The organism is Euryhalocaulis sp. (assembly GCF_013911995.1).
In the GTDB taxonomy this organism is placed as follows: domain Bacteria; phylum Pseudomonadota; class Alphaproteobacteria; order Caulobacterales; family Maricaulaceae; genus Euryhalocaulis; species Euryhalocaulis caribicus.
Window position 1 is genome coordinate 1 of the sequence record NZ_JACESD010000006.1, and the last position, 57,671, is coordinate 57,671.

Sequence of the window (57,671 nt, forward strand, 5' to 3'; positions counted from 1 at the left end):
CGTCAGCGTCGTCTTGCCATGGTCAACATGACCAATCGTGCCAATGTTCGCGTGCGGCTTGCTGCGCTCAAACTTCTCTTTGCCCATTGTCCAAACTCTCTTTTTACAACTGCTTTAGACGGCAGACGTCCGGTTTAATTCTCTAGCCCGCGAGCTTCGCCAAGACTTCCTGGCTGACCGCTTGCGGAACGGGTTCGTAGTGATCGAACTGCATCGTGTACTGCGCGCGCCCCTGGGACATCGAACGCAGATTGTTGACGTAGCCGAACATGTTGGCGAGCGGCACGAAGGCGTTGACCACTTGCGTCACGCCGCGCGCCTCGGTGCCCTGCACCATGCCGCGGCGGGAGTTCAGGTCGCCAATCACGTCGCCCATATGCTCTTCCGGCGTCGTCACTTCGACCTTCATAATCGGCTCCAGAAGCGTCGCGCCGGCCTTGTCGGCCGCCTCACGGAACGCTGCGCGGCCCGCGATTTCGAACGCCATGACAGACGAGTCGACATCGTGGCTGGCGCCGTCGATCAGGCGGGCCCGGTAGTCGATCACCGGGAAGCCGGCCAGCAGTCCGGATTCGGCGACGGACTTGATGCCCTTTTCGACGCCCGGAATGTATTCCTTCGGCACGTTGCCGCCGACAACCTCGGACACGAACTCGGCGCCCGCGCCCGGCTCAAGCGGCTCGAACACGATCTTGACGCGCGCGAACTGGCCAGAGCCGCCCGTCTGCTTCTTGTGCGTGTAGTCGATTTCCGTTTCGCGGGTCAGCGTCTCGCGATAAGCGACCTGCGGCGCGCCGACATTGGCCTCGACGCCAAACTCGCGGCGCAGACGGTCAACCAGGATATCCAGGTGCAGCTCGCCCATGCCGGCGATGATGGTCTGACCGGATTCTTCGTCCGTCGTCACGCGGAAGGACGGATCCTCCGCCGCCAGACGGCCCAGGCCAGCGCCCAGTTTTTCCTGGTCAGACTTGGTCTTCGGCTCGATCGCGATCTCGATGACCGGATCGGGGAACTCCATGCGCTCCAGAATGACCGGGCTGCCCGGATCGGAGAGCGTGTCGCCCGTCGTGGTGTCCTTCAGGCCCGCAATGGCGACGATGTCGCCCGCGTGCGCTTCCTTTATATCTTCACGGTGATTGGAGTGCATCATCATCATGCGCCCCACCCGCTCTTTCTTTTCCTTCACCGTGTTCACCACAGAATCGCCCTGCTTCAGGACGCCGGAATAGATGCGGCAGAAGGTCAGCGAGCCGACAAAGGAGTCGTTCATGATCTTGAAGGCCAGAGCGGAGAACGGCGCTTCGTCAGACGCGCGGCGCTTGACGTCTTCCTCGTCGCCATCAGCCGTAACGCCGCGGATCGCCGCAACCTCGACCGGGGACGGAAGATAATCGACAACCGCGTCCAGCAGCGGCTGCACGCCTTTGTTCTTGAACGCCGTGCCATTCAAGATCGGCACAAACATGTTCTTGATGGTGCCCTTGCGGATCAGCGCTTTCAGTTGATCGGTGTCAGGCTCGTCGCCCTCCAGATAGGCCTCCATCGCGGCCTCATCGACCTCGACGGCGGCCTCGACCAGCTTTTCACGGTACTTGGCGGCATCGTCGGCCATGTCGGCCGGGATGTCTTCCTCGTGGAACGCCGCGCCCAGGCCCTCGTCTTCCCAGATGATCGCCTTCATTTTCAGAAGATCGACCAGACCCTTGTAATCGGTTTCCGCGCCAATCGGCAGCTGGGTAACCAGGGCATTCGCGCCCAGGCGGCTTTCGATCATCTCGACGCAGCGATAGAAATCGGCGCCCAGCTTGTCCATCTTGTTGACGAAGATCATCCGCGGAACTTCGTACTTGTCGGCCTGGCGCCAGACCGTCTCGGTCTGCGGCTCGACACCGGCATTGGCGTCCAGCAGAGCGATCGCGCCGTCCAGCACGCGCAGGGAACGCTCGACCTCAATGGTGAAGTCGACGTGGCCGGGCGTGTCGATGATATTCAGGCGCTTCTCGTTCCAGAAACAGGTCGTCGCGGCGGACGTAATCGTGATGCCGCGCTCCTGCTCCTGCTCCATCCAGTCCATCGTGGCGGCGCCGTCATGGACTTCGCCGATCTTGTGGGACTTGCCGGTATAGAACAGAATCCGCTCGGTCGTCGTCGTCTTGCCGGCGTCAATATGCGCCATGATGCCGAAGTTGCGGTAATCTTCGATCTTGTGGGTGCGGGACATCGTAAAGTCTCTCTAATCCGTATTCTTCGCGCTACCAGCGGTAGTGCGAGAACGCCTTGTTGGCGTCCGCCATGCGGTGCGTGTCTTCGCGCTTCTTCACCGAGGAGCCGCGATTGTTCGCGGCGTCCATCAGCTCGCCGGCCAGGCGCTCGCGCATCGTGTTCTCGCCACGGCCGCGCGCCGCATTGACCAGCCAGCGGATCGCCAGCGCCTGACGGCGCTCGGGGCGAACCTCGACCGGAACCTGGTACGTCGCGCCGCCAACCCGGCGGGAGCGAACCTCGACGGCCGGCTTCACGTTTTCCAGCGCATCGTGGAAAATCTGGATCGGCTCCTGGCGCGTCTTCTCTTCAACAATCTCGAAAGCGCCGTAGACGATACGCTCGGCCTTCGATTTCTGACCGTCACGCATGACGTAGTTCATGAACTTGGTCAGGACCTCGTCCCCGAATTTCGGGTCCGGAATGATGTCGCGTTTTTCTGCGCGGTGACGACGGGACATGGTGTTCTCGCTTCCCTACTTCGGACGCTTGGCGCCGTAGAGCGAACGGCGCTGCTTGCGGTCTTTAACGCCCTGGGTATCCAGAACGCCGCGCAGCACGTGGTAGCGCACGCCCGGAAGGTCTTTCACGCGGCCGCCGCGGATCAGCACCACGGAGTGCTCCTGAAGGTTGTGACCTTCGCCCGGGATGTAGCTCACCACTTCATGACCGGAGGTCAGACGCACCTTCGCAACCTTCCGGAGGGCCGAGTTCGGCTTCTTCGGGGTCGTCGTGTAAACACGGGTGCAAACGCCGCGGCGCTGCGGGCAGCCCTCCAGCGCCGGAACCTTGTTCCGCTTGCGCTTCGGACTGCGCGGCTTGCGCACGAGTTGATTGATCGTCGGCATGCGTTCTCGCTCTCGCAACCTAACAAATAACCCATTGGCAAAGGGATCATCCCCATCGCCAAGACGAAAACCGCCCTTCCCGTTAGCCGGAGGCGGCGTCGGAGCTCTGTTCAGCTCCTAAATCTTTAACGTCATTGGTTCGCGAACCGCGTTTAGCCCAGAAAACGGCTACGGCCAGTCCCAAAAACGAGCCGCTATGTAACGCCGCCCCGCTGACCCGTCAAGCCAATCGCCACGGCATGTGCAGCGAATGACCGGCCGCGCGCAGCGATTTGGAAATTACCCGCGCCCCGCCCCGACATTATTGGCATTCCGGCCCCTCCCGAAAGCTGTGCCCGCGTTCTCGCGCCAGGGCACTAAGCAGCGCTATCGGTCCATAAGCCGAAAATATCGCCCGCGAATCTCCAACTGACTGATTCTCCAGATTGATTCGAGCCAAGCGTCCCGCGATTCGTATACGTGGAAAGCGGCAAAGAAAAAGGCCGCCGGGGTTACCGGCGGCCTTTCCTGTTTGCATGCAAGGCGTAGAGCCTAGTCCTCGGATTTCGGGGTTTCCGATTCCGGGGACGCGGCTTCGGCCTCGGCGGCTTCGGCGATTTCGGCGGGGAGCGCTTCGGCGCGGGCCGCTTCGTTCGCTGCGAGCTGCTTCTGGTCGCGTTTGTGGGCGACCTTGGCCATCTTGCGCATGTGACCGCCGGTGCCGGCCGGGATGAGACGGCCCACGATCACGTTCTCCTTCAGGCCTTCCAGCGTATCCACCTTGCCCTGGACCGAGGCCTCGGTCAGCACGCGGGTGGTCTCCTGGAACGAGGCCGCGGAGATGAAGGAGCGGGTCTGCAGCGAGGCCTTGGTGATGCCCAGCAGAACCGGGTCGCCCTTGGCGTGCTTCTTTTTGCCCTTCAGCGCTTCGTTGGCTTCTTCCATTTCGACGCGGTCGACCTGTTCGCCCATCAGGAAGGTAGTGTCGCCCGGATCGGTGATCTCCACCTTCTGCAGCATCTGACGCACGATCACTTCGATATGCTTGTCGTTGATCGGCACGCCTTGCAGGCGATAGACGTCCTGGATCTCGGCGATCAGGTACTGGGCCAGCGCCTCGACGCCCATCACGGACAGGATGTCGTGCGGGGCCGGGTTGCCGTCCATCAGGTATTCGCCGCGCTTGATGTGGTCGCCTTCCTGAACCATCAGGTGGCGGCCCTTGGGCACGAGATACTCGACCTTCTCGGCGTCCTCGCCCTCCGGCACGATGGCGATGCGGCGCTTGTTCTTGTAGTCGCGTCCGTATTCCACCTTGCCGTCAATGTCGGCGATGATGGCGTGATCCTTCGGCCGGCGCGCTTCGAACAGCTCCGCCACGCGCGGCAGACCGCCCGTGATGTCACGCGTCTTGGCGCCCTCGGTCGGGATACGGGCCAGAACGTCGCCCGGCTTCACCTCGTCCCCGTCGGTGACGGACAGGATGGCGCCGACCGCCAGCATGTAGTTGGCGATCTTGCCAGAGCCGAGCTCGACCGGCTCGCCCTTCTTGTCCTGCACCACGACGGCGGGCTGAAGATCGCCGCCGCGCTGTGAGGCGCGCCAGTCGATCACGACCTTGGAGGAGATGCCGGTGGCTTCGTCCATCTCTTCCTTGACGGAAACGCCGTCGGCGAGGTCGAGGAACTTCACCTGACCGCCGACCTCGGTGATGATCGGGGTGGTGTACGGATCCCACTCGGCCAGACGCTGGCCGCGCTTGACCGCATCGCCCTCGTCGACGGGAACACGCGCGCCATAGGGCAGCGTGTAGGTCTCCAGATCCTTGCCGTCCTTGTCCTGGACGACGATCTCGGTCGAGCGGCTCATCACCACGAAGGCGCCGGAGGAGTCCTTCACCGTCGAGCGGTTCTTGAACGCCACCTTGCCGTCGCGCGAGGCCTCGATGAACGACTTCTCGGAAACCTGGGCCGCGCCGCCGATGTGGAAGGTCCGCATCGTCAGCTGGGTGCCCGGCTCGCCGATCGATTGCGCCGCAATGACGCCGACTGCTTCGCCCATGTTCACGCGCGTGCCGCGCGCCAAGTCACGGCCATAGCACTCGGAACAGACGCCGGTGCGGGTCTCGCAAGTGAGCACGGAGCGCACGCGGGCCGACTGGACTTCCGCCTCGTCGATTTCCGCGATGATGCGCTCGTCCATATAGTCGCCGGCCTCGCACATCGTCTCGCCGGTTTCGGGATGCACGATGTCCTCGGCCAGAACGCGGCCCAGGATACGCTGCCCCAGGGAGACGACCACGTCGCCGCCCTCGACAATCGTCTGCATCTCGATGCCTTCGGTCGATCCGCAATCATTCTCCAGAACGATGCAGTCCTGCGCCACATCGACCAGACGGCGGGTCAGGTAACCGGAGTTGGCGGTCTTCAGGGCGGTATCGGCCAGACCCTTACGGGCGCCGTGGGTGGAGTTGAAATACTCCAGCACGGTCAGGCCTTCCTTGAAGTTCGAGATGATCGGCGTCTCGATGATTTCACCCGACGGCTTGGCCATCAGGCCGCGCATGCCGGCCAGCTGCTTCATCTGGTTCTTGGAGCCACGGGCGCCGGAATGGGCCATCATGAAGATGGAATTCGGCTCGCCCTGACGGCCATCCTCGCCAACTTCCATCTTGGACACTTCGTCCATCATGATGTCGGCGACCTTGTCGGTGCACTTGGCCCAGGCGTCGACGACCTTGTTGTACTTCTCACCTTTGGTGATCAGGCCGTCGGCATATTGCTGCTCATATTCGGTGACCAGCTGACGGGTCTCTTCAACCAGCGTCTTCTTGGACTCCGGAATGACCATGTCGTCCTTGCCGAAGGAGATGCCGGCCTTGGCGGCCTCCTTGAAGCCCAGCTTCATGATCTGGTCGCAGAAGATGACCGTCGCCTTCTGACCGGTGTGGCGGTAGACCACGTCGATTACGGAGCCGATTTCCTTCTTCGTTAGCGTGCGGTTGATCACGTCAAACGGGACTTTGTAATCGCGCGGCAGGTGCTCTGCGATCTTCATGCGGCCCGGCGTCGACTCGACGATCTGGGTAACGCGCTCGCCATCCTCGTTCTGGGTGACCCAGCGCGCCTTGATCTTCGAATGAAGAGACACGGCGCCCGCATCCAGCGCGGCCTCGATTTCGGCGATGTTCGAGAAGATCATCCCCTCGCCCGGCTCGCCTTCCTTCTCCAGAGAGAGATAGTAGAGGCCGAGGACGATGTCCTGCGACGGCACAATGATCGGCCGCCCGTTGGCGGGCGACAGGATATTGTTCGTCGACATCATCAGGACGCGCGCTTCCAGCTGCGCCTCAAGGCTCAGCGGAACGTGCACGGCCATCTGGTCGCCGTCGAAGTCGGCGTTGAACGCGGCGCAGACCAGCGGGTGAAGCTGGATAGCCTTGCCCTCGATCAGCTTGGGCTCGAACGCCTGGATGCCGAGACGGTGAAGCGTCGGCGCGCGGTTCAGAAGAACCGGATGCTCGCGGATCACCTCATCCAGGATATCCCAGACTTCGGGCCGCTCTTTTTCCACCATCTTCTTGGACTGCTTGACGGTGCCAGACAGGCCCTTGGCGTCCAGCCGCGCATAAATGAACGGCTTGAACAGCTCCAGCGCCATTTTCTTGGGCAGGCCGCACTCATGCAGCTTCAGCTCCGGACCGACCACGATCACGGAACGGCCGGAATAGTCCACGCGCTTGCCGAGCAGGTTCTGACGGAACCGGCCCTGCTTGCCCTTCAGCATGTCCGACATGGATTTCAGCGGACGCTTGTTGGCGCCCGTGATGGTCCGGCCGCGCCGGCCATTGTCGAACAGCGCGTCGACGGATTCCTGCAGCATCCGCTTTTCGTTGCGGATGATGATGTCCGGCGCGCGCAGCTCCATCAGGCGCTTCAGGCGGTTGTTCCGGTTGATCACCCGGCGATACAGGTCGTTGAGGTCGGACGTCGCGAAACGGCCGCCGTCCAGCGGGACCAGCGGACGCAGTTCCGGCGGGATCACCGGGACGACCGTCATGATCATCCATTCCGGGCGGTTGCCGGAAGACAGGAAGGATTCCAGCAGCTTCAGCCGCTTGAGGAACTTCTTCTTCTTCAGCTCGGAGCCGGTTTCCTCGATATCGTCGCGGACCTTGGCCGCTTCCTTCTCGAGGTCGATGCCGATGAGCATTTCGCGGATCGCCTCGGCGCCGATGCCGGCGGTGAAGCTGTCCTCGCCATACTCTTCCTGAGCCTGGTGATATTCTTCCTCGGTCAGAAGCTGCTTGGGCTCAAGCGGCGTCAGGCCGGGCTCCATCACCACGTATTGCTCGAAATAAAGGACGCGTTCGACGTCCTTGAGCATCATGTCCATCATCAGCGAGATGCGGGACGGGAGCGACTTCAGGAACCAGATATGGGCGACTGGCGCGGCCAGTTCGATATGGCCCATGCGCTCACGGCGAACCCGCGCGAGCGTCACTTCAACGCCGCACTTCTCGCAGATAATGCCTTTGTATTTCATACGCTTGTACTTGCCGCACAAGCATTCGTAATCCTTGATCGGACCAAAAATCCGGGCGCAGAACAGACCGTCCCGCTCCGGCTTGAAGGTCCGGTAATTGATCGTCTCCGGCTTCTTGATTTCGCCGTATGACCAGGAATGAATCTTTTCCGGGCTGGCCAGCCCGATCCGGATTTGATCGAAGACGGGTTCTTCCGCCGCCGGATTAAAGATGTTCATGACCTCTTGGTTCATGACATCGGCCTCCTTATGAGCCGCTAATTCCAGGGCCGGCGAGGGATACGCGATCCGCCCGCCGGCGTGTTTCAATTACCGCTTTCGCGCGTCAGCTGTTCTGAAGCTCGACGTCCAGACCCAGCGAACGCATTTCCTTCACAAGCACGTTGAAGCTTTCCGGGATGCCGGCTTCGAACGAGTCGTCGCCGCGGACAATGGCCTCATAGACCTTGGTCCGGCCAGCCACGTCGTCCGACTTGACCGTCAGCATCTCCTGCAGCGTGTAGGCCGCGCCGTAGGCTTCCAGCGCCCACACTTCCATCTCGCCGAAGCGCTGGCCGCCAAACTGCGCCTTGCCGCCCAGCGGCTGCTGGGTAACCAGGCTGTAGGGGCCGATGGAACGGGCGTGGATCTTGTCGTCCACCAGGTGGTGCAGCTTGAGCAGGTACATGTAGCCGACCGTGACGTCGCGGGCGAACTTCTCGCCGGTGCGGCCGTCATGCAGGGTCGACTGACCGGAGGAGCGGAAACCCGCCTTCTCCAGATGTTCGACGATCTCGTCCTCGCGCGCGCCGTCAAAGACCGGCGTGGCGATGGGAAGACCGTTGGCCATGTTCCGGCCAAGCTCGGCCAGCTCTTCGTTCTTGCGCGGCAACTCGGCATCGTCGCCAAGGATATTCTTGAACGTATCCTTGAGCGGCTTGATGTCGTTCTCACGCTTGTAGGTGTCGTAGGCCACGCCGATCTGGCGGCCAAGGCCCGAACAGGCCCAGCCCAGATGGGTTTCCAGAATCTGCCCGACATTCATGCGCGAAGGCACGCCCAGCGGGTTCAGGACGATGTCGACCGGCTTGCCGTCTTCCAGGAAGGGCATGTCCTCAATCGGAACGATGCGCGAAATCACGCCCTTGTTGCCGTGACGGCCCGCCATCTTGTCGCCCGGCGCCAGCTTGCGCTTCACGGCCACGAAGACCTTGACCATCTTCATCACGCCCGGCGGCAGTTCGTCGCCCCGCTGCAGCTTGTCGACCTTGTCCTCGAACCGCGCGTCCAGGCGGGACTTGGAGTCGTCATACTGCTTCTGCAGCGCCTCGACCTCGGACATCGCGGCCTCGTCGCCGAGACCGATCTGCCACCACTGGCCGCGGCTAAGATCTTCCAGCTTGTCCTCGGTGATCTCGCCCTTGGTGAAGCCTTTCGGGCCGGACACCGCGGTCTTGCCGAGGATCAGGTCCTTCAGACGGCCATAGATGTTGCGCTCCAGGATCGCCAGTTCGTCGTCGCGGTCCTTGGCCAGACGCTCGATTTCCTCGCGCTCGATCTGCATCGCGCGCTGGTCTTTTTCGACGCCATGACGGTTGAACACGCGCACTTCGACGACCGTACCCGTCGTGCCCGGGGGCAGCTTCAGGGAGGTGTCGCGAACGTCGGAGGCCTTCTCGCCGAAGATGGCGCGGAGAAGCTTCTCTTCCGGCGTCATCGGCGACTCGCCCTTCGGCGTCACCTTGCCGACCAGGATATCGCCGGAATGAACCTCGGCGCCGATCGACACGATGCCCGCCTCGTCGAGATTGCGCAGGGCCTCCTCGCCGACATTCGGGATATCGCGGGTGATCTCTTCCGGGCCCAGCTTGGTGTCGCGGGCCATGATCTCGAACTCCTCCAGATGGATGGAGGTGAACACGTCGTCACGGACGATGCGTTCGGAGATCAGGATGGAGTCCTCGAAGTTGTAACCGTTCCAGGGCATGAACGCGACCAGCGCGTTACGGCCCAGAGCCAGCTCGCCCAGGTCCGTCGACGGTCCGTCGGCGACGATATCGCCGGCATTGACCTCATCGCCCACGCGAACCAGCGGACGCTGGTTGATGCAGGTCGACTGGTTGGAACGCTGGAACTTCAGCAGGTTGTAGATGTCGACGCCCGGCTTGGTGGGGTCGTTCTCCTTGGTCGCGCGGATAACGATACGCTGCGCGTCCACCTGCTCAACGATGCCGTCGCGCTTGGCGGTAATGGCGGCGCCGGAATCGCGCGCCACGACCGCTTCCATGCCCGTTCCGACCAGCGGCGCTTCCGACTTCAGAAGCGGCACGGCCTGACGTTGCATGTTCGAGCCCATCAGGGCGCGGTTGGCGTCATCGTTTTCCAGGAACGGGATCAGCGCGGCGGCGACCGAAACCAGCTGTTTCGGCGACACGTCGATCAGGTCCACTTCCTCGCGCGGGATCAGCGTCACTTCGCCGCTGACCCGGCAGGTCACCAGATCGTTTTTCAGCTGCCCCTTGTCGTCCACGGCCGCATTGGCCTGGGCCACGGTATAGCGGGCCTCTTCCATGGCGGAGAGATAGACAACCTCGTCGGTCATCTTGCCCTTGTTCACCTTGCGGTACGGGCTCTCGATGAAGCCGTACTTGTTGACGCGCGCATGGGTCGCCAGAGAGTTGATCAGGCCGATATTCGGACCTTCCGGCGTCTCGATCGGGCAGATCCGGCCATAGTGGGTCGGATGCACGTCGCGCACTTCAAAGCCGGCGCGTTCGCGCGTCAGGCCGCCCGGGCCCAGCGCCGACAGGCGGCGCTTATGGGTGATTTCGGACAGCGGGTTGGTCTGGTCCATGAACTGCGACAGCTGCGAGGAGCCAAAGAATTCACGCACCGCCGCGGCCGCCGGTTTGGCGTTGATCAGGTCATGCGGCATCACCGTGTCGATATCGACGCTGGTCATGCGTTCCTTGATCGCGCGCTCCATGCGCAGCAGGCCAATGCGGTACTGGTTTTCCATCAGCTCGCCGACCGAACGCACCCGGCGATTGCCAAGATTGTCGATGTCGTCGACTTCGCCCTTGCCGTCGCGCAGGCCGACCATGGTCTGGAGGATCGCCAGGATGTCTTCCTTGCGCAGGACGCGGACATTGTCTTCCGCATCCAGGTCCAGACGCATGTTCATTTTCACACGGCCGACCGAGGACAGGTCGTAGCGCTCGGAATCGAAGAACAGGCCCTTGAACAGGGCGTCGGCGGTGTCCGCGGTCGGCGGCTCGCCAGGACGCATGACGCGGTAGATGTCCACCAGCGCCTGTTCGCGGTTCTCGTTCTTGTCGGCGGCCAGCGTATTGCGGATGTAACCGCCGATATTGATGTGGTCGATGTCCAGCAGCTCGAGCTCGTCGATGCCGGCTTCAGCCAGCGTTTCCAACGTCTCTTCGCCCAGCTCGTCGCCGGCCTCGACAAAGATTTCGCCGGTTTCGGCGTTGACGATGTCAAAGGCGGAGAAGCGGCCGATCAGCTCTTCATCGGACAGAAGCAGGTTCTTGACCTTGGCCTCTTCCATTTTCTTGACAGAGCGCGCTGTGATCTTGCGGCCCGCAGGCGCAATCACATCGCCAGTCTTGGCGTCGATCAGGTCACGGGTCGGCTTCTGGCCCTTCAGGCGCTCGGCGTTCAGCGGCGTGGACCATCCGCCCTTCTTGGCGCGCGTATAGACAACCGAGTCATAGAAGGTGGACAGGATGTCTTCTTTGTCCATGCCCAGGCCATAGAGCATCGTCGTCGCCGGCAGCTTGCGGCGGCGGTCGATGCGGACATGCACGATGTCCTTGGCGTCGAATTCAAAATCCAGCCAGGAGCCGCGGTAAGGAATGACGCGCGCGGCGAAGAGATACTTGCCGCTGGCGTGCGTCTTGCCCTTGTCGTGGTCGAAGAAGACGCCCGGGGAACGGTGCATCTGGGAGACGATCACGCGCTCGGTGCCGTTGATGACAAACGTGCCCTTGTCGGTCATCAGCGGGATGTCGCCCATATAGACATCCTGTTCCTTGATGTCCTTGACCGACTTCGCGCCCGTTTCCTCGTCCGTATCGAACACAATCAGGCGCAGCTTCACGCGCAGCGGCGCCGCGAAGGTGATGTCGCGCTGCTGGCATTCCTCGACATCGAACTTGGGCTGTTCAAACTCGTAGGAAACGAACTCCAGAGTCGCGCGTTCGCTGAAATCCTTGATCGGGAAGACCGACTTGAAAACCGCCAGAAGACCATCGTCTTCGCGGTTCTCATGCTTCACGTCAGCCTGGAGAAAATGATCGTAGGAGCTCTTCTGAACCTCGATCAGGTTTGGCATCTGCACCACTTCCGGGATGCGGCCAAAGGATTTCCGAATACGCTTCTTGCCGGTGAACGTCAGAGACATCGCTGCTCCCTTTGCGGATCAATCCGCTTTGGCCGCGCGAACATCCGCGCGGACCTAACAATCGCCTCGCCCCCGATGGCCGGGCCGGATAAACCGTCCCCGCCCCTTTTACGCGCGCAACGCGAGGGCGAAATCGCCACGCGCGCGAAATTCGAGTAAACAGACGCGGGCGTCCGGCCAGACCGTTACCGGCCAGGCTGGACGCCCTTGAAACGCCAGTTACTTAAGCTCGACCTTGGCGCCGGCTTCTTCCAGCTTGGCCTTGATCTCTTCGGCTTCAGCCTTCGGCGCGCCTTCCTTGACGGCCTTCGGAGCGCCTTCGACAAGCTCCTTGGCTTCTTTCAGGCCCAGGCCCGTGATGCCGCGGACTTCCTTGATCACGTTGATCTTCTTGTCGCCGACCTCGGTCAGGATGACGTCGAACTCATCCTTTTCCTCGGCAGCGCCCGCGCCGGCGTCGCCGCCAGCCGCACCGGCAACCGCGACCGGAGCCGCGACCTTGATGCCTTTTTCTTCCAGAATGTCGTTGAGCTCTTTCGCTTCCATGATGGTCAGGGAAAGAAGCTCGTCAGCAAGTTTAGCTACATCAGCCATTTCATTACTTCCTTTTGGATACGCAGATTGTCAGTTCGATTGCAGAGAATGACGGGTTCTAGGCGGCGGCCTGTTCGCCGATCGCCTGGATCTGGGACGCGAGCATGGAGCCCGGCGCCGACAGACGCTGGCCGATCTGCGAAGCCTGACCGGTAAGACGGGCCGCGATCGTCGCGATCATCTCTTCACGCGACGGCATCTTGGACAGAGCCTCGACGCCGCTGGCGTCCAGAATCTCGTCGCCCATGAAACCGCCAACGATCTTGAGCTTGTCGTTGGACTTCACGAACTCCACCACGCTCTTCGGGGCGGACACGAAGTCCTCGGCGTAGGCGATGGCGACCGGACCCTGGAACAGGTCGGAAGCGCCCTCGCCGGGCTTGCCCTTGAGCGCGATCTTGGCCAGGCGGTTCTTGACCACCTTGATGCTGCCGCCGGCCTCGCGGAGGCCATTGCGCAGCTTCGTCATTTCCGCAACGTTCAACCCGCTATAGTGGGTCAGGATCACGGAACCGGACGAGTCGAAAACGCCCTTCAGCGCTTCAACCGCGTCATGTTTCTCATTCCTATCCATTGCGGTCTCCCTGTTTTCGGACACTCCACCACGGAGCGCCCTAGAGGGCGCGTCAGACACGCCCCGCCCCGTAAAGGACCAGACGCGCAAAACGCGCATTCCTGTCCCAGGGCTCGAACCGACCGCGCCTTCCACGGGGAAGGAGCGCGCATCGATCTTTCGCTCTGTCTCACACAGGGCCCGGAAACGGGGATTAAGGCCCGAAAGCCCCCTGCGATCTCGGACAGGTCGGCGGCGAACCGGAGCCCTGAAAAGGCCCCGCCGCGCCGCCTGCGCCGGGTCCGAAGACCCGGATTCCTGCTTGGCCGAACCCGCTGTTAGGACGCGTTCAGCGCGTCCGCGGTTTCGACTCGAACGCCCGGCCCCATGGTGGAGGTCAGAGCGATCTTTTTCACATACGTGCCTTTGGCGCCCGTCGGCTTGGCCTTGACGATCGCATCGACAAACGCGCGGAGATTTTCCTCCAGAGCGTTCTCGGCAAAGCTCGCCTTGCCAACGCCGGCGTGAACGATGCCGGACTTCTCGACGCGGAACTGCACCGCGCCGCCCTTGGCCTCGCCAATGGCCTTGGCGACATCCGGGGTCACCGTGCCGACCTTCGGGTTCGGCATCAGGCCCTTGGGGCCCAGAACCTTACCCAGACGACCAACCAGCGGCATCATGTCCGGGGTGGCGATGACGCGATCGAAATCCATCTCGCCGGCCTGAACCTTCTCCGCCAGATCGTCGGCGCCAACCACGTCGGCGCCCGCCTTCTTGGCTTCCTCGGCCTTCGCGCCCTTGGCGAAGACAGCGACGCGCATCGTGCGGCCCGTGCCATGCGGCAGGTTCACAACGCCGCGGACCATCTGGTCCGCGTGACGCGGGTCGACGCCCAGATTGATCGAGATCTCGATGGTCTCGTCAAACTTGGCGGTCGCATTTTTCTTCACCAGCGACACCGCTTCAGTGAGGCTGTAATTCTTGTTCGGCTCGAGTTTCTCAACAGCGGCCGCGTAACGTTTTGCGTTCATGTTCGCCATTGGACTAACCCACAACCTCGAGACCCATGGAGCGCGCCGAACCGGCGATGATCTTGGACGCCTGGTCCAGATCATTCGCGTTCAGGTCGACCATTTTCTGCTCGGCGATTTCGCGCACCTGCGCCATCGTCACCTTGCCAGCCGTCGCTTCGCCCGGCGTCTCCGAGCCCTTTTTCACCTTCGCCGCCTTCATCAGCAGGAAGCTGGCGGGCGGAGTTTTGGTTTCGAACGTGAAGGACTTGTCCTGGAAGACGGTGATGGTCGTGGGGATCGGCATCCCCTTTTCCATGCCTTCCGTCTTGGCGTTGAACGCCTTGCAGAACTCCATGATGTTCACGCCGCGCTGGCCAAGCGCCGGGCCGATCGGCGGCGACGGGTTTGCGGACCCCGCCGGCACCTGCAGCTTGATGTAGCCGTCAATTTTCTTTGCCATGCCCTGTTACTCTTTCCTTTGAACTCAAGAGTTGCGCGGTGCGGCGAACCAGAGGGTCTTTCCCGAACGCCTCCCGCATCGAAATATCAAATCAGCTCAGCTTCTCGACCTGTGCATATTCCAGCTCGACCGGGGTTGAGCGCCCGAAAATCGAAATCGCCACCTTCAGGCGGCCGGTATCCTGATCGATGTCCTCGATCTGCCCCTCGAAGGACTGGAAGTGCCCCTCGGTGACCTTCACCTTCTCGCCGATATCGAAGCGGATCTCCGGAATTTCCCGTTCCACGCCCTCTTCCATCTGGCCGAGGATGCGCTTCACTTCATTTTCGCTGACCGGCATCGGCGTTTTGCCGGAGCCGAGGAAACCCGTGACTTTCGGCGTATTCTTGACGAGGTGATAGCCCTCATCCGTCATGTTCATCTTGACCAAGACATAGCCGGGAAAGAATTTGCGCTCGGCATTGACCTTGCGGCCGCGGCGCACTTCCGTCACGTCCTCGGTCGGAACGAGAACCTCTTCAAACAGGTCCTCAAGCCCCTTTTCAGCGGCCTCGCGCTGAATCGCCTCGGCGACCTTCTTTTCGAAGTTCGAATAGGCGTGAACGATGTACCACTTATAATCAGCCATGCGTTAGATACCTTCGAGCACGCTCAAGCCAAACTGCAGCGCGGTTGAAACCACCATGTCGGTCACGAAAAAGAAGGTGGACATGATCGCAACCATCACGAAAACCATGATCGTGGTGATCGCGGTCTCCCGCCACGGCGTCCAGGTGACCTTGCGGCCTTCCTGACGGACCTGGCCGAGGAATTTCACCGGCCCCACGCGTTTCTTCGTTTCCGCCATATTCTACCTTCAAGCGCCGCGCCGGAGCGGTCAGAATTCGCCCCGCCCATTTCCGGCTCCACAGCAAAAAACGACGTCCGTCGCCTCGCCATAAGGCGGCCGAACCGACGCCGTTAAGATACGTATCGTCCGAAGGGCGGATAGATAGCGCCAACCGGCGCCTCTGCGCAAGACCCTCCGGGCGCCTGTCTTCAGCCAGACGCAAAAAAAGATGGCAGGGGCAGCAGGATTTGAACCCGCGACCTACGGTTTTGGAGACCGTCGCTCTACCAACTGAGCTATACCCCTACGATTCCAGAAAGGCGGAGTATCACGGCTCCGCCGCTTGGACCAGACCTTCATCGCACTGACCCCGCCCTTCCTTTCAGCCGAGAGCTTTGAAGCCCCGCGGGTCAGACTGGCGCGCGAATGATTGCCGCGATTGTAGAGGTCTATACAATCGCCCGTTCCAAGGTTTTTACAATGAATGGAGCCTCCATGCGCATCCGATATCTCGCCCTGACAATGGGCGCTGCGGGCGCGGCCACCCTCGCGGGCGCCGCTCACGCCGTTCAGGGCGACCCCGTCGCCGATCCGATTCTCGCCGAATGCCGCGCACAAACCGAGGCGCAGGCGCGAATCGATTGTTTGGAGGAAGCGGTCGCAGATCTGGCAAGCCGCCTGCCCCGTGAGCGCCGGGCCGAAATTCTCGACCCGCAGGAACCGGCGGTGAGCGGACTGGGCGCGGAACAGGTCATGGCGTCCCAGAACCGCCGGATGCCGAAAGACGACCCGGACAATCCGGACAACAAGCTGGAAGCGCGGGTTATCGATTATTCCCGCACCAATTCCGGCAATTACATTTTCATTCTGGATAATGACCAGGTCTGGGCGCAACAGGACTTCGACCGGACCATGCTGTCGCTCGATGATGGCGAGACCTACCAGATCGAGGTCGTGAAAGGCTTTCTGTCCGGTTATCGCATGCGCTTTCCGGAACTGAACCGCCTGGTCAAGGTCCGCCGCCTCCGCTGACGGCCGGGCGGCGTCACACCCGCCCTTTCAGCGTTTCAAATTGAAGACAAAAGAAAAGGGCCGGCGGGATAACCCGCCGGCCCAATTCTTTACGCTTACGCGATGGTCCTAGAAGTCGACCGTCGCGCCGGCGAAGACGTACCGGCCCAGCGAGTCATAGACTTGCGGGAAGGTGTTGCCGTTGCCGAAGCCGGCGCCGACCGCCGCCGAGAGAGGCGGATCGCGGTCGAAGATGTTGTTCACGCCAAGGCGCAGCATCGCGTTTTCACGCACTTGCCAGGAGCCTGCCAGGTCAAAGTAGTTCTGGGAGTCCAGAGTTTCGTTGACCGGAGCGAACGTGCCGTTGAGCTTCGGATTGGAACTCTTCGACGAAATGTCGACAGAGTCGAAGTAACGCCAGGAGGCGGAGACCGTAACATCCCACGGGGTGTTCCAGCTCGCGCGCAGCTTGTGGCGCCATTCCGGGTTCGGCGTGCCGCAGGTGCCGCCATAGTAGCCCACACAGTCATAGGCCGTGTCACCCGGGAAATCGACAGTCGTGATTTCGTCCAGCCAGGTTCCGACGAAGTCGAAGCCCAGACCGCCATACGTGCCGATGTCGTAGGAATACGCCGCCGTCAGGTCGACACCGGAGGTCTTCAGAGAGCCGGTGTTGATGTTCAGCGCCGTCACGAAACCGGACGTGCCAGCCCAGAGCGTTCCGCCGTTACCGCGGTTGACCAGGTCACAGAAGACCGGGTCGCCGGAGTCCAGGCAGTTCGCCAGGGACGCCGTCGGCGGGATGGTGGAGATGGTGTCTTCGATCTCGATGTTGAAGTAGTCGATCGAGAAGCTCAGACCCGGGATGAAGCTCGGCGTGCCAACGAGGCCCAGCGAGTAGGTGTCGGCCGATTCCGGATCGAGATCCGGGTTACCGCCCGTCAGCTGGTTGAACTGGCCGGCCGGGTTGTCGGCGATGGCGCCGTACTGGTCAGCCGTAACACCGGTGCGCTGACATTCGGCCAGCGAACGGGCCGGTTCAGGCGTGGACGTGGCCGGATCGAAGTCACCCGCGCACGGATCGTACAGACCGTTCGCATTCTGGGTGAGGTCGAACAGGTTCAGCCCCTGGGACGAGAACAGTTCGATGACGTTCGGCGCACGCACGGCGCGCTGATAGGAGCCGCGGAAACGGAAGTCCGAAACCGGGGACCAGTCGGCGGCCAGCTTGTACGTGTCGGTCTTGAAGCCGCTGGAGTAGTCCGAATAGCGGTAAGCCGCTTCGAACGTCAGCGCCTCGAAGCCCGGACGGTTCTCGATCAGCGGAACCTGAAGTTCGCCGAAGAACTCGTAAACGTCCGTGGAGCCGGAGACCGGAAGCGTCGGGCCACCCTGACCGAAGCCGTCACCGGACTGGAAGCCGGCGTCAGGCAGACGGTCGAGATAGTCGCGGCGGTATTCCGTACCCAGAGCGATAGCAACGCCATTGTCCGCCATCGGGGACTGGACGCCATACTGGCCCAGATCGCCGAAGATGGAGGCGCTGACAACCTGCTGGTTCGTTTCACCACGCTGCAGCAGCGGCGAGGTGGCGTAAGCCAGAGCAGCGTCAGACGGGCCGGCCGGGCTGAAATAGTCCAGCGGCACGCAGGCCGGGTCGTCATTGGCCGGGTCGGCGTCGGCGTTGATGGCGCAAACCGCGCCGCCTTGGCCGTCCGGAACCGCATACAGCGCGTTGGCGGATTTACGGACCGAAAGCTCGTTCTCGTAATCTTCCGTCAGCGTCACTTTCGACCAGGAAGCATAGACGTCGTAATCGAAGCCGGCGAAGGCTTCGCCACGGACGCCAACCACGCCGCGATAGGCGTTGTGCTGCAGGTCGTCGCGGCGGTTACCGCCTTCGACGTTACGACGCAGGATCAGAACGCCTTCGGCGATCGCGCCCGCGGCGATTTCGGCATCGGTGAAGCCCGCGCCCTGACGGCAGAGATAGTCAACCTGCTGATCAGAGAGGAACGGGTTGTTACAGTTGATGCCGCCGTTGGTGCCTTGCACGCCGCCGCCGAACACGCCGGACGGGGCGATCTGGGCAACCGAGCGGTTGTCCATGAAGCTCAGCTCGGCATACGGCTCGAAGTGCTCATTGATTTCGTAATGAGCAAACGCGCCGAGACGGTAGGTCTCATCCGGACGCTGATAATAGTTGAACGGGTTGAAGTTGAACGTGTCCGTCGCGCTATCAAACGCACGGAACGTGCCGTTGCCCGGAACCGTCGAAGTGAACTGCGGCAGGTTATAGGCGCCGTTCAGGTTCAGCAGGTTGGCGCGGGCGTTCGTCGAGGAACCCGAGCAGGTGAACTGATCACCCGCCGCGCCGAAGGCGCAAGCCGAGTAGTCGCGTTCGGACTGCGTGATCGGGTCAACGTTGCGATAGCCGGCGAACACAGTCGCGTTACCGCGGCCGTCCGGCGTATTCACGCCCATGATGGCCGTAACTTCAAACGTCTCGCCGTCAACAACATTGTCGTCCGGCAGTTTGAACTGGTCCGGATTCTGCTGAATGAACGGCGCAATCACGTCCTGCGTGCTGCTGTCGTTGTTGTGCTGATAGAAGCTGTACTGGGTGTCAATACGGACGCCCTCGAAGTCATCCATCATGATGAAGTTCACAACGCCGGAAAGGGCGTCGGAGCCGTACACGGCCGAGGCGCCGCCGGTCAGAACTTCAACACGCTCGACGAGCGCGGACGGGACCTGGTTCAGGTCGGGCGGAACACCGCCGGCGCCCGGCGAACCGAACGGCAGACGACGGCCGTTGACCAGGACGAGAGTGCGAACCGCGCCAAGACCGCGCAGGTTGACGGTCGCCGTGCCGGTCGCGCCGTTGGAAACCGCGCTGCCCTGCGCCGCAAACGCTTGCGGCAGGGTGTTCAGCATGTCTTCAACGCGCACAACGCCGCGCAGATCCAGCTCTTCCGAGCTGACCTGGGTCACGGGGCTGGTGCTGACCAGGTTGGCCGACTGGATACGCGAGCCGGTAACGACAACGACGTCGTCAGCCGCGCTCTCGCCTTCGTCCTGAGCCATCGCCGGGCTCAGAGCGCCGGCGCCCGCGAGCAGCGTGCTCGCCAGGATACAGGCTTTGTAGTTTCTGGATTTCACTTCAATCCCTCCACGATAAAAAATACCGGACGCCTGCAAAGCTGCAGGCCCCCTTGGCGCTATCTGCCTGATGAGATTTCCCCTCATCAAACAAGCTTTTGACGAGATTTCCCCTCGTCGATGTTTGCGGCGAGATTTCCCCTCCCGCAGAAGTGGAGACGTGTGTCTCCGCCGAACGTCAAGCTACGCCCCCGCCGCTCATAGCGTCAATGCAACAGTCTGATGACGCATGAAATTTCGGCAAGGTGAGCTGCGTTTTCGCAAGGCTGTTGCGCGAAAGGCTCACTTTTGGCCCGGCGGCGAAACACACGTTCCGGCCCGCCAGAGGGAGCCCGGCCGCGGGAGCCAGGTCAGCGGAGCCGGTCGAATCATCAAACCGGCGCCGCCGGAATCAAAAAGGGCGGCCCGAGAGCCGCCCTTTTCAGGTCCGCAAAGCTTTGCGGTTACTCGATGATTTTTGACACGACGCCGGCGCCGACGGTGCGTCCGCCTTCGCGGATGGCGAAGCGCAGGCCCTGGTCCATGGCGATCGGCGTGATCAGCTCGACCGTCATTTCGATATTGTCGCCCGGCATCACCATCTCGGTGCCGTCCGGCAGGTGCACAATGCCCGTCACGTCCGTCGTCCGGAAATAGAATTGCGGACGGTAGTTCGTGAAGAACGGCGTGTGGCGCCCGCCCTCTTCCTTGGTCAGGATATAGGCCTCGGCCGTGAACTTGGCGTGCGGGGTGATCGAACCCGGCTTGGCCAGAACCTGGCCGCGCTCAACGCCCTCGCGGTCAATGCCGCGCAGAAGCGCGCCGATATTGTCGCCCGCCTGGCCGCTGTCCAGCAGCTTGCGGAACATCTCGACGCCCGTGCAGGTCGTCTTCTTGGTGTCGCGGATGCCGACAATCTCGATCTCGTCGCCAACATTGATCACGCCGCGCTCGACCCGGCCCGTCACAACCGTGCCCCGGCCCGAAATCGAGAACACGTCCTCGATCGGCATCAGGAACGGCTGGTCAACAGGACGCTCCGGCGTCGGGATATACTCATCAACCGCCGCCATCAGCTCGCGGATCGAGTTCGCGCCGATCTCCTCGTCGCGGTCCTCAAGGGCGGCCAGAGCCGAACCCTTCACAACCGGAATGTCGTCGCCCGGGAAATCGTACTGGCTCAGAAGCTCGCGGACTTCCATCTCCACCAGCTCCAGAAGCTCCTCGTCGTCCACCTGATCAACCTTGTTCAGGTAAACAACCAGAGCCGGAACGCCGACCTGGCGCGCCAGAAGAATGTGCTCGCGCGTCTGCGGCATCGGGCCGTCAGCGGCGTTCACAACCAGGATCGCGCCGTCCATCTGCGCCGCGCCCGTGATCATGTTCTTCACATAGTCAGCATGGCCCGGGCAGTCGACGTGCGCGTAGTGACGCCCTTCCGTCTCATACTCGACATGAGCCGTCGAAATCGTGATCCCGCGCGCCTTCTCCTCCGGCGCCGCGTCAATCATGTCATACGCCCGGAACTCGCCGAACTGCTTCGTAATCGCCGCCGTCAGCGTCGTCTTGCCATGGTCAACATGACCAATCGTGCCAATGTTCGCGTGCGGCTTGCTGCGCTCAAACTTCTCTTTGCCCATTGTCTCTTACGTCTATCGTTGAGTGGATGATGATAATGCGCGGGACGCGCGCGTTTGCGCCGCTATCTAATCGATTGGGCGATAATTGCAACGCCTTTGAGGCGTTGGAGCGGGCAGCGGGAATCGAACCCGCATCTTCAGCTTGGAAGGCTGTGGCTCTACCATTGAGCTATGCCCGCCCGTGTCGCCACGCCTTCTATAGTGGCCCGGACGACGAACGGAAATGGTGGAGGGGGCTGGATTCGAACCAGCGTACGCATAGCGGGCAGATTTACAGTCTGCTGGATTTAACCACTCTCCCACCCCTCCAACTCCGGCGTTCGCCGCCGCGCGAGGCGCGTTCCGAATCCAGACTCGGCTCCGGGACCGTGCAAACCGCAAAGGGGCGTGATACGCGACCCCTTTAGCGAAGCAATTTTACCGGCTCCGTCCAGATCGGAGCGGGGAGATATAACGATGGCCCAAAACCCACGCAACCGCTCAAAGGCGCCCCGGCGTCAGGGAACGCAGAACAATGCCGATAATATCGCCTGGATATGGGGATCGCACGCCGCGCTGGCGGCGCTGAACAACCCGGACCGGAAGATTCTGGGCCTCTATCTGACGCGGAACGCCGCCACCGAGGGCTTCAGCGCCTTCGCCGACCGTGCGGAGATCGTCGACCCCAAGGCGCTGAACGCCATGCTGCCCGATGGCGCGGTGCATCAGGGCGTGGCGCTGAAGACGAAACAGCCTGACGGCGTATCGCTGGAGGATCTGATTTCGCCGGCGCAAGGTCTGATCGTGATGCTGGACGGCGTGACCGACCCGCGGAACGCTGGGGCGATCTACCGTTCGGCCGCCGCATTCGGCGCCAGGGGAATCATCATGCAGGACCGCAAGGCCCCGCCCCTGTCCGGCGGATTGGCCAAAACCGCCGTAGGCGCGGCGGAAACCGTACCGACCGCGCGCGTGGTCAATCTTTCCCGCGCCCTGAACGAACTGACAAAGCGCGGATGGCGCGCCGTGGGACTGGCCGGAGAAGCGGAGATCGCGCTGTCCGAGGCGGTTTCCGGCGAAGACGCCGTGGTTCTGGTCATGGGCGCCGAGGAAAAAGGGCTGCGGCCGTCCGTCGCCGAGGCCTGTGATTCGCTGGCGCGCATCCCGATCAGCGATAAGGTGGAAAGCCTGAACGTTTCCGTCGCGGCTGCGGTCGCGCTTTATGAGTGGGCCAGAGGCCGGGCATGAGTGAGTTCGAAGGCGGATGCCGGTGTGGAAAGGTGCGCTTCAAGGCCGCCGGAGACCCGAAATTCGTCGCCAATTGCCATTGCGAAGACTGCCGCCGCTCCACCGGCGGGGCGTTTTCGACATGGATCGGATTCGAAACCGGTCAGGTTTCATGGCCGAATCCGCCCGATCTTCATGAGAGTTCGCCCGCAACCGCGCGCGGATTCTGCGCAGTTTGCGGGACGCCGGTGTCGTTTTCCAGCGAGAAATGGGCCGGAGAGACGCATTTCCTGATCGGAACCTTCGACAATCCTGACCAATTCACGCCCACGGGCGATGCCTTCGCCGCCGAAAAATTGCCATGGGTTACATTGATTGAGGAGCGATAGCGCCTTGAAACAGGTCACAATCCAGTATTCCCACCCCGCCGAAGACAGCGAATTTGCAGCCGGTCTGCGCCAGCGGGGGCTGATTCCCCTGCTGGTGAATGGCGAGTTTCTGGCCGCCACGACGCAGGAACACATGGCGCAGGCGCTGGATATGACCCGGGCGCGGCAGGCCGAGGACACGGCGTCGGAGAACCTCCGCTATCGAAACAACCTTCTGGCGGCGATGCTGGAGGGGGTCGAGAAGGGTCCCGATACGCAGGATTTCCCCAATGACGCCCTGCTTTTATTCATCGAGGGCGTGACTCTGCATGGCTACGAGACCGCAACAGACATGCCCTTTTGCACGGTTCGCTTCCGGGAGGACGCCGTAGAGGAGCCTGTTCTTGAAGTCCGGCCCGAGGCAAACCAATGACAAATTTCCGCCCGCGCGCCGATCTCGCCACCCATGAGGTCGCCAATCAGGCCGATCCGATAGGCGATCTGGACGCGTTTGCCGGCGATCCCATCCTGAAAACCCATGTCGAACGCGCCTTGCCCGGCGGCGACCCGGACGGCCAGGCCGCGCATCTGACCGCGTTCGGCCGCGAAACGGGGGCGCAGGCGTTGCGGGAGCTGGGGCGCGTGGCGAATGAAAACCCGCCGGCGCTGAAAGCTTTCGACCGTTACGGACAGCGTATCGACGAGGTGGAGTTCCATCCCGCCTATCACGCGCTGATGGAAACCGGGCTTTCGGGCGGCGTTTCGGCGCGCGCATGGACGCACCCCGCGGGCGGGCATGTCGCGCATTCGGCGCTGATGATGCTGATGGGCTGGTCCGATGACGGGGTCTGCTGCCCCATGTCGATGACTTATGCCGTGGTTCCGGCCCTGAAACGCGCCCAATGGTCGGCGGAAGAATGGGCGCCGCGCGTGACCAGCGCCGCGTATGACCCGCGCACCCTCCCCGCGCCGGACAAGATCGGCGCGACCATGGGCATGGCGATGACCGAAAAACAGGGCGGGTCGGACGTACGGGCGAACACCACGCGCGCCGAACCGCTGGACGGGTCGGACGACGAGGTCAGCCTGACGGGCCATAAATGGTTCTGTTCGGCGCCGATGTGCGACGCCTTCCTGACGCTGGCCTATGAGGAAGCGGGGCTGTCCTGCTTCCTAGTCCCGCGCTGGACGCCCGACGGACAGCGCAATGCGATGGAAATACAGCGCCTGAAGGACAAGCTGGGCGACCGCTCCAACGCCTCCAGCGAGATCGAATATCGCGGCGCATGGGCGCGGCGGGTCGGCGAGCCGGGGCGCGGCGTGCGCACCATTATCGAGATGGTGCACCATACGCGGCTGGACTGCATCGCCGGCTCCGCCGCCCAGATACGGCGCGGGGCTGCTTTTGCCGCCCATCACGCGCAGGGACGGGCCGCTTTCCAGAAGAAACTGGTCGATCAGCCTTTGATGCGGGCCGTGCTTTCCGACCTGAGTCTTGAGGCGGAGGCGGCCACCGCCCTCGCCTTCCTGGTCGCCGAAAGTTTCGACAAGACGCTGGCGCGCGACGAGGAGGCCGCGGCGCTGAGCCGGATCATCACGCCGATCGCCAAATACTGGATCTGCAAACGCGCGCCAGGCGCGGCCTACGAGGCGATGGAGGCGCTGGGCGGGGCCGGATATGTCGAGGAATCGGGCCTTCCGCGCCTGTTCCGGCAATCGCCGCTGAACGCCATCTGGGAGGGATCGGGCAATGTCATCGCGCTGGACGTCCTGCGCGCCCTGAACCGGGAAGATGCAGCAGCGGAGGCGCTGAAAACGGCCCTGCGCCCGGCCGCCGAGGCGCACCCGAAACTAGCCGAATGGGCCGCTTGGCTGGCCGATCCGTCAGACTCGCTGGCGAAGGGCGAAGCGTCGGCGCGGGCATGGGTCGAACGCGCCGCGCTGTGCCTGCAGGCGGCCGTGCTGATAGAACGCGCGCCGCAGGACGTCGCGGACGCCTTTATCGAGGCGCGCGTGGCGGACTCCTTCCTCGCCTATGGCGCGGGGACGGCGAATGTGAAGCAGGACGTTCTGATCGAGCGAGCAGCCGTCACAACGGCTTAACCGCCCGCAGCCTTCCAGAACTCGAATACCCCCACCCCCAGGAACGTGCCCACCGCATAGCCGAGCACGCCCACCAGAACGCCTGGCGTGATCAGCTTGCGCCAGCCTTTTACGGCGGCCAGCGCCGGGGCCGTGGTTGCGCCGAGGACGGCGGCGTTGGACGCGATGATGAGTTCGGGGAGCGATATTTTCAGCAGGGAGCCGAGACCGAACACGACAATGGCGTGCACGGCGAGAATGATCAGCACGAACACGGCCAGAATCGGCGCGACCGAGATCAGGTTCGGGATATCGGCGCCCGCCGCGATGGCGGCGAAAAAGACAAAAGCGAGGATCAGGCCCAGTTCGAACCCGCCCTGCAGCTTTTTCATGGTGTTGGGGAAGGCGGTCGCCGGAACCACCGCCAGAATGGTGATGATCAGGTAGCGATAGGATTCGATATTCAGCCAGTCGACGATGCCGTTCGACACCGCGACAATCAGGATCGACCCGGCCAGAGCCAGAGCCATGGAGCCGGAGGTGACCCATGCCGCATCGGTCTGAGCCATGGCGGTTTCCTGCCCGTCATCGGGCGTATCGTCAGTGAAATCATGCTGCGGGAAACGGCGCGCCAGCCACGCCCAGCCCGGCATCAGGGCCAGCATGGCGAGGAAAAGCGCGCTCATCAGATTGTCGATGGCCGTGGCGGCGGAGACGACATTGGCGTTGTCGAAGCCGGTGGATTCGATCAGCGCGGCATAGTTCACCGACCCGCCGACATAGGTGGCGGTGAAAATGCCGGCCAGCGCAGGCTCCCGCGCGCCCAGATCCAGCACCACAACGCCAATCAGCGCGCCCAGAACCGTGCCCGCGCAAGCCAGTCCGAACGCGCCCAGCGTGCGCCCGGTTTCCCGCACGATGCGCCGCAAATCGGCGTCGAACAGGAAGAGCGGGACGAGGACCGGGACGAGATAGTCAAACACCACGCCATAGGCCGGAGCGTCGCGGGGAATAATATGAAGATTGGACAGGACAATCGCGATCAGGATGGCCCAGACGGCGCCAGTGACGGCCTTGCCCCAATTGGTCTTTTCCAGAAGGAAGCCGGCGGCGGCGATAACAAAAAGCGCGGCAAAGACAGCGACACTGGCTTCAGCCGGAATCAGCGATCCGCCGTTGAAAAGCTCACCCATGAATCAAGAATCCCCTGACCGTTTGATCCGCAATGTAGCGGTCACAGACGGGCGCGCCAGTGCGCGCGGGCCAGAAAAGCCTATTGTGGGTCCGCCGGCGGAGCCTCCGCCTCCCCCGCGCGGCGCTGAAGCAGCAACAGAACCAGCCAGGCCCCCGCCGCCCAGGCCGCACCCAGCGTCCATCCGGCCAGCACGTCCGTCGTCCAGTGAACGCCGAAATAGACCCGCGTCAGGCCGACCAGCATGGTCAGCGTCACGGCCGTTCCCATAACGAAAACCTTGGCGCGGCGTCGCTCCTGCACCCGCATCAGCAAGGCGCCCAGGGTCAGGTATGTGACGGCCGACAGCGTTGCGTGGCCGCTGGGAAAGCTGGCCGAGAAAACCGGGACGGCCTGATAGATTGCGTCCGGACGGGCGCGCTCGAACAGCGCCTTGAGACCGGAGGAGAGCAGCGACCCGCCGATCACCGCGGTCACGATAAACAGGGCCGCGCCCGCCTTCCGGGTGAGCAACAGGTAAACCGCGCTGATGAGGGTCACCAGGGTCAGGATGGCGATTCCGCCAAGGCTGGTGATGTCCCGCGCCATGTCTTCCAGCCAATGCGGACCAACAGGGTCGCCCGGCTGCCCCTCCACGCGCAGCGCGTTCAGGACGGCGCGGTCGAATGCGGCCGTATCGCCTTCCAGCACCTCGCTTGCCAGCTCGACGAAGATGAAGGCCGCCCCTGCGATCAGCACAAGCAGGACCAGAACGACGATCTCGCGGCGCGCATAGTCGATCACGCGGCGGCCATAGCGCCACGCATCGCCATGGCTGAAAAAGGTTCGGGGATCGAATTTCACGTTAGTGATATGACGCGGCGAAACATGCGGCGTCAAACGGCTATCCATCAGGCGGAACGAAGGCTTCGGCCTCGATTTCCACCAGCATGGCCGGATCGATCAGAGCGCTGACCTCGACCATTGTCGTCGCCGGGGGATGGTCCGCGAAAACGGCGCGGTGCGCATCGCCGACCGCTTCCCACCGGCTGATATCGGTCACGAACATGCGGGTGCGCACGACGTGGCTCATATCCGCGCCGACATCGCGCAGCGCCTTGTCGATCACCTGCAGACAGCGGACAGTCTGGGCGTTGGCGTCGCCGGGCGCGACGACCGATCCATCCTCCGCCACCGGGGCACAGCCCGTGACCCAGATATGCGGCCCGCACCGCACGGCCCGGCAATACCCGACCCTGGCTTCCCAGGGCGCGCCGGCGAAGGCGCGGCGGGGCGTGAATTCGGTCATGGGCGGCACTCCTCGAACATTAAAAAACCTTAGGCTGACGGGCGCTGAATCCTGATTTAAACATGCGATATGCCGACGCAGCCCGCGCCCCATGCCGCCTATCCTTACCAATTGCCGATGACGCGCGAAATCGCCCATCACCGGCATGATCGCCCGTATGCCACGCTGATCCTGAGCGGCGCATACGAGGAGGCCGGGGATTCGGGACGGTGGCGCGTGGAAGCGGGCGATGTTCTGATTCATGGCGCGTTTTCCGCTCACAGAGACGGGCTGGCGCGGCGGCCATCCATGGTGCTGGACCTGCCCCTGCCCTTCAGCGCCGAATTCGGCCCCTGCTGCGGCAGGGTTCGCGATCCCGACGCCATCGTCGCGGCGGCCGCGAATGACCGGGCGGAAGCGGCGGATTTACTGATTGAGATGATGACGGAAGACGCCGCCGCGCAGGGTGACGCGCCGGACCTGCTGGCGCGGGCGCTGACGCATGACGGCGCGGCGGGAATAGCGGACTGGGCGTCGGAAGCGGGCCTGACGCGGGAAACATTGACCCGGCAGTTCAGCCGGCTCTATGGCCTGCCGCCCGCGCGCTATCGGGCCGAGGCGCGCGCCCGTGCGGCCTGGCGGCAAATTGTCGGGGCGGAAGACCGCCTGGCGGACATCGCGGCGCAGGCGGGGTTCGCCGATCAGCCGCACATGAATCGCGGCGTCAAAGCCCTCACCGGATACACGCCGGGGCAATGGCGGCGCTGGCGCAGCGAAGCGTCACATAGGTTCAAGACCTGACGCCGCGCCGCCTTCAAATGGGGGCATGACTGACACGCTCCCCGCCGCGCGCCCCGCCCGTCCGTTTTTTCAGGTCACCGGTTTCCGGTTCCGCCTTTCCTCGCTGATCGCTCTCATTGCCGCCGGCCTCCTGATGGAGGGAATGCTGCGGCTGGGCCGAATTCCGGCCAAATGGCTGTATCTGAACGGGCCGGAGTTCTTTGACGGCCGCATCTGGATCTATGTCGGACTGGCCATCCTGTTTCAGGCGCTTTTGGGGCTTCTCGGGATTATCGTGATGCGGTTCGCGCTGCCGCGGGCCGACGCGCATCTGCGTTGGCCGCCGGGGCGCAGCTATGCCGGGCTGGCGCTGCTGATCGGTATAACGATGGGCCTGATCATGCTGGTCGCCGATTACTGGCCACAGATGCTCTCTGGCGGACCTCTGAACGAAACCTATCCTGTCGATCCGGTGGACTCCCCCGGCTGGCTGGCGGCGCTGGCGATCACCGGACTGGCGGAGGAAACCATCTTCCGCGGGCTGCTGGTGGGCGGGCTGGTCTTGTTCCTGCCGGGGCGCGTGCGGGCCGGCGCGTTCGAGATTCCGCTGGCCGGGGTGGCGGTTGCGCTGATGTTCGGCGTGGCGCACTGGCAGGCCTTTGTCGTCGATCCGCTTCACATGGCCCTTGCGCAGCAGAGCTACGCCTTCGCCTGGGGGCTGATCTATGTCTGGCTGATGGAGCGGTCGCGCAGCCTGCTCGCCCCGATCATCGCCCATGGCGCGGGCAATTCGACAGAGGTGGGCCTGATCATGCTCTGGACTGTCGCGGCGGGCTGACCGGCCTTTACAGCTGGTCCAGCGATGGGCCGCCTTCTTCGCCCAACCAGCCGCGCCCAGCCTGCTGACGCGCCAGCGCGGCGCCGTCGACATCGCCCCGGGCCTCGCGGGCCATGGCCAACCCCCAATAAGCCCAGGCATTATCGGGGTTCTGCACAAGCGTGCGATAGAATTCCTGCTCGGCCCGCGGAATCTGGCGGTCCATCAGTAGCGCCGCCGCATAGCTCTGCCGCACCGGATAGTACCAGTATGGCGGCTCCGTATAGGGCAAAGCGTCCTGTATCGTGGCCGCCGCGCCAAAATGATCAATGGCGGCGGCGTAATCCTCATCGGCGACCGCCGCGCGGCCCAGCACCACCTGATGCATGATTTCCACGACTTCCAGCGCAGGAACGAAGCCGTCGATCAGGTCCTGAAAATCTCCCTCCGCTTTCAGGGCGGAAATTTCTTCGGCCGTTTCACGCGCGGCGGGGGCATCGCCTGAACGGGCCTGCGCCTCCCCCCGCGCATAAAGCGCAGCGGCTTTCAGGAAATCATGCGCGCCGTCAGGCGGCGCCGAACGGGCCAGAATGGTTTCGGGGGCCTCAAACTGAACCGCGGCCAGCGTGGGCGCCGCGGCGATGGGCGTCACCCAGGCGGCGGTCTTCGCCATTTCAGGCGGCAGCGCCTCGGCCAGTTTCGGGCCGAACGCGGCGACGGTTTGCGCATCGCCGGCGCGCTGGGCGGAAGTCAGAACGAAATGGACATTGTGCGGATAATAGCCGTAGCGATAGACCGGGCTGGCGTCCTCGCCCGCAGCGTCCAGATACGCCTCGTCGGCCACCACCGCATCGATATTGGTCTCGATGGAATCGGCAAAGCGGCCGATGCGGTAATAGGTGTGGGACGGCATATGCACCAGATGGCCCGCCCTGGGGGCCAGCGCCGCCAGACGCTCCGCATAGGGCTCCGCGCGCCATGGATTGGCCGAGGCTTCCGTGGCGTGGATATAGAGATGGATAGACGGCGCATGGTCCGGATTGCGCGTCAACACGCGCTCCAGCCGTTGCAGCGCCGCGCCCATGCGCCCCTTGGAGGTCAGCTGGTCCGCTTCCCAGTAGTCCCAGGCTTGCGTGTCCATTGCCGCTTCAACCGCCAGCGACTGAATCTCGTCATTGTCCGGATAGGCGTCCGCTGCCCCGGCCATGGCGTCCGCGAAGGCGGCGTCCAGCGCCGCCCGGTCCGCGTCCGGCGCATCGGAATAGCGTGTCTGAAGCGCATTTATGAGGGCTTGCTCCGTTGGACCGGCGCTATCGCTGCGGGCTAGAGCGGCGCGGGCCGTCTCCAGGGCGCGCGCATTGTCGTCCGGGTTCATGGGCGCGTTGATGTTTGGCCCCAGCGCCCAGGACTCGCCCCACAGGCACATGGCGCAATCAGGATCGGCCGCCTGCGCGGCGCGGAAGGACTGGATGGCGGCGGCATGGTTGAAGGCGTTTGCCCAGCGCAAACCTTGCAGGAATTGCTGACGCGCTTCGCCGCTGCCGGTCGTGATCTCCAGATAGGACGGGCCGAGGCCGGTGACGGGATCCGTCGCCGCCCCCTCGCCCAGACCGGCATCCTGTGCATAGGCCGAGGCCGCCGTCAGGAAGGCCGCACGGCGTTTCAGAAAACCATTGCCGTCAGGGCCGCCGCACAGCGTACGCGCCACCGAGAGCGGATCCATGGGGTCAAGCCGATTGCCAGCCGTTTGCTGCGGCGCGGAAGTAACATGAATGCCCCCGGCCGCCGCAAACGCCAGCGCCGTTCCGAAAAGAACCCGAATTTTCATGGATGCCTCCCCAGGCGATGAAGCCCGGGGAGGATATCACGGCCGGATAATTGCCAGAAGCAATTAAAAGCGAGGAATGATCCCCATCAGCCCTGCGGCTTCATCAGGTCCATGGCGATGGCGGCCATGCCTTCCGCGCCCATCGTGACAGACGCTTCCGGGTCCGGCGCGAAATAGGCCGAATGGTTCGGGGGCGGGCCCTGATCCTTCGCGGCGTATTCGTCGATCACCGATTGCGGCGTGCCGCCGACCCAGAACATGAAGGCGGGAATATCCTCATCGGTGCGGCTGTAGCGGGAGAAATCCTCGCCGCCGGTGATCGGGTCCATCTGCACGATGGCCTCCTCGCCGAAGCGCGCTTTCAGGACTTCGACGCCCTGCGCGGTCAGTTCGGGATCATTATAGGTGGCGGGCGTATAGGGCTCCTCCACTTCAACGACAGGCATCAGGTCATCGGGGACGCCGAAGGCTTGCGCCTGTCCCACGGCCACGCGCTCAATGCCTTCAAGCAGGTCCTGACGGACTTCGTCCTTGAAGGAGCGGACCGTGATCTGGAGGTGCGCCTCCTCGGGGATGATGTTGTGCTTGGTGCCGGCATTGATCGCGCCGACTGTCACCACGCCGGTATCCAGCGGATTGATGTCGCGGGAAACCAGCGTCTGCAGGCCGGTGATGATGTAGGCCGACAGCGCGATGGGGTCCTTGGCCGTGTGCGGCGCGGAGCCATGACCGCCAATGCCTTTCACATGGACGTCCACGGAGTCGACATTGGCCATCGCATAGCCCGGCACATAGCCGATCTTGCCGGCCGGGATGTAGGAAAATGTGTGGAAGGAGACGACCGAGTCCGGCTGCGGGAAACGCTCATAGAGACCGTCCTCCAGCATGTCGCGGGCGCCGAGGCCGATCTCTTCGGCCGGCTGGCCGATCAGGACCAGCGTGCCGGACCATTCATCCTTGCGCTCCGCCAGCTGGCGCGCGGCGCCGACCAGCGCGGTCATGTGGGTGTCGTGGGCGCAGGCGTGCATGACAGGCTGCATCTGGCCCCGGCGATCTTCCTGTGTCGCAGTGGAGGCGTAATCGACGCCGGTTTTTTCTTCCACCGGCAGGCCGTCCATGTCCGCGCGCAGCATGACGGTCGGCCCCTCGCCGTTCTCCATCGTCGCGACAAGGCCTGTGCCGCCGACATTTTCCGTCACTTCGAACCCCGCCGTGCGCAGCTCTTCAGCCAGACGCGCCGCGGTCTCGTTCTCCATCAGGGAGAGTTCGGGATTGGCGTGAAAATGCTTGTAGAGATCGCCCAGATAGGCGTGGTAATCGCTCTGGATCGCGGACTTCAGATCATCCTGAGCAAGGGCCGGAGCGGCCATGACGAGTGTGGCCGTGGCGGCCAGGAGCATGCGGCGCATATGATTTTCCCATCGCATTATTGATTTCGATTGCGCGCATTCGACCGTGGCCGCGGCGCGCCGTCAATGCGACGGGGAAAACATTATTCGCCGCCGCCGAAGCGGGCGGACCATTCCTCGATCTGTTCGTCCTCGATCTTGGCGAACAGCACGTCCGGCGGCTGGATGGCATGGCCGTGAGGCAACCGGTCCAGCAGGGCCTTGGGATCGCTGAAGTCCCAGTTTCGCTGATCTTCCGGCACGTCCAGCGCATCGAGAATTTTCTTCGCCGCGAATGGCACGAGCGGCTGGGCGATGAGGCCGAAAAGGACCGCCAGGTTCAAGCCCGTGCGCACGCCGATCGCGGCGGCGTCCACGTCTTCCTTGTACTTCACCCAGGGTTCGGCGCGGGTGAGATATTCATTGCCGGCCGCCCAGATGGCGCGGGTCTCCGCCGCCGCCTTGCGGAAATCCATGGCGTCGTAGTGGGCCACAAGCTGCGGCAAGCGCTGTTCCAGCTCCGCCGCCATCCAGGCCTCCGCTTCGCCCGGCTCTCCCGCCGCGGGGACCGCGCCGTCGAACTTCGAGGCCGTATATTTGGTGATCCGGTTGATGAAATTGCCGAGCGTGTTGGCGAGGTCGGCGTTCACCGCCGCCTGGAACCCTTCCCAGGTAAACGCCGCGTCCGAACCCTCCGGCGCGTTCGCCATCAGGTACCAGCGCCAGTAATCGGCGGGCAGCAGCGAAAGCGCCTGGTCCATGAAGACGCCGCGCTTGTTCGACGTGGAGAACTTGCCGCCATACCAGGTGACCCAGTTGAAGGCTTTCAGCCGGTCCACCGTTTTCCACGGCTCCTCGGAGCCCAGAATCGTCACGGGAAAAGAGACGGCGTGGAAGGCGACATTATCCTTGCCCATGAACTGGACATAGGAGACATCGTCCGCGCCCTTGTCGGTGCGCCACCAGCGCTCCCACTCCCCGCCGGTCGCCTCGGCCCATTCGGCGGCGGCCGCGATATACTCGATGGGGGCGTCGAACCAGACATAGAAGACTTTTTCCTCGAACCCCTCACGCGGTTCGCCGTCCTTCAGCACCGGCACGCCCCAGTCCAGATCGCGGGTGATCGCGCGGTCCTTCAGCCCCTCGTCCAGCCATTTATAGGCGATGGACTTGGCCAGAGAGGGCCAGCCGTCCGCTGCGTCCACCCAATCGCGGAGCCGGTCTTCCATCTTCGATTGGAGAAGATGCAGGTGTCGGGTCTTGCGGACTTCCAGGTCCGTGGAGCCGGAAATCGTTGAGCGCGGATTTTTCAGGTCAACCGGATCCAGAAGCGACCCGCAATTATCGCACTGGTCGCCCCGGGCGCGCTCAAATCCGCAAACCGGACACTCCCCCTCGACATAGCGATCGGGCAGGAAGCGTTTGTCGGCGTTGGAATAGACCTGCTCGTCGACGCTCTCGGCAATCAGGCCCTTGTCTTCCAAAACCTGCGCGAAATGCTGGGTCAGCTCGGAGTTCTGAGGATTGGAGGAGCGGCCAAACCAGTCCCAGGAGAGGCCGAACTCCTCCCCTACCCGCTTTTGCAGCGCGTGCTGTTCGTCGCAATAACTCCGCACGTCCATCCCGGCCTCGGCCGCCGCCAGCTCCGCCGGGGTGCCGTGTTCGTCGGTCGCGCACAGATAAAGGACCTCGTCTCCTTCCAGCCGCTTGACCCGCGCATAGACGTCCGCCGGCAGCATGGAACCGGCCAGATTCCCCAGATGCTTGATGCCGTTGATATAGGGCAAGGCGGACGTGATCAGGATACGGGCCATTTGTTTTCTTGTCGGCTTTCTTTGTGAAGGGGCGTAAAATCAGGCGTCAGCGGCCATGAGTCGCCGTAAATAACGGGCGGGTCATAACGCGCCCGCCCTGGGGAGGAAACATCATGCCTAAGATTGCAGGAATCAATGTGGTTGCCGTGATTGTAGCAGCCATCGTCATCTATGCCGTCGGCTTCCTTTGGTACGGCGTACTGTTCTCCGAGGCCTGGGTCAGCGCCATGGGCTACACGGAAGCCGAGCTGCAGGAGGGAAGCCCCGCCTGGATGGCCGTCGGCTTTATCATTTCGCTGCTGACCGCAATCGGCCTGGCCGTCGCCCTGCGCTGGAACGCCATTGCCTCTCCTGCTGGCGCCGCCCGCCGCGCGGGGGTGCTGTGGCTGTTCTTCGGCCTGTCATTTTGCATGTATGGCTGGGTCTACAGCCCCGCCCACTCGACAACGCTGTTGCTGATCGATGCCTCGCACCTACTGGTGGGCTGGGTTGCCGCAGCCATCGTTCTGAGCCTGTTCAGAGACTAGAGCTCATTTAAATTCAGTGACTTAAAGGCCCGTCAGCGTCGCTGGCGGGCCTTTTTACGTCATATTTTTTATCGTTTATGAAAAAAACTTCATCGAAAAACGATAAAAACCACTTGACCGTTATTCGATATGGATTTATCGATAATCAACAAGACGGGAAAACAAGCCCCGCAACGGAGCCGCCAAGAGCTCCAAAAGTGAAAAGAGAAGTCGTTAAACCAAGGAAGAAACAAAATGCTCAGTCTCGACAAAATCACCTCCGCTATGGTCGGCGCCAGCTATACGCTGCTGACCGTGTGCGTCGCGGCGGTCTTCGTGTCGGCCTTTACCCCGACCGTCATCTAACCGCCCAACCGAACACCGTCTCGGCGGTCCGCATCGTCGAAAACCCCATCGAGCAGCCCCACGCAGCGGCCCGCGAGACGGAATAGAAGCCCCCGGTTTCCCCAAAACCGGGGGCTTTGCTTTATGGAGAAGCCTGAACGGTCCGCCTTGCCGCCAGGCGGTCGCGCAGCGAAAACCGGGTGGTCAGCACGACCGCCACAAAGGCCAGCCCCGCGGCAAGCCCCAGCCATATTCCGACCCCGCGCATGCCGAACGTGAAGGCGCAGACATAGCCAAGCGGCGCGCCGACCAGCCAGTAACCGGCGATCGCCACCATCATCGGAATTCGCGTATCGCTCAGCCCGCGCAAAGCGGCGGCGGAGACCACCTGCCCCGCGTCCACGAACTGAAACAGGCCCGCGACGACAAGATAGGAGGCCGCCAGGGCCACGCTGGCCTGATTGGCCGGATCGCCGGGATCCAGATAGAGCGAGACCAGCGCGACCGGCGCGATCAGGAACAGCGTGCAGGTCGTCGCCGCGAACCCCGCCGCCAGCGCCAGCGATGCGTAGCCCGCCTTGCGGACCCGGTCCGGGCTGCCCGCCCCGTGGGCCAGCCCGACCCGGATGGTTGTCGCCTGGCTGAGGCCGAACGGCACCATGAAGGCGATGGCCGCGCATTGCACCGCCACGGCGTGGGCGGCAAGTTCATTCACGCCCAGCCAGCCCATCATAATGGCCGCGGCGGCAAAGATGCCGACCTCCGCCACCATGGTCATGGCGATCGGCGTTCCGATACGGAAAATTTCACGGAACTGCGGCCAGTCTGGCTTCCATATCCGCGCCAGGACCATGTAGCGCCGGTAGCGGCGATGACGCGTGATATAAACCAGCAACATCGCGAACATCGCCCAGGCGGTCAGCGTGGTGCTGACGCCCGCGCCCTGAAGCTCCATCCGCGGAAATCCGAAATTGCCGAACATCAGCGCGTAATTGCTGAACGCGTTCAGGACGACGCCGAACAGCGTGACGCCCAGGATCACCGGCGTATCCCCCCGCGCGGAAATCAGCGATTTGGGCGGCGTGAGGAGAATCGCGGCCGGAACGGCCCAGGCGGCGAACAACAGATAGTCGCCCGCCATCACTGTCAGGTGCGGCTCCTGCCCCAGCAGCCGCAGAAGCGGGCCGCCGTTCAGCAAGAGCGGCACGCCGATCAGGCTGAGCAGGACGGAGATCCACAGCCCCGGCCGCACGGTGCGCCGCACCAGCCGGTAGCGGCCCGCGCCAATCGCCTGCGAAATCATCGGCGCGGTGGCTGTCAGCAAACCGATGCCCCCGATCATCACCGGGTGGACCAGCGTCATGGCGATGGTGCCCGCGGCCAGCGGCTCCGGCCCCAGCCAGCCCATCATGATGACGTCGGTCGTGGTCAGCGCCATCTGCGCCATCTGCGCGATGATCAGCGGCCAGGCGAGCCGGAACGTGGCGCGGAATTCGTCGCGCCAGCTGACTGAAATTGCGTTCCGGTTGCTCATGTCTCGCGCCGCGCCGTTCAATAGCCTTGCCGGGCGTTCCTAAGCCAAGGCGGCGGGAAGTCGACCCCTGATCCCCATGCGTTCCCGCATGTCAGCGATCAGGAAAAAACGGGCCGGGTCACCATGAGGGCGAAAATCGCGAGTACTCCGGCGAAAGCGGGCCATCCCCGACGGCCGAGATCTGTATGAACCGGCGGACGCCATTCGCCTCGCACGCCCGGAACACGCTCTCCGCGCCGGATATGTGCGCCGTACGGGTGGAATCCCTGCCGCCGTCCTGCAGCACGCCAACGCAATTTATGACAGCGTCGACGCCGTTCAGAATTTCCGCCCAGCGGGGCTGGGCCGGCGGATCGGCAAAATCGATCTCGGCCCAGTCCCAGAACGCATAACGGCGCCGGGCGAACGCAATGTCCCGCCCGGCGCCGCATACATCGTGGCCGCGTTGTGAGAGGGCCGCCATCAGTTGCGCGCCGACAAACCCGTAACCGCCGAGTATCAGGACGCGCATGGTCTGGCGTCAGCCCCTAGAACGGGATTTCGTCGTCGAGTTCGAAATCTTCCTTCTGACCGCCGCCGGAGCCGCCGCCAGACGAATAACCGCCCTGGTCGCTGGAGCCGCCGCCATAGGAGCCGCCGCCCTCGACCTTGGAGTCGAGCATCTGAAGCTCGCCGCGGAACTTCTGCAGCACGATCTCGGTCGTGTATTTGTCCTGCCCCTGCTGGTCCTGCCATTTACGGGTCTGGAGCTGGCCTTCGATATAAACCTTGGAGCCCTTGCGCAGATAATTCTCCGCAACCTTCACGAGGTTCTCATTGAAGATGGCGATGGAGTGCCATTCCGTCTTCTCGCGCCGCTCGCCGCTGGCCTTGTCACGCCAGTTTTCCGAGGTTGCGAGACGCAGATTGGCGACGCGATCGCCGGAATTCAGCGAGCGGATTTCCGGGTCGCGGCCCAGATTGCCCACCAGAATGACTTTGTTGACGCTGCCGGCCATGAGACCTCTCCATACCGATTCTTCAAATTCGCTGTGTTGCTTATGCCGCGAGCGGCTTGCCATCTAAAGCGTCCGCCCCATCTGGCCTGTGGATGACGGCGCGGGCGGCGCATAAGATGTTCACATTATGTTCGCATCGTCAAACATCCTGTCGTAAAAATACGGCGAAGTTCGATTCGCCGGTTCGAGACGTTTTAGACGGTCCTATGGCTGAAAGCATGAAATCCATTCGCGTGCAGGGCGCGCGCGAACACAATCTGCGCGACGTCACGGTCGAGATCCCGCGGGACGAGCTGGTGGTAATCACCGGCCTGTCCGGTTCCGGCAAGTCGTCGCTGGCGTTCGACACCATCTATGCCGAGGGGCAACGGCGCTATGTGGAGTCGCTGTCGGCCTATGCGCGCCAGTTCCTGGAGCTGATGCAGAAGCCGGACGTGGATTCGATCGAGGGTCTGTCGCCGGCAATCTCCATCGAGCAGAAAACGACGTCCAAGAATCCGCGCTCCACGGTCGGCACCGTCACCGAGATTTACGACTATATGCGCCTGCTCTGGGCGCGGGTGGGCGTGCCCTACTCCCCCGCCACGGGCGAGCCGATCACCAGCCAGACCGTCAGCCAGATGGCCGACCGCATTTTGGCCATGGATGAGGGCACGCGGCTTTACCTGCTGGCCCCCATCGTGCGGGGCCGAAAGGGCGAATACCGCAAGGAGTTCGCGGAGCTGATGAAGCGCGGCTTCCAGCGCGTGAAGGTGGATGGCGAATTCTATCCGATCGAAGACGCACCAGAGCTGGACAAGAAATTCAAGCACGACATCGACGTGGTCGTGGACCGGCTGGTCGTACGCGAAGGTCTGGAAACGCGGCTGGCGGATTCGCTGGAAACCGCGCTGGAGCTTGCCGACGGCATCGCTGTGGCGGAGCTGGCCGACGAAACCGACAAGAAGGGCAATGCCGAGCGGATCATCTTCTCGGAAAAGTTCGCCTGTCCGGTTTCAGGCTTCACGATCCCGGAGATCGAGCCGCGCCTGTTCTCGTTCAACAACCCGTTCGGGGCCTGCCCCGAATGCGATGGGCTGGGGCTGGAGCTTCAGTTCGACCCGGCGCTGGTCGTGCCCGATCCGTCCAAAAGCCTGGATGCTGGCGCGATCAAGCCATGGACCCGGACAACCTCGAAACTCTACCTGCAGACCCTGCGCGCGCTCGCCAGGCACTACAAGGCGCCGATGACCAAGCCCTGGCGGGAGCTGGATGAGGATTTCCGCCAGGTCGTGCTCTATGGCACGGGCGGGGACAAAGTCCGCTTCACCTATGACGACGAGGTCCGAAAGTTCGAGACGACCAAGCCGTTCGAAGGCGTCATCCCCAATCTGGAACGCCGGTGGAAAGAAACCGAGTCCGCCTGGATGCGCGAGGAGCTGTCCCGCTTTCAGTCCGCCGCGCCATGCGAGCGTTGCGGGGGCAAGCGCCTGAAAGACGAGGCGTTGGCGGTAAAGATTGACGGTATCGATATATCCGCGGCCGCCGAGAAATCGATCCAGCACGCCCGGGAATGGTTTGACACGGTGGAGGCGACGCTGTCCGAAAAGGACAAGGCCATCGCCTACCGGATCCTCAAGGAAATCCGCGAGCGGTTAAAGTTTCTGGTCGATGTCGGACTTGAGTATCTCACGCTAAGCCGTTCTTCCGGAACGCTTTCCGGCGGTGAAAGTCAGCGCATCCGCTTGGCTAGCCAGATCGGCTCCGGCCTCACCGGGGTTCTTTATGTGCTGGATGAACCCTCCATCGGCCTGCACCAGCGCGACAATGAGCGCTTGCTGGAAAGCCTGCAGGGGCTGCGCGATCTGGGCAATACCGTGATCGTGGTGGAGCATGACGAGGAAGCCATCCTGACCGCCGACCATGTAATCGATATGGGTCCGGCGGCGGGCGTGCATGGCGGCCACGTGGTGGCCGAGGGCAAACCGGCCGAGATCATGGCCAATCCGAAAAGCCTGACGGGCAAGTACCTGTCCGGCGAAGCGGAAGTGCCCCTGCCGGATCAGCGGCGCAAACGGAAAGCCAAGCGCGTGGTCACCGTGAAAGGCGCGACGGGCAACAATCTAAAGGACGTCGACGCGGAGTTTCCGCTGGGGTTGTTCGTATGTGTGACCGGCGTGTCGGGCGGCGGCAAGTCCACCCTGACCATCGAGACGCTCTACAAGGCGGCCGCGCGCCACCTGAACGGGGCGTCCATGCCGCCGCTGCCCCATGACGACGTGCTGGGCCTGGAGCAACTGGACAAGGTTATCGATATCGACCAGTCGCCGATTGGCCGCACGCCGCGCTCCAACCCGGCGACCTATACCGGCGCCTTCACCCCGATCCGGGACTGGTTCGCGAACCTGCCCGAGTCCAAGGCGCGCGGCTTCAAGCCGGGACGCTTCAGCTTCAACGTGAAGGGCGGCCGCTGCGAGGCGTGCAAGGGCGACGGCGTCATCAAGATCGAGATGCATTTCCTGCCCGACGTCTATGTCACCTGCGATGTCTGCGACGGCGCGCGATACAATCGCGAAACGCTGGAAATCAAATATAAAAACAAGTCGATAGCCGAAGTTCTCGATATGACGGTGGAGGAAGGTGCCGCCTTCTTCAAAGCCGTCCCCTCCATCCGGGACAAGCTGGTGACGCTGGAGCGTGTGGGCCTCGGTTATGTGAAGATCGGCCAGCAGGCGACGACGCTCTCCGGAGGCGAGGCCCAACGGGTCAAGCTGGCGCGGGAGCTGTCCAAGCGGGCCACGGGACGCACGCTCTATATTCTCGACGAACCGACGACCGGGCTGCACTTTGAGGACGTGCGCAAGCTTCTGGAAGTGCTTCAGGCGCTGGTGGACACCGGCAATACCGTCGTGGTGATCGAGCATAATCTGGACGTCATCAAGCAGGCGGACTGGCTGGTGGATATCGGCCCGGAAGGCGGCGACGGTGGCGGAGAGATTGTCGCTGCAGGCTCTCCGGAGGACGTGGCCAAGGTTGAGCGAAGCTGGACCGGGCGGTTCCTGAAGCCGGTACTGAAGCGCCACGCAGAGCGCTCATCCCGACAGAAGAAAAGCGCCTAGAGCACGAAAAACCAGATCAGCCCGCCCCCGGTGGCAAGGGCCGCCGCCAGCCCCAGAAGGACCACGAAGCCGTCATGGCTGGTCAGGCCAAGGGACAACAACACGACAGCCATGCCCGGGATCATGATGCCGCCCGGAATGATGGAAAAAGCGAACATCGCAAACCCCATCGCCAGACAGACAAACGACACCAGCCATGCGGACGCCGGGTTGAGAAGCTGCTGCAGGCGCGGCTCGAACAGTCGGTCGACACGGGCCAGCCATGGCTTGAAGCGGTTCACGGCCTTGTCGAAGGAATCGCGGGGTATGGCTGCGTTGCGCAATGGTCCCGGAAGCCAGAGCTTGTCGCGATTAAAAACGAATTGCACCGAGATCAATACGACCAGCGCTGCGGCGCCCCAGCTAATGCCGGGTAAAGCGCCAATGCCGGGAAGCACGGAGATCAGGGCCGGGACCAGCAAAAGCGGCCCGTAGGAGCGCGGTCCGAAAGCGGAAAGGACTTCCCCGACGTCCAGCTCATCGTCATCGTCGTCTTCGCGGGACTGGATTTTCTCCAGCACCTGAACAAGCGTCATGGGACGCTTATCGTCACTATTGTTTGCCATCTGATCCGCCTTAATCTGCTGATCAGAACGCAATCGGGGTTTGATGGTTCAACCCGCCGGGGCTTTGCGCCTGCCAATCAGGGCAATACCCAGAGCAATCAGCGCCAGCAATCCCGCACTGATCGCCATGGATGGTTCGAAAGCCTCGACTTGCGTCGCTTCCATGAACGCCTCCACGGAGACCGCCGCCGGATAGCTCCCTTCGCTGCGCGCCGCCAGACCGGCGATGACCGCAACCACCAGCGAGAAATTATAAGCGGCGTGGGCTCCGGCGACGCCTATCACCGAGCCCTCCCGGATTGCGTAGAAAGCGAAGGCTGTCCCGACAAAACCCACCCCTGCTATCGCCACCAGACCCGCCATGGGCGCCAGCAAGACGTAATGAACATGCGCCAGCGCGAAGGTTATGGAGCTGATGATGATCGCCATGGCCGCGCCGCGGCGCGCCGCGATGGCTGACAGCATCCAGCCGCGAAACGTGAACTCCTCGGCGCCGGACTGGATCGCGAACATGACCGCCAGAGCGGCAAGGATAACGAGCCAGCCGGGGGAGCCGGCCATGAGGCTCAGACCTTCGAGCAGCGCGCCCGCCTCATCAGGCGCCATCGCCGCGTCCACGCCGATCATAACGGCGGCGATCATCAGACCGGCCGCCAGCCCTCTCACATAGCGGCCAAAGCTGTTGGGGCCCGTCCATCCTGCGGTTCTGACCGAACGCCGTTCAAAGCCGCGAAGCCAGAAGACCGTGACCAGTATGAGGAACCCGAAGCCCACGGCGATCCCCGTCGCCAGAGGCCAGAACATCAGATCCGGCGTCGCCTCGCCGCCTGTCAGGACGCCGCCGGCGGCAATCCCTACGAACACGATCAACAGAACCGGAAGCTGGATCAGGGCGACAAAGCCCAGCGCCACCAGCGGCGCGGCCCAGACATAGGTCAGACGCGCCGTGTCTGGCGGTGGAGGGAAAACCGCGCGCTGGCCGCTCACGTGCGGTTTCCATCCTTGTCATCGGTTTCAGTCGGCTCGCTGTCCGGGCTGGAGGGCGCCGATGTTCCGTCACGCTCCGCGTCTTCAGTCCAAGTTTCCGTTTCCGCGAGATCCTGGGACTCATCCTCATCGGCCTCGGTCGAGGCGGCCTCGTCATCCCGGACTTCGGCGGCCTCATGTTGAGAGGCCTCCAGCGCGGCGATCGCGCCCGTGACAGGGTCAGGATGTTCCTCCTCCTCCGCGTCGCCGGATTCCGGCTCCGCCTGCCCTTGAGCGCTTTCAGCTTCATCAGGGGCTGGATCATGCGGCGGCGCCTGATCGGCCGCAGCCATCGCAACCGGCGCCACGGCGGCCGTCGCCGCCACCGGTATCGTCCCGGCGTCTTCTTCGGACTCCGGCTCGGCCGATGACCCGGCCGGGCCGGGCTGGACCGGCGCGGGAATTTCCGCTTCCGCCTCAGGGGGCGGCGTATCCAGCAATGCGCGCTGCTTGACGCGATAGGCGTTGATGCCCGCGAATGACGCCTGCAGCAGGAATTGCGGAATCAGGGAAACGAAGGTCAGAACGCCGATGATGATCAGCGCGTCCCGGCTCAGAAACTGCTCGAACATCGCCATGATGTCTTCATCGCTCACCGTGTCGGGATCGACGAACATCATCTCGCCGAAATTCATTCCGGCCACGACGACCAGCACGACCTGGCCAATGGTGGACACGGCGAACGAGATCGCGAAATAGATCAGATAGGCGATGACGAACGCGCCCAGCATCGTCCAGAAAACATCTTTCGTGGCGCCAAATGCCCTGAAGAAGCTGAAGCGGCGATCATGGATGGTCAGCGCCGCCGCCGGGGCGAACTTTACGCCGACCCAGATCATCAGCCACAGGCTGACAAGTATGAACAGGACCGCCCCGGCCATCAGCGCAGTGCTTTCCAGCGCCGCCCCTGCCGACAGCAGCACCATATTGGGCACCCAGACCAGCAACATCAGGATCACCCAGAAGACCGAGATGATCATCAGCTGGAATTCGCCGCCGCCAAAGCGCGGCATGGCGCTGCGCCCGTAAAACCAGCGCAGAAGCGCGGCGTCGAACACGGCGTACACGATCCAGTAGAAAAGGAAGGCCGCCGCGCTCATCAGCCAGATACGGCTGGTCGCCGCGAAAAACTCTGCCGGCGTCTCCGGCTCATTGCCTGCAAGGGCGTAGAAATTTTCAAAGAAAGGCAGCACGGCCCAGATCAGCCCGGCGGCGAACAGGATATGCAGTATGGCATAGACCGCGAATATCAGGATCAGTCCGCCCATGCGGCCCGATCCGGCATATTTGAATACGTGGAAAGCAGCGTCTCCCAGATCGAAATCCCGCTCCACGGCGTCGGCGCCCTGTGTCATCGTGCTATCTCCCCAACTCGCGCAACCGCGCGGCCCGCGTCCCTTGCGGGCCGCCGTTCATGCGAAACCTATCGCATTAAACTCTATTGCAGGAAGCAAGAGCTTGAATTTTTAACGAAATCAAGCGGTCTCTCGTGGCGGGCGAAGACCTTTATAAAGATAGGCGTAAAGCCCGGCCCCGACCACGCCCATGGTCGCCGACGATATGAACTGGATGACAAAGGAGACGATCACCGCCCCGGTTCCGGCGGCGGCGATCTGCGGAGCCAGCAGGCTCTGGACCAGAACCAGCGGAAGGAATAGCGGCAAAAGCGCCAGAACCAGCGCCGCGAAAATCCGCAAGGCGGAGCCCTTGGTCCACCCCCAAGCCGCCAGCAGGACGAACCGGCGTTCGGCGATTGTCGCGGCCATCGCCAGGGAAAGCCGGACATTGACCCAGACGACAAGCGCCACAATGGCGATCATGCCGATGATATATATCGCTCCGGCGGCCGGCCCCAGAAGCGAAATAAAATTCGTGTCGGCGCTGATCGAGGCAGACTCGATCGCCTCCAGCCCGACATCGGATGCTGCAACGCTCATGACCACCAGCATCAGGGGGAAGATTGCGACTATCGCGACCAGAATGACGAACAGGCCAAGGGCGGCGATCACGCCCGCCAGCCGCAACTCATCCGACCCGAAGCTGACGCCAAACTGTCCGGCGTCTTCGGGGCGCAAGGCCAGCCTGTAGAGCGCAGCCTGATAGACAACGAACCCGGCCAGACCGGCGACAAGGCTGAGGAAGGCCAGCCCCGGCGTGATCGAACCCGGCGCGGCCATGGACGGATAGGCCAGAACCGCCCCCGCCAGGCCGGCGATCAGGGCCGCCGGAACAGCGCGCAGCCAGTGGCTGACGAAGAAGCCATAGGCGGCCTGAACCGTCTGGATAATGGGGACGCTGCCCTGCGGTTCGTTCATTCGTCTGCCCGTTCCTTCCAGCCTTGAATTCACCAGATCGCTTAGCATCACTTGACCGCGCCGCCAAAGCCGCGGGCTCACGCAAAAAACGTCTTTTCCACCCTTGCGCGCAGCGTTGCGATCGGCCCTGATTGCATGCGGGCGGAGATGAAAGGCCATTCATGTCGAAATTTTCCAGCGGGGACGCCGCAATTTACGGTTTTACGCTTTTCAAGCGCGCCCCAGGCACCGTGACAGGCGTTCTTTTGTTATTGTTTATTACAATAGCATTCCAAACGACCATATCTTTTCTTCCCGTATTTACAGGTTGGCCGAGCACAGGCGAGACCGGAAACCCAAACATATCGTACGAAATATTGACCAAGTGGAGCTGGTTTTTTCTCCTACTCAGCTTCCTTCTCTCCTATACGGCGTGGTTCATGATCTGGGCCGCGATTTTGCGACCGCTTACGCGTGATCAGTGCAGTCAGAGCAGGGGGTTTTTAGGCTTGAAGATAGGCATGGATGAGCTGAGGCTTTTCGTGCTGGCGCTTCTTCTCATGGCGTTATTTGTAATGGTCTATCTTTTTCTTTTCACGGTCGGGGTAATTCTGGGGTTATTTGTCGGCCTCATGGGTCATGCATTGGATGGCCCGAGTAACCTGACAGTGGCCTTCATATTTACAATTCCATTCATAAGCCTGTTTGCGTTTTTATATCTCGCGATAAGACTGTCGCCAGCTTTCGCCGCCACGATCGGGGAACAGCGATTTGTGATCTTCGAGGCATTCAATATGACCCGGGGACGTTTCTGGGGCATTTTCGGGGCCTATGCGCTGGCCTACCTCATGGTCATCGGCATTTTTCTGGTACTCTGGGTCGGGGCGCTAGCGATGACAATTCTGGTATCCGCGCCGCTCGAAGAAATGACGCCGGGCACCATATTGCGTAAATTCGATCTGGCGCTGCTTCCCGTCTTCCTTGGCCCAGTAGCAGGCTTTGTTATTGGGGCCATCTATCTCTTCGGGATGCTGCCGATCATGGGTGTAGGCGCGTATGTCTATCGCCACTGGGCGCAGCAGCGTGACGACGAACATCCCAATAACCAGGCCGCGGCTATGGTTTAATGCGCTGCGTTAATTACCGAAGAATCTCTTTCCGCCAGCCGGCGTTCCGCCTCGAACATATAGTCGCGGGTGATGGGCAGGGCGTTGCCGCGCTTGGCCAGCTGGATCTGGAACACCATCTGGCCGCCATTGCGGAACGCCACCTCCGCGCCGGCCAGATAGAATTCCCACATCCGGCAGAAGCGTTCGTCGTAGATCTCCAGCGCCTTGTCCCGGTTGGCTATAAATCGCTCGCGCCAGGCGCGGCACGTTTCCGCATAGTGTAGGCGCAGGATCTCGACATCGGTGACCCATAGACCGGCCCGCTCGATCGACGGGATGACCTCTGACAGCGCCGGGATATAGCCGCCGGGAAAGATATATTTGCGCAGCCACGGGCTGGTCGAACCTGGCCCGTTGCCGCGCCCGATGGAATGAATGAGGGCGACGCCGTCATCCTTCATCAGGCGCGCGACCTGTTCGAAATATTCATCGTAATTGCCCGGCCCGACATGTTCGAACATGCCGACCGAGACAATCCGGTCATAACCGGCGCGAGTCTGGCGGTAATCCTCCAGCCGGAAATTGACCTGACTTTCCAGACCGGCCCTGTCGGCGCGCTGACGGGCAATCTTGATCTGCTCCTCCGACAGGGTGATCCCGTCCACCCGGACACCGCACGCTTGCGCCAGATACAGCGCCAGCCCGCCCCAGCCGCACCCGATATCCAGAACGCTCTGGTCCGCCTCCAGCATCAGCTTGGACGCCAGATGCCGTTTCTTTTTCAACTGGGCCGCTTCCAGATCGTCCCCGGGCGCGCCGAAATAGGCGCAGCTATATTGCCGGTCGGAGTCCAGAAACAGATCATATAAACCCGCGTCCAGATCATAGTGATGGGCAACATTCTGCCGCGCGCTCTTGGTTCTGTTCCGTGTCTGGAAGGGCCGCATGGTCCGGCGGACGCGCTTGAGGAATTTCTTCAGCGGGAAGTCGAGCTTTGCGCGGGTAACGAGGTCGAGAAAATCATAGATGCTCCCCTCCTCCACCGTCAGCGCGCCATCCATATAGGCCTCGCCCAGCCGCAGCTCCGGATCCATGAAAAGACGGCGCTGGGCGGCCCTGTCACGGAGGCGGATGGTGACGGAAGGCCCCGGTGAAGCGCCTTCATAGACATGGCGCTGGCCGCCCGCGTCGATCACCGTCAGACGGCCTTCACGGATCAGATGCTTCAGCAACTTGCCGGGCAGGAACATGGGCGCGTCCCTCTTCAAATGCACGCTGGTGACAGGATGACTCAAAACCGCCGCGCTGCAACAGGCATCACAGGGAAAGTGACTCGCCCTTGACCGCGCGGCGCAGGGGTTCGATATGCCCGCCATGTCGATGAAACCCATACATGTGATTGGCGGCGGAATGGCCGGTTCCGAAGCGGCCTGGCAAATCGCCGAGGCCGGCGTTCCGGTCATCCTCCACGAGATGCGGCCCGAGCGCGGAACCGAAGCCCACCAGACCGATGGTCTGGCGGAGCTTGTCTGCTCCAATTCCTTCCGCTCGGATGACGCGGAAAACAACGCGGTCGGGCTGCTGCACGAGGAAATGCGGCGCTGCGGCTCCGTCATCATGGCCAATGGCGACGCCCATCACGTGCCCGCCGGCGGCGCGCTGGCCGTGGATCGCGACCGGTTCTCCCAAGGCGTGACGGAAGCCCTGGAAAACCACCCCAATGTGACCATCGAACGCGGCGAGGTCGCAGGAATTCCGCCGGAAGACTGGGACAGCGTGATTATCGCCACAGGCCCCCTCACCTCGCCCGCTCTGGCCGAGGCGGTGAAAGGCCTGACCGGCGAGGACGAACTGGCCTTCTTCGACGCCATCGCGCCCATCATCCACCACGAGTCCATCAATATGGACGTGGCCTGGGCGCAATCGCGCTACGACAAGGGCGAGGAAGAGGCCGACAAGGCCGCCTATATCAACTGCCCCATGGACCGGGAGCAGTACTACGCCTTCATCGACGCCTTGCTGGATGCGCCCAAGACCGAATTCAAGGACTGGGAAAAAGACACGCCCTATTTCGAAGGCTGCCTGCCGATCGAAGTGATGGCCGAGCGCGGGCGCGAGACGCTGCGCTATGGCCCGATGAAGCCGATTGGCCTGACCAATGCCCACCAGCCGGACGTGAAAGCCTACGCGGTCGTGCAGCTGCGGCAGGACAATGCGCTCGCCACGCTGTGGAACATGGTCGGCTTCCAGACCAAGCTGAAATATGGCGCGCAGACCGATATTTTCCGTATGATTCCGGGTCTGGAAAACGCGGAGTTTGCGCGGCTGGGCGGCATCCACCGCAATACATTCATCAACTCGCCCAAGGTTCTGGACGGGGCCTTGCGCCTGCGCGCCATGCCGCGTCTGCGCTTCGCCGGACAGGTGACAGGCGTGGAGGGCTATGTGGAGTCCGCGGCGATTGGCCTTCTGGCCGGACGGTTCGCCGCGGCCGAGCGGCTGGGCCGGGATGTCACGGCGCCGCCCGCCACGACGGCGCTGGGAGCCTTGCTGACCCACATCACGGGCGGCCATCTGGAGGGCAAGCAGACCTTCCAGCCGATGAACGTGAATTTTGGCTTGTTCCCGGATATCGAAAAGCCCACGCACGATGCCGACGGCAACAAAATCAAGGGCAAGGAAAAAGGCCGCGCCCGCAAACGCGCCCTGTCCGCCCGCGCGCTGAATGACGTTAATGACTGGCTGAACGCCAGCGCCGCCGCAGAAGCGGCGGAGTGACCGTCTATATCGCCCTCCTTCGCGGGGTGAATGTAGGCGGGCACAACAAGCTGCCCATGAAAGAGCTGACGGAACTCTGCGCCAGGCTCGGTCTGGAGGACGTGCGGACTTATATCCAGAGCGGCAATATCGTGTTCCGCTCCAGCATCCCGCCGTCAGATATCGCGGCATCCATCCATGCCGGAATCGCCGAACGCTTCGGCTTCGACATTCCGGTCATTGTCTTCGATGCCGATGAATGGGGGCGGATCCTGTCTGCATGCCCCTATGGCGCGCTGGCGGCCGAGGAACCGGCAAAGGTTCTGGTTACCCTGCTGGATGGAAAGCCGGCGGAAAGTCAGTTGGAAAAGCTATCCGGCGTGGTCAGCGGCGATGAAGCGTTTCACCTGGACGGACGGGCCCTGTATTTGCGCCTGCCACAGGGCGCGGGTCGATCCAAACTGGCGGCGCGCGTCGCGGCCGCCAACTTCAAGACGCCCGCGACCGCGCGCAACTGGCGAACCATGCTGAAACTCGAAGAAATGGCGCAAGGCCTGGACGGCTAGAGGCGTCCGGTTGCGCTGGCCCACACCATGCGCGCCTGCCTCAGGATCAGCGGCGGCTCCCCCTTCCCGGCAAATGCGTCGTAATCCGGCCGGGACATGCGATCGAGATAGGCCGGGATAAGCGAGGCATAGAGCAGCGCCGGGGCCGCCTCCGATGGCAGGTCCGCAAAGCGGGCGCGCGCCTCCCGATGCTCGCGGCGGATGGAGGCGATGACAGGCTTGAACAGGGCGCGGGCGGCTTCAGGATCCTGATCCCGGGTCATGTCGGCCACGCTGACGCCCGCCTCGTCATAGGCCTGCTGCGGCAACCATCGCCGGTTATGCGCCAGATCGGCCGCGAACCCGCGCAGCATGCCGGTCATGGCCCATGCGATTCCCGCGTGCTTGATGGCCGCCTCCCCCGCGGCGGAAATGTCCTCGCCCGGCAAGGTCAGCCAGACCGCCGCGCGCATCAACGTCGCGGCGGACCGGTCCGCATATTGTTTCAGGTCCGCGATAGTCTGGAACGGTTCCGCGTCCAGATCGCGGGCGCGGACATTGATCATGCGGTCAATCCAGACGCGCGGCGGCGCGCCGCTGGAAAAGGCGTGACTGAGGCCAAGCGCCGCTTCGTGTCCGCGGACCTCGGCATCGGGATCGTAGATTTCCTCGACAACCTCGCGCCACCAGGCCAGCCGCAAATCGCCCAGCATCGGCTCGGTCACACGGTCACGGATTCGCGCCAGCTCATCATTGAAGGCGTAGAGCGCGATCAACCGGCGGCGGATCGTGCGCGGCGCAAACAGCGTGGCCATGCGCCGGTCCGGATCGGCGCGCATCAGACGATTATCAAGCTCCTGCCACATGGCGCGCAAGCTAGACCCAATTATTGAATTTCTATTGTTCAGCCGTCACAGGGACCAAAGCCGCAGCGATATCGCGCCCCTGCCCCAGCAACACATTATAGGTTCGGCACGCCGCGGGCGTCGGCGCGGCTTCCAGACCGATGCCGCGGTCCAGCAGCGCCTTGTTCAGCGTCCACGGGATGTGCCGCATTTCGTCGCCCAGGCCCAGAAGCAGGATTTCCGCCTCCCGCTCGCCTTCCAGCACCGGGGCGAACATCTCGACGGTAAAAGGCCCGGATTCGGGCGGCGTCCAAAAGCTTACGGATTCACCGCGCAGAAACAGCGGGCCTTCACGCCAGGCGCCGCCCACCCGAAATCCGCCCGGGCCATATGAATCGATGGGCGGCGCAGCGAAAGGCGGCGTCTCAAACCTCACGAGTCCTGTTCGGATGTCCCGCGTTTCACGCCGGTCAGCAATAGCAGCGGCGAAGCGACAAAGATGGAGGAATAGGTGCCGATCAGGACGCCCCAGATCATCGCGAACGAGAAACCGCGGAGCACCGCGCCGCCCAGGAAGAACAGGGCGAAAAGCGCGATCAGCGTCGTGATGGAGGTCATCAATGTGCGCGACAGGGTCTGGTTGATCGACAGGTTCAGAAGTTCGGCCAGCGGCATGCGCTTGAACTTACGCAAATTCTCCCGGATGCGGTCATAAACCACGACGGTGTCGTTCATCGAATAACCGACAATGGTCAGGATCGCCGCAATGGAGGCGAGATTGAACTCGAATTGCGTGACGGCGAACATGCCCATCGTGGCAATCACGTCATGGGTCAGCGCGATGACCGCGCCCAGCGAAAACTGCCACTCAAACCGGAACCAGATATAGATCAGCATGGCGCCCAGCGCGAGGCCGACCGCCAGAATCCCCGCCCGCACCAGCTCCCCCGAAACGGCTGGACCGACCACCTCGACCCGGCGGAATTCAACGCCGGGCAGCATCTCGACCAGCGTTTCCTGAACCGTGTTCGCGGCCTGTTGCTGCGCCCGTTCGGCCGCCATTTCGACTTCCGGGTTTTCCGGCTCCTGCTGCCGCATCTTGATCAGGACATCGTTCGCCGCGCCGAAGGTCTGCACCTGGACTTCGCCAAATCCGAGTCCGTTCAGGCTATCGCGGATCTCGGTCAGATTGGCGTCTTCCTGGGTCTCGATCTCGATCAGCGTGCCGCCAACGAAATCGATGCCCAGATTCAGGCCCATGGTCGCGAACGCCCCGATAGAGGCAATCATCAGGACCGCGGAGAACAGCATCGCGACGAAACGGCCCTTGATGAAGGGAACCTTGGTGGTTTCGGGAACGATATGAATGAGGGAAAAACGCATGAACGCTTACCTTAGATCGGGAGGGTCTTGGGGCGCGCCATGCGCAGCCAGAGCGAGGCGATAAGCCGCGACAGGACGAAAGCGGTGAACACCGAGGTCAGGATGCCGATGCCCAGCGTCACGGCGAAACCGCGAACCGGGCCGGAGCCGAACTGGAACAGCAGCACCGCCGCGATCAGCGTGGTGATATTGGCGTCCAGAATGGTGGACAGCGCACGGGTATAGCCCGTCTCGACCGAATTAACCGGCGACCGGCCCGCGCGCGATTCCTCGCGTATCCGCTCGAAGATCAGCACGTTGGCGTCCACCGCCATGCCGATGGTCAGGATGATGCCCGCAATGCCCGGCAGTGTCAGCGTCGCCTGCAGCATGGAAAGCACGCCGGCGATCAGCATGACGTTCGCGAACAGGGCGATATTGGCGAACACGCCGAAAACGCCATAGGCAATCAGAACAAACACGACGACCGCCAAGAAACCGACCACGGCGGCAAATTCACCGGCCTTGATCGAATCCGCGCCCAGTCCCGCGCCGACCGTGCGCTCTTCAACCACGGTCAGCGGCGCGGGCAGCGCGCCGGCGTTCAGAAGCGTCGCCAGATCCGTTGCGCTTTCAATTGTGAAATTGCCTTCGATATAGCCGCTGCCGCCGGTAATGGGGCTGTTGATGCGGGGCGCGGTAATCACCTTGTCGTCCAGAACGATGGCAAAGCGCCGGCCGACATTATCGGTCGTGATGTCGCCAAAAATCTTGGCCCCGGACAGGTTGAAGGAGAAGTTCACCACCGGCGCGCCGGTCTGGGGGTGAGAGCCCTGATAGGCGTTCTTCAGGTCTTCGCCGGAGAGCACCGCGCGGCGGCGTACAAGGATGTCCGGCTGGCCCGCCTCGTCGCTGGGCACCAGACGCGCGCCCGGCGGCACCCGCCCCTGCATCGCCGATGTCAGATCGCCCGGGTTGTCGGAATAGACCAGGTGGAAGGTCATCTGGGCGGTCTGGCCGATCAGCTCCTTCAGACGCTCCGGGTCATCCAGACCGGGAACCTGCACCAGAATCCGGTTGTCGCCCTGACGCTGGATATTGGGTTCGGTTGTCCCGTATTCGTCAATCCGCTTGCGGATAACCTCGATGGATTGCTGGACGATGTCGCGGGACAGCTTCTCCAGCGCATCTTCAGTCTGGACCATGCGGAAGGTCGTGTCGTCCACCTGCTCGATGGAAACGCTGCGCGGATTGGATTGCCCCGGAACCAGAATGCCGCTGACCGGCCGCGCCAGGTCTTCCAGACGGTCGGCCACCTCTTCCATGTCGCCATCGCCCAGAATGCGCACTTCGACAGCGCCGTTCTGGACCGTCACGCGATGAGGGATCAGCGGATCCTCACGCAGCACCTGCTTGGCGTCATCAACCAGCGCCTCCATGCGCTCGCCGCGCACGGCGTCAATATCGACCTCGAACAGGAGGTGCGACCCGCCGCGCAGGTCGAGACCAAGATTCATCGTCTTGTCAGGCAGGAAGCCCGGCCAGGACTGGCGGACATTCTCAGGCAGGGCATTGGGCAGCGCATAGAGCAGCCCAATGACCAGAACAGCGAGAATCAGCGTGACTTTCCAGCGCGCGAAATAAAGCATGAGGCGACCTCAGGAAGGGCGGGAACGGGGCGAAAAACCGCCGATCAGGATTTCTCGTCTTCGTTGGCCGCGGCGGGCTTGGACGCCGGCTCCGGCTTGGTGCGCACTTCGGAAATCATGCCGCGCACGACCTTCACGCGCGTATTTTCCGCAATCTCAACGGTGACTTCGGCGTCATCCACCTTGGTGACCTTGCCGATCACCCCGCCGGACGTCACGACGACGTCGCCGCGGCGCAGATTGCCGATCATTTCCTTGTGCTCCTTCATCCGCTTCTGCTGCGGACGAATGAGAAGAAACCAGAAAATGACAAAGATCAGGACCAGCGGCAGGATCTGGATCAGAAAGCTGCCGGACCCTCCAGCGGCGCCGGCCGCGGCGTAAGCGGGCGTAGAGAACATGAAAATCCCCGAGAAACGTGTTGTTGACGCGCGCTGCGCGAATGCGCGGCGCTGCAATGATGGCGGACTATATAGAGGCTTGAACGGTTCGCGAAAGAGGCGCGAACGGTTATGCGGTGGGAAGATATTGCATCGGGTCCACCGGACTGACGCCCTGACGCACCTCAAAATGCACTTGCGGCGTATCAACCGACCCGGTCTGGCCGGCCTCGGCGATAACCTGTCCCCGCGACACGCGGTCGCCCTCTTTCACGTTCAACGCGCGGTTATGGGCGTATGCCGTGATCCATCCGCCATCATGCTCAACCAGAAGAAGTTCGCCATATCCGGCCAGTTCATTGCCGGCATAAACGATCACCCCGTCGCCTGCCGCCCGCACCGGATCGCCGGCTTTCGCGGCGATATTCACGCCGTCATTCTGCAGCCCCTGGGATTTCGGACCGAAGGCGGACAGGATTCGGCCCTGAATCGGCCAGTCGAATTTTGCCTGCCGAATCTGCACGCCGCGCGCTGGCGGGGTGGTGCGCTCCGGCGTTGGCGTGGATGTGGCGGTGGATGCGGTTGAAGACGAGGAACTCGCCGCTGAAGACGAGGTTGTCGTGCTAGCGGGGCGCGACACGGACGCCACCCGCCGCATCGGCTCATCGGCCGGCAGCATCAGGGCCTGGCCCGGCTGCAGGCCGCCGGCCGAATGCAGACGATTCAACAGCAACAGGGATGGCGGATCGATATTATATTTCGCCGCGATTTCGTTCAGCGTCTCTCCCGCCTTCACCACATGCATTTCGGGCTGCGGCACGGAGAGGACCTGTCCGACGCTCAACGTATAAGGCGGCTCCAGCCCGTTCGCGGAAATCATGGAATGCAACGGGACGGAATAACGCTCGGACAGAGAGAACAGCGTATCGCCCTTCTGAACCGTGATCCGGCTGGGCGTATCCTTGGGCCTGGAAACTTCAGACGCAGGTTGAAGCGGCTCCGGACTGGCGGAGGGCGGCGATAGAGGCGCGGCGGAAATCTCGCTGGAGCGGCTGGGAACGGCTTGCGGCAGGTCAGGCTCGTTCTGCACAACCGGTTCCGGCCGGGTCGGCGCGGGCCGCTCCGAATTCGCGCGCCGATGCTCCACCGGCGCGACCGATGGCGTGCTGGCGCACGCGCCCAAGCTCAGACCAAGACCGGCCAGCAGGCTGTATTTCACAGGCGTTCGGGCGAATGCGCGCATCATGACGGACAGAATCGCCCAATTCCCCTTAACCCTTTGCTAAGGGTGATCTAGCCGATGATCCCGGAATCGCGCAGGCGGGCAATATCCTCTGCCGATTTGCCAAGCGCCTCGCGCAAAACCTCGTCAGTCTGCTGGCCCAGCGTTGGCGGCGCTTGCCGCACATCCATCGGCGCCCCGTCCATCCAGATGGGTGATCCCGTTATCTCAACCTGACCGGCTTGCGCGTGTTCGACAGGCCGGCGCATCTGGCGGGCGGCGGCCTGCGGCTCCCCGAATGCTTCGCCCACGCTGTTGATGGGGCCGCACGGCACCCCGGCGCGCTCAAGCGCCTCCAGCCAGTCGGCGGAAGTCCGGGCGCGCGTTACGGGCTCGATCAGGGCGTGCAGCGCCTTGCGATTATCCACCCTGTCCCGGTTGCGTTCAAAGCGCGCGTCTTCGGCCCATTCCGGGTGTCCGGCGATTTCACAAAACTTCTCAAACTGTTGGTTATTTCCCACCGCCAGGATGAAATAGCCATCGGCGCTCGGCATCCGGGCGTAAGGCACGATATTGGGATGCTGCGCCCCGACGCGCGCCGGCGATCGGCCGGAGACCAGATAATTCATCGCCTGATTGGCCATCGCCGCCAGCTGGCAGTCGAACAGCGCCAGGTCGATATAAGCCCCCTCGCCTGTCTGATTGCGGCGCTGCAGCGCCGCACAGATGCTGGTGGAGGCATACAGGCCGGTGAAAAGGTCCGACACCGCGACGCCCACCTTTGTCGGCTGCCCGCCCTCCTCTTCGGATTCGCCGGTGACTGACATCAGGCCTGACATGCCCTGAATCATGAAATCATATCCGGCGCGCGCCGCTTCCGGGCCAGTCTGCCCGAACCCGGTAATCGAACAATAGATCAGCTTCGGATTGAGCGCTTTCAGGGACTCGTAATCCAACCCGTACTTTGCCAGACCGCCGCTCTTGAAATTCTCCAGGACGACATCGCTTTCCGCCGCCAGCGCGCGGATAATGGCCTGCCCCTCATCAGTGGCGATATCCACCGCAATGGAGCGTTTGTTACGGTTGGCGGAAAGGAAATAGGCCGCGTCGCCATCCTCGCCCTTGGCGCCGCTCAGAAAAGGCGGGCCCCAGCTGCGCGTATCGTCACCGGCGCCGGGCCGCTCCACCTTGATCACGTCAGCGCCCAGATCGCCCAAAGTCTGTGCGGCGAAAGGGCCGGCCAGAACGCGGGAGAGATCGAGAACGCGGATATTCTGGAGGGGCAGAGTCATACGGGCCGCCTTAGCAAGGCGGCCCGTAATTGCCTAGATGGAACCGTCGCAACCTAGCTGACGGTCTCTGTCTTTTTGCGTTTTTTTGGCGCCGCCTTGGGCTTTTTAGACGCCTTCCGGCTCTTCAGCGTGTCCGCGTCCAGCAAGTTGAAGCTCAGCTTTTCGTCGTCTTTCGGATCGATATCGACCTCGACCACGCCGCCCTTCTTCAGCTTGCCAAACAGGATCTCGTCGGCCAGCGGCTTCTTGATGGCGTCCTGAATGACGCGCGCCAGCGGGCGGGCGCCAAACTTGTCGTCATAGCCGCGTTTGGCCAGCCAGCGGATCGCCGCGTCCGTCAGCTCGAACGTGATGTTCCTGTCGGCCAGTTGGCCTTCCAGCTGCAGCACGAACTTCTCGACCACGCGCTCGATGATTTCCGGCGTCAGGTTGCCGAAGGCGATGGTCGCGTCCAGACGGTTGCGGAATTCCGGGCTGAACAGGCGCTCGATGGCGGCCTGGTCCTCGCCCTCCCGCTTGTCGCGTCCGAACCCGATGGCGTTCTTGGCCGCATCGGATGCCCCGGCATTGGTCGTCATGATCACCACGACATTGCGGAAATCGATCTTCTTGCCGTTGGTGTCGGTCAGCGTGCCGTGGTCCATGACCTGCAGCAGCACGTTGAACAGATCCGGGTGCGCCTTCTCGATCTCGTCGAGCAGCAGCACCGAATGCGGGTGTTGGTCGACCGTGTCGGTCAGCAGGCCGCCCTGGTCATAGCCGACATAGCCCGGCGGTGCGCCGATCAGGCGGGAAACCGTATGGCGCTCCATATATTCCGACATGTCGAAGCGGATCAGCTCCACCCCCATGATCGAGGCGAGCTGACGCGCGACCTCCGTCTTGCCAACGCCCGTGGGGCCGGAGAACAGATAGTTGCCGATCGGTTTGTCCGGTTCGCGCAGGCCGGCGCGGGCCAGCTTGATCGCCGCTGACAACTGCTCGATGGCCGCGTCCTGTCCGAACACGACGCGCTTGAGATCCTCGTCCAGCGCCTTCAGCGCCTTCTCGTCGGACTGGTTGACCTGTTTGGCCGGAATGCGCGCCATCTTGGCGATGATGTCTTCAACATCCTTCACGCCGATCTGCTTCTTCCGGCGGGAGGCGGGTTTCAGCATCTGACTGGCCCCGACCTCGTCAATCACGTCGATCGCCTTGTCCGGCAGCTTGCGGTCGGACATGTAGCGGGCGGACAGCTTGACCGCCTGCTTGATAGCCTCGCTGGTGTATTTGATGCCGTGGAAGTCTTCGAAATACGGCTTCAGCCCCATCAGGATCTTGATGGCGTCCGCCTCGTCCGGCTCGTTCACGTCGATCTTCTGGAATCGCCGGGCCAGCGCGCGGTCGCGCTCGAAATGCTGACGGAATTCCTTGTAGGTGGTCGAGCCCATGCAGCGCAGCGCGCCCGATTGCAGCGCCGGCTTGAGAAGGTTCGACGCGTCCATCGCGCCGCCGGAGGTCGCCCCGGCGCCGATCACGGTATGGATTTCATCAATGAACAGGATCGCCCCGTCGAATTCCTCCAGCTCCTTGACGACCGCCTTCAGCCGTTCCTCGAAATCGCCGCGATAGCGCGTTCCGGCCAGCAAGGCGCCCATGTCCAGCGCGAAGATGGTCGCCTCGCCCAGAACATCCGGCACTTCGCCTTCCACGATCTTGCGCGCAAGGCCTTCGGCGATGGCGGTCTTGCCGACGCCCGGATCGCCCACCAGAAGCGGGTTGTTCTTGCGGCGGCGGCAGAGAATCTGGATGCAGCGCTCCACTTCCGGCCCTCGGCCGATCAGCGGATCGACATCGCCGTCCTTCGCCTTCTGGTTCAGGTTCACGCAATAGGCGTCCAGCGCCTCGGCGCCGGATTTCACCGGCTCGTCCTCGCCCTCGGCGGCGCCGCGCACCGGGCGCGCCTCGCTTTCGGCCGCGCTCTTGGCGATGCCGTGGGAAATATAGTTCACCGCGTCATAGCGGCTCATTTCCTGTTCCTGGAGGAAATAGACGGCGTGGCTTTCGCGCTCGGCGAACAGGGCGACCAGCACATTGGCT

48 protein-coding genes and 3 tRNA genes (1 of these 51 running past the window's edge) are annotated in these 57,671 nt (G+C 62.8%); 12 read left to right on the forward strand and 39 right to left on the reverse strand.

The features are described 5' to 3' along the window. The 13 genes from H2040_RS14265 to H2040_RS02595 all read right to left on the reverse strand — a co-directional run. Positions 1-87, reverse strand: an 87-nt coding sequence (locus H2040_RS14265; RefSeq protein ID WP_353844777.1) for a GTP-binding protein, incomplete at its 3' end; no start/stop codon positions are given. 55 nt (positions 88-142) lie between these two features. Continuing rightward, entirely contained in the window at positions 143-2,224 is a 2,082-nt protein-coding gene (gene fusA, locus H2040_RS02540; RefSeq protein WP_287154144.1) for an elongation factor G, read from the reverse strand. 31 nt (positions 2,225-2,255) lie between these two features. After that, positions 2,256-2,726 carry a 30S ribosomal protein S7 gene (gene rpsG, locus H2040_RS02545; RefSeq protein ID WP_022699359.1) on the reverse strand — a complete coding sequence of 157 codons (471 nt, stop codon included), beginning with the start codon at positions 2,724-2,726 and terminating at the stop codon, positions 2,256-2,258. A 15-nt stretch (positions 2,727-2,741) separates the two neighbouring features. Further along, entirely contained in the window at positions 2,742-3,113 is a 372-nt protein-coding gene (rpsL, locus tag H2040_RS02550) for a 30S ribosomal protein S12 (protein ID WP_022699358.1), read from the reverse strand. A 531-nt stretch (positions 3,114-3,644) separates the two neighbouring features. Further along, positions 3,645-7,871, reverse strand: a complete 4,227-nt coding sequence (gene rpoC, locus H2040_RS02555; protein ID WP_287154148.1) for a DNA-directed RNA polymerase subunit beta' — start codon at positions 7,869-7,871, stop codon at positions 3,645-3,647. Positions 7,872-7,962: 91 nt separating this feature from the next. Continuing rightward, entirely contained in the window at positions 7,963-12,039 is a 4,077-nt protein-coding gene (gene rpoB / locus H2040_RS02560; protein WP_022699356.1) for a DNA-directed RNA polymerase subunit beta, read from the reverse strand. Positions 12,040-12,258: 219 nt separating this feature from the next. Further along, positions 12,259-12,633: a 50S ribosomal protein L7/L12 gene (gene rplL / locus H2040_RS02565; RefSeq protein WP_022699355.1), complete on the reverse strand. Its 375-nt coding sequence runs from the start codon at positions 12,631-12,633 to the stop codon at positions 12,259-12,261. 58 nt (positions 12,634-12,691) lie between these two features. Further along, positions 12,692-13,207, reverse strand: coding sequence for a 50S ribosomal protein L10 (rplJ, locus tag H2040_RS02570; RefSeq protein WP_022699354.1), 516 nt, complete (start codon positions 13,205-13,207; stop codon positions 12,692-12,694). A gap of 317 nt (positions 13,208-13,524) precedes the next feature. Continuing rightward, entirely contained in the window at positions 13,525-14,229 is a 705-nt protein-coding gene (gene rplA, locus H2040_RS02575) for a 50S ribosomal protein L1 (RefSeq protein WP_022699353.1), read from the reverse strand. Positions 14,230-14,233: 4 nt separating this feature from the next. Then, complete coding sequence (gene rplK / locus H2040_RS02580) at positions 14,234-14,662, reverse strand: 50S ribosomal protein L11 (RefSeq protein WP_022699352.1); 429 nt, start codon at positions 14,660-14,662, stop codon at positions 14,234-14,236. Positions 14,663-14,753: 91 nt separating this feature from the next. Next, the gene (gene nusG, locus H2040_RS02585) at positions 14,754-15,290 is read right to left on the reverse strand and encodes a transcription termination/antitermination protein NusG (protein WP_022699351.1); all 537 of its coding nucleotides are present in this window, start codon (positions 15,288-15,290) and stop codon (positions 14,754-14,756) included. Between the two features lie 3 nt (positions 15,291-15,293). Continuing rightward, positions 15,294-15,509, reverse strand: coding sequence for a preprotein translocase subunit SecE (gene secE, locus H2040_RS02590; protein ID WP_022699350.1), 216 nt, complete (start codon positions 15,507-15,509; stop codon positions 15,294-15,296). A 212-nt stretch (positions 15,510-15,721) separates the two neighbouring features. Next, positions 15,722-15,797: transfer RNA gene (locus H2040_RS02595), tRNA-Trp, on the reverse strand. 189 nt (positions 15,798-15,986) lie between these two features. On the opposite strand from H2040_RS02595, the gene H2040_RS02600 reads away from it, so the two are divergent. Then, entirely contained in the window at positions 15,987-16,523 is a 537-nt protein-coding gene (locus tag H2040_RS02600; RefSeq protein ID WP_152485923.1) for a hypothetical protein, read from the forward strand. Between the two features lie 108 nt (positions 16,524-16,631). Here the strand turns inward: H2040_RS02600 and H2040_RS02605 are convergent, their stop codons facing one another. The 4 genes from H2040_RS02605 to H2040_RS02620 form a co-directional block, all read right to left on the reverse strand. Further along, positions 16,632-19,664, reverse strand: coding sequence for a TonB-dependent receptor domain-containing protein (locus H2040_RS02605; RefSeq protein WP_022699348.1), 3,033 nt, complete (start codon positions 19,662-19,664; stop codon positions 16,632-16,634). Positions 19,665-20,107: 443 nt separating this feature from the next. After that, positions 20,108-21,283 carry an elongation factor Tu gene (gene tuf, locus H2040_RS02610; RefSeq protein WP_287154159.1) on the reverse strand — a complete coding sequence of 392 codons (1,176 nt, stop codon included), beginning with the start codon at positions 21,281-21,283 and terminating at the stop codon, positions 20,108-20,110. A 105-nt stretch (positions 21,284-21,388) separates the two neighbouring features. Next, a tRNA-Gly gene (locus tag H2040_RS02615) sits at positions 21,389-21,462 on the reverse strand. Between the two features lie 45 nt (positions 21,463-21,507). Further along, a tRNA-Tyr gene (locus tag H2040_RS02620) sits at positions 21,508-21,592 on the reverse strand. Positions 21,593-21,739: 147 nt separating this feature from the next. Here H2040_RS02620 and rlmB point away from each other — a divergent pair. From rlmB to H2040_RS02640, 4 genes are read left to right on the forward strand one after another with little or no spacing between them, the layout of a single operon-like run. After that, positions 21,740-22,510, forward strand: coding sequence for a 23S rRNA (guanosine(2251)-2'-O)-methyltransferase RlmB (gene rlmB, locus H2040_RS02625; protein WP_287154162.1), 771 nt, complete (start codon positions 21,740-21,742; stop codon positions 22,508-22,510). Continuing rightward, positions 22,507-22,878 (forward strand): GFA family protein, encoded by a 372-nt coding sequence (locus tag H2040_RS02630; protein WP_022696649.1) that lies wholly within the window; start codon positions 22,507-22,509, stop codon positions 22,876-22,878. Before rlmB ends, H2040_RS02630 begins: the two co-directional genes overlap by 4 nt. 4 nt (positions 22,879-22,882) lie before the next feature. After that, positions 22,883-23,290, forward strand: coding sequence for a hypothetical protein (locus tag H2040_RS02635; RefSeq protein ID WP_287154166.1), 408 nt, complete (start codon positions 22,883-22,885; stop codon positions 23,288-23,290). Beyond that, positions 23,287-24,960 (forward strand): acyl-CoA dehydrogenase family protein, encoded by a 1,674-nt coding sequence (locus H2040_RS02640; RefSeq protein WP_287154168.1) that lies wholly within the window; start codon positions 23,287-23,289, stop codon positions 24,958-24,960. Before H2040_RS02635 ends, H2040_RS02640 begins: the two co-directional genes overlap by 4 nt. Here the strand turns inward: H2040_RS02640 and H2040_RS02645 are convergent. The 3 genes from H2040_RS02645 to H2040_RS02655 form a co-directional block, all read right to left on the reverse strand. Beyond that, positions 24,957-26,132 (reverse strand): DUF819 family protein, encoded by a 1,176-nt coding sequence (locus H2040_RS02645; RefSeq protein ID WP_287154170.1) that lies wholly within the window; start codon positions 26,130-26,132, stop codon positions 24,957-24,959. The genes H2040_RS02640 and H2040_RS02645 overlap by 4 nt on opposite strands. 80 nt (positions 26,133-26,212) lie before the next feature. After that, positions 26,213-26,974: a phosphatase PAP2 family protein gene (locus H2040_RS02650; RefSeq protein WP_287154172.1), complete on the reverse strand. Its 762-nt coding sequence runs from the start codon at positions 26,972-26,974 to the stop codon at positions 26,213-26,215. A 40-nt stretch (positions 26,975-27,014) separates the two neighbouring features. Further along, positions 27,015-27,419 carry a RidA family protein gene (locus tag H2040_RS02655; protein WP_022696644.1) on the reverse strand — a complete coding sequence of 135 codons (405 nt, stop codon included), beginning with the start codon at positions 27,417-27,419 and terminating at the stop codon, positions 27,015-27,017. 69 nt (positions 27,420-27,488) lie between these two features. Here H2040_RS02655 and H2040_RS02660 point away from each other — a divergent pair, with 69 nt between their 5' ends. Both H2040_RS02660 and H2040_RS02665 read left to right on the forward strand, forming a co-directional pair. Continuing rightward, the gene (locus H2040_RS02660) at positions 27,489-28,199 is read left to right on the forward strand and encodes a helix-turn-helix domain-containing protein (RefSeq protein ID WP_287154175.1); all 711 of its coding nucleotides are present in this window, start codon (positions 27,489-27,491) and stop codon (positions 28,197-28,199) included. 25 nt (positions 28,200-28,224) lie between these two features. Beyond that, complete coding sequence (locus tag H2040_RS02665) at positions 28,225-29,016, forward strand: CPBP family intramembrane glutamic endopeptidase (protein ID WP_287154177.1); 792 nt, start codon at positions 28,225-28,227, stop codon at positions 29,014-29,016. Between the two features lie 7 nt (positions 29,017-29,023). On the opposite strand, the gene H2040_RS02670 is transcribed toward H2040_RS02665, so the two are convergent. The 3 genes from H2040_RS02670 to metG all read right to left on the reverse strand — a co-directional run bounded on the left by H2040_RS02670 (position 29,024) and on the right by metG (position 34,025). Next, entirely contained in the window at positions 29,024-30,823 is a 1,800-nt protein-coding gene (locus H2040_RS02670) for a tetratricopeptide repeat protein (RefSeq protein ID WP_287154180.1), read from the reverse strand. Positions 30,824-30,909: 86 nt separating this feature from the next. Continuing rightward, the gene (locus tag H2040_RS02675; RefSeq protein ID WP_287154183.1) at positions 30,910-32,232 is read right to left on the reverse strand and encodes a M20 metallopeptidase family protein; all 1,323 of its coding nucleotides are present in this window, start codon (positions 32,230-32,232) and stop codon (positions 30,910-30,912) included. Positions 32,233-32,315: 83 nt separating this feature from the next. Next, a complete protein-coding gene (gene metG, locus H2040_RS02680; protein WP_287154185.1) occupies positions 32,316-34,025 on the reverse strand; it encodes a methionine--tRNA ligase in 1,710 nt (569 codons plus the stop codon). Between the two features lie 146 nt (positions 34,026-34,171). On the opposite strand from metG, the gene H2040_RS02685 reads away from it, so the two are divergent. Beyond that, positions 34,172-34,552, forward strand: coding sequence for a DUF1761 domain-containing protein (locus H2040_RS02685; RefSeq protein WP_161624588.1), 381 nt, complete (start codon positions 34,172-34,174; stop codon positions 34,550-34,552). A 466-nt stretch (positions 34,553-35,018) separates the two neighbouring features. On the opposite strand, the gene H2040_RS02690 is transcribed toward H2040_RS02685, so the two are convergent. The 3 genes from H2040_RS02690 to ssb form a co-directional block, all read right to left on the reverse strand. Continuing rightward, a complete protein-coding gene (locus tag H2040_RS02690) occupies positions 35,019-36,410 on the reverse strand; it encodes an MATE family efflux transporter (protein WP_287154188.1) in 1,392 nt (463 codons plus the stop codon). Positions 36,411-36,528: 118 nt separating this feature from the next. After that, positions 36,529-36,921, reverse strand: coding sequence for an NAD-dependent epimerase/dehydratase family protein (locus tag H2040_RS02695; RefSeq protein ID WP_287154190.1), 393 nt, complete (start codon positions 36,919-36,921; stop codon positions 36,529-36,531). Positions 36,922-36,937: 16 nt separating this feature from the next. Beyond that, entirely contained in the window at positions 36,938-37,408 is a 471-nt protein-coding gene (gene ssb, locus H2040_RS02700; protein WP_287154193.1) for a single-stranded DNA-binding protein, read from the reverse strand. A gap of 206 nt (positions 37,409-37,614) precedes the next feature. On the opposite strand from ssb, the gene uvrA reads away from it, so the two are divergent. Beyond that, positions 37,615-40,506 (forward strand): excinuclease ABC subunit UvrA, encoded by a 2,892-nt coding sequence (gene uvrA, locus H2040_RS02705; protein WP_353844775.1) that lies wholly within the window; start codon positions 37,615-37,617, stop codon positions 40,504-40,506. Here the strand turns inward: uvrA and H2040_RS02710 are convergent. From H2040_RS02710 to H2040_RS02725, 4 genes are all read right to left on the reverse strand, one after another. Beyond that, the gene (locus H2040_RS02710; protein ID WP_287154198.1) at positions 40,503-41,081 is read right to left on the reverse strand and encodes an exopolysaccharide biosynthesis protein; all 579 of its coding nucleotides are present in this window, start codon (positions 41,079-41,081) and stop codon (positions 40,503-40,505) included. The genes uvrA and H2040_RS02710 overlap by 4 nt on opposite strands. Positions 41,082-41,159: 78 nt before the next feature. Then, positions 41,160-42,098 (reverse strand): CPBP family intramembrane glutamic endopeptidase, encoded by a 939-nt coding sequence (locus H2040_RS02715; protein WP_287154200.1) that lies wholly within the window; start codon positions 42,096-42,098, stop codon positions 41,160-41,162. Further along, entirely contained in the window at positions 42,095-43,492 is a 1,398-nt protein-coding gene (locus H2040_RS02720; RefSeq protein WP_287154202.1) for a hypothetical protein, read from the reverse strand. The genes H2040_RS02715 and H2040_RS02720 overlap by 4 nt, the downstream gene beginning before the upstream one ends. A gap of 120 nt (positions 43,493-43,612) precedes the next feature. Continuing rightward, on the reverse strand, positions 43,613-44,452 hold the full coding sequence (locus H2040_RS02725; RefSeq protein WP_287154204.1) for a hypothetical protein: 840 nt from the start codon (positions 44,450-44,452) through the stop codon (positions 43,613-43,615). A gap of 161 nt (positions 44,453-44,613) precedes the next feature. Here H2040_RS02725 and H2040_RS02730 point away from each other — a divergent pair, with 161 nt between their 5' ends. Beyond that, positions 44,614-45,558, forward strand: coding sequence for a hypothetical protein (locus H2040_RS02730; RefSeq protein ID WP_287154206.1), 945 nt, complete (start codon positions 44,614-44,616; stop codon positions 45,556-45,558). On the opposite strand, the gene H2040_RS02735 is transcribed toward H2040_RS02730, so the two are convergent. Then, positions 45,555-46,790 carry a cyclopropane fatty acid synthase gene (locus H2040_RS02735; protein WP_287154208.1) on the reverse strand — a complete coding sequence of 412 codons (1,236 nt, stop codon included), beginning with the start codon at positions 46,788-46,790 and terminating at the stop codon, positions 45,555-45,557. The two genes, H2040_RS02730 and H2040_RS02735, sit on opposite strands and share 4 nt — an antisense overlap. A gap of 124 nt (positions 46,791-46,914) precedes the next feature. Here H2040_RS02735 and trmFO point away from each other — a divergent pair, with 124 nt between their 5' ends. Both trmFO and H2040_RS02745 read left to right on the forward strand, forming a co-directional pair. After that, positions 46,915-48,318, forward strand: a complete 1,404-nt coding sequence (gene trmFO, locus H2040_RS02740; RefSeq protein ID WP_353844778.1) for a methylenetetrahydrofolate--tRNA-(uracil(54)-C(5))-methyltransferase (FADH(2)-oxidizing) TrmFO — start codon at positions 46,915-46,917, stop codon at positions 48,316-48,318. After that, positions 48,315-48,863 (forward strand): DUF1697 domain-containing protein, encoded by a 549-nt coding sequence (locus tag H2040_RS02745; RefSeq protein WP_287154212.1) that lies wholly within the window; start codon positions 48,315-48,317, stop codon positions 48,861-48,863. The genes trmFO and H2040_RS02745 overlap by 4 nt, the downstream gene beginning before the upstream one ends. On the opposite strand, the gene H2040_RS02750 is transcribed toward H2040_RS02745, so the two are convergent. The 8 genes from H2040_RS02750 to clpA all read right to left on the reverse strand — a co-directional run. Then, positions 48,860-49,708 (reverse strand): squalene/phytoene synthase family protein, encoded by an 849-nt coding sequence (locus tag H2040_RS02750; RefSeq protein ID WP_287154214.1) that lies wholly within the window; start codon positions 49,706-49,708, stop codon positions 48,860-48,862. The genes H2040_RS02745 and H2040_RS02750 overlap by 4 nt on opposite strands. A 31-nt stretch (positions 49,709-49,739) precedes the next feature. Continuing rightward, complete coding sequence (locus H2040_RS02755) at positions 49,740-50,123, reverse strand: Mth938-like domain-containing protein (protein WP_287154216.1); 384 nt, start codon at positions 50,121-50,123, stop codon at positions 49,740-49,742. Beyond that, on the reverse strand, positions 50,120-51,070 hold the full coding sequence (secF, locus tag H2040_RS02760; RefSeq protein WP_287154218.1) for a protein translocase subunit SecF: 951 nt from the start codon (positions 51,068-51,070) through the stop codon (positions 50,120-50,122). Before secF ends, H2040_RS02755 begins: the two co-directional genes overlap by 4 nt. Positions 51,071-51,081: 11 nt before the next feature. Next, positions 51,082-52,698, reverse strand: coding sequence for a protein translocase subunit SecD (secD, locus tag H2040_RS02765; RefSeq protein ID WP_287154220.1), 1,617 nt, complete (start codon positions 52,696-52,698; stop codon positions 51,082-51,084). A gap of 44 nt (positions 52,699-52,742) precedes the next feature. Beyond that, a complete protein-coding gene (yajC, locus tag H2040_RS02770; protein ID WP_287154223.1) occupies positions 52,743-53,099 on the reverse strand; it encodes a preprotein translocase subunit YajC in 357 nt (118 codons plus the stop codon). 109 nt (positions 53,100-53,208) lie between these two features. Further along, on the reverse strand, positions 53,209-54,324 hold the full coding sequence (locus tag H2040_RS02775; protein ID WP_287154225.1) for a peptidoglycan DD-metalloendopeptidase family protein: 1,116 nt from the start codon (positions 54,322-54,324) through the stop codon (positions 53,209-53,211). 47 nt (positions 54,325-54,371) lie between these two features. Next, on the reverse strand, positions 54,372-55,592 hold the full coding sequence (locus tag H2040_RS02780; protein WP_287154227.1) for a CaiB/BaiF CoA transferase family protein: 1,221 nt from the start codon (positions 55,590-55,592) through the stop codon (positions 54,372-54,374). A 53-nt stretch (positions 55,593-55,645) separates the two neighbouring features. Next, on the reverse strand, positions 55,646-57,671 hold the 3' portion of the coding sequence (gene clpA, locus H2040_RS02785; RefSeq protein WP_022696618.1) for an ATP-dependent Clp protease ATP-binding subunit ClpA. Its footprint extends 317 nt past the window's final position; only the last 2,026 of its 2,343 coding nucleotides appear in the window; its start codon lies off the right edge, out of view; its stop codon occupies positions 55,646-55,648.

Excerpts from the sequence above, each read along its gene's own strand:
- fusA (WP_287154144.1), bottom strand. The coding sequence starts at position 2,224 with ATGTCCCGCACCCACAAGATCGAAGATTACCGCAACTTCGGCATCATG.
- rpsG (WP_022699359.1), bottom strand. The coding sequence starts at position 2,726 with ATGTCCCGTCGTCACCGCGCAGAAAAACGCGACATCATTCCGGACCCG.
- rpsL (WP_022699358.1), bottom strand. The coding sequence starts at position 3,113 with ATGCCGACGATCAATCAACTCGTGCGCAAGCCGCGCAGTCCGAAGCGC.
- rpoC (WP_287154148.1), bottom strand. The coding sequence starts at position 7,871 with ATGAACCAAGAGGTCATGAACATCTTTAATCCGGCGGCGGAAGAACCC.
- rpoB (WP_022699356.1), bottom strand. The coding sequence starts at position 12,039 with ATGTCTCTGACGTTCACCGGCAAGAAGCGTATTCGGAAATCCTTTGGC.
- rplL (WP_022699355.1), bottom strand. The coding sequence starts at position 12,633 with ATGGCTGATGTAGCTAAACTTGCTGACGAGCTTCTTTCCCTGACCATC.
- rplJ (WP_022699354.1), bottom strand. The coding sequence starts at position 13,207 with ATGGATAGGAATGAGAAACATGACGCGGTTGAAGCGCTGAAGGGCGTT.
- rplA (WP_022699353.1), bottom strand. The coding sequence starts at position 14,229 with ATGGCGAACATGAACGCAAAACGTTACGCGGCCGCTGTTGAGAAACTC.
- rplK (WP_022699352.1), bottom strand. The coding sequence starts at position 14,662 with ATGGCAAAGAAAATTGACGGCTACATCAAGCTGCAGGTGCCGGCGGGG.
- nusG (WP_022699351.1), bottom strand. The coding sequence starts at position 15,290 with ATGGCTGATTATAAGTGGTACATCGTTCACGCCTATTCGAACTTCGAA.
- secE (WP_022699350.1), bottom strand. The coding sequence starts at position 15,509 with ATGGCGGAAACGAAGAAACGCGTGGGGCCGGTGAAATTCCTCGGCCAG.
- H2040_RS02600 (WP_152485923.1), top strand. The coding sequence starts at position 15,987 with ATGCGCATCCGATATCTCGCCCTGACAATGGGCGCTGCGGGCGCGGCC.
- tuf (WP_287154159.1), bottom strand. The coding sequence starts at position 21,283 with ATGGGCAAAGAGAAGTTTGAGCGCAGCAAGCCGCACGCGAACATTGGC.
- rlmB (WP_287154162.1), top strand. The coding sequence starts at position 21,740 with ATGGCCCAAAACCCACGCAACCGCTCAAAGGCGCCCCGGCGTCAGGGA.
- H2040_RS02630 (WP_022696649.1), top strand. The coding sequence starts at position 22,507 with ATGAGTGAGTTCGAAGGCGGATGCCGGTGTGGAAAGGTGCGCTTCAAG.
- H2040_RS02640 (WP_287154168.1), top strand. The coding sequence starts at position 23,287 with ATGACAAATTTCCGCCCGCGCGCCGATCTCGCCACCCATGAGGTCGCC.
- H2040_RS02645 (WP_287154170.1), bottom strand. The coding sequence starts at position 26,132 with ATGGGTGAGCTTTTCAACGGCGGATCGCTGATTCCGGCTGAAGCCAGT.
- H2040_RS02655 (WP_022696644.1), bottom strand. The coding sequence starts at position 27,419 with ATGACCGAATTCACGCCCCGCCGCGCCTTCGCCGGCGCGCCCTGGGAA.
- H2040_RS02660 (WP_287154175.1), top strand. The coding sequence starts at position 27,489 with ATGCCGACGCAGCCCGCGCCCCATGCCGCCTATCCTTACCAATTGCCG.
- H2040_RS02665 (WP_287154177.1), top strand. The coding sequence starts at position 28,225 with ATGACTGACACGCTCCCCGCCGCGCGCCCCGCCCGTCCGTTTTTTCAG.
- H2040_RS02670 (WP_287154180.1), bottom strand. The coding sequence starts at position 30,823 with ATGAAAATTCGGGTTCTTTTCGGAACGGCGCTGGCGTTTGCGGCGGCC.
- H2040_RS02675 (WP_287154183.1), bottom strand. The coding sequence starts at position 32,232 with ATGCGCCGCATGCTCCTGGCCGCCACGGCCACACTCGTCATGGCCGCT.
- metG (WP_287154185.1), bottom strand. The coding sequence starts at position 34,025 with ATGGCCCGTATCCTGATCACGTCCGCCTTGCCCTATATCAACGGCATC.
- H2040_RS02690 (WP_287154188.1), bottom strand. The coding sequence starts at position 36,410 with ATGAGCAACCGGAACGCAATTTCAGTCAGCTGGCGCGACGAATTCCGC.
- H2040_RS02695 (WP_287154190.1), bottom strand. The coding sequence starts at position 36,921 with ATGCGCGTCCTGATACTCGGCGGTTACGGGTTTGTCGGCGCGCAACTG.
- ssb (WP_287154193.1), bottom strand. The coding sequence starts at position 37,408 with ATGGCCGGCAGCGTCAACAAAGTCATTCTGGTGGGCAATCTGGGCCGC.
- uvrA (WP_353844775.1), top strand. The coding sequence starts at position 37,615 with ATGGCTGAAAGCATGAAATCCATTCGCGTGCAGGGCGCGCGCGAACAC.
- H2040_RS02710 (WP_287154198.1), bottom strand. The coding sequence starts at position 41,081 with ATGACGCTTGTTCAGGTGCTGGAGAAAATCCAGTCCCGCGAAGACGAC.
- H2040_RS02720 (WP_287154202.1), bottom strand. The coding sequence starts at position 43,492 with ATGACACAGGGCGCCGACGCCGTGGAGCGGGATTTCGATCTGGGAGAC.
- H2040_RS02725 (WP_287154204.1), bottom strand. The coding sequence starts at position 44,452 with ATGAACGAACCGCAGGGCAGCGTCCCCATTATCCAGACGGTTCAGGCC.
- H2040_RS02730 (WP_287154206.1), top strand. The coding sequence starts at position 44,614 with ATGTCGAAATTTTCCAGCGGGGACGCCGCAATTTACGGTTTTACGCTT.
- H2040_RS02735 (WP_287154208.1), bottom strand. The coding sequence starts at position 46,790 with ATGTTCCTGCCCGGCAAGTTGCTGAAGCATCTGATCCGTGAAGGCCGT.
- trmFO (WP_353844778.1), top strand. The coding sequence starts at position 46,915 with ATGTCGATGAAACCCATACATGTGATTGGCGGCGGAATGGCCGGTTCC.
- H2040_RS02750 (WP_287154214.1), bottom strand. The coding sequence starts at position 49,708 with ATGTGGCAGGAGCTTGATAATCGTCTGATGCGCGCCGATCCGGACCGG.
- secF (WP_287154218.1), bottom strand. The coding sequence starts at position 51,070 with ATGCGTTTTTCCCTCATTCATATCGTTCCCGAAACCACCAAGGTTCCC.
- secD (WP_287154220.1), bottom strand. The coding sequence starts at position 52,698 with ATGCTTTATTTCGCGCGCTGGAAAGTCACGCTGATTCTCGCTGTTCTG.
- yajC (WP_287154223.1), bottom strand. The coding sequence starts at position 53,099 with ATGTTCTCTACGCCCGCTTACGCCGCGGCCGGCGCCGCTGGAGGGTCC.
- H2040_RS02775 (WP_287154225.1), bottom strand. The coding sequence starts at position 54,324 with ATGATGCGCGCATTCGCCCGAACGCCTGTGAAATACAGCCTGCTGGCC.
- H2040_RS02780 (WP_287154227.1), bottom strand. The coding sequence starts at position 55,592 with ATGACTCTGCCCCTCCAGAATATCCGCGTTCTCGATCTCTCCCGCGTT.